The sequence below is a fragment of the Sphingomonas jinjuensis genome, assembly GCF_014197105.1.
GTDB lineage: Bacteria > Pseudomonadota > Alphaproteobacteria > Sphingomonadales > Sphingomonadaceae > Sphingomonas > Sphingomonas jinjuensis.
This window is the reverse complement of sequence record NZ_JACIEV010000004.1, coordinates 114252-167230: the sequence shown is the minus strand read 5'-3', so window position 1 is coordinate 167230 and position 52979 is coordinate 114252. Positions and strand designations below refer to the sequence as shown.

Sequence of the window (52979 nt, the reverse complement as noted above, 5' to 3'; positions counted from 1 at the left end):
GTCAGCCACTGGGACGGCTACGACTATGTCCTGGTCAACGACGACGTCGAGGAATGCTACCAGTCGATCAAGACGATCCTCGCCGCCGAACGGCTGAAGCGTTCGCGCCAGACCGGAATCATCGGATTCATCCGCAAGCTGCTGCGCTCGGGCGAAATGGTGCCGCTGGCCTGATCTGGGCCACCCCCGTCATTCCCGCGAAGGCGGGAATCCATTTTCCTCGGATCGACGTGGGACTCACCACCACCAGCCAGTATGGCTCCCCGCCTCAGCGGGGATGAAGCCGCTCAATCCGCCAAAGCCCCCAGAAACCGCAGCGCCGCGTCGAAATCCCGTCGCCGCGTCGCTTGCGCGTCCTCAGCCAGCGGATCGCGGCCCCATTGCTCCGCCTGCCAGTCCTCGTCGACATGCGCCGCATCCCACGCCGCATCGCCGTCGATCGCCCCCTCCACCAGCGCCAGCGCCAACACCAGCGACCCGGTGATCGTCACCAGCGGCGACAGCGCCGCCAGCCGGAAGGCATCGAGCGCTGCCACCGCCTCGCCCAGCCGGGCGACCGTCGCCGCCGGTTGCGGATGGTGGAGCACGCCCGCCACCGGCTCGAAATGCACGTCGTAGCGTGCCCGCGCCCAATCGAGCACCGGATCCCACGCTGCCGCCTGCCGCTCGACCAGCGGGTCGGGCGAATCGGCGCGATAATAGAGCAGGTCGCCCTCGCCATAGCGGGCGAGCCCCGCGGCAAAGGCGTCGTGGTGCGGCCCGACCCGGTCGATCGCGGCGTTGGCGAGCCCGGTCAGCGGCATCGCGCGCGGATCGATCGTGTCGCCGACCCCGCGCCATTCGTCCGCTACCGCCGCGGCCAGCGCCTCGGTCGGCAGCGCCAGCGGCACGCGCCCCGGCGTGCGCACCGGCTTGCCGTCGAGCGCCACCACCCGGTCGTCGCCGACCGTCACGTCCTTCCAGAACCGCTTCACTCGCCGCTCCGCCACTTGTGCGCGAGCGCGCGCGGCACCACCGCCATCATGTACAGCGCCGCCAGGACGATCGCCGCGCCGAGCAGCTTGTTCGGCGTGTCGCTCGCCCGCCCGACCAGCACCAGCCCGAATACCGCGCCCGCCACCGCCGCCAGCCGCGTGGCGACGATCGCGAACCAGCGCTTCTTCGCCGGATCGCCGCTCATGCCAGCATCCCCGGCAGGTCGCGCGCGTGGCCGGCGATCAGCTTCGCTCCTGCGGCCGCCAGCTCGTCGGGTGCGTGATAGCCCCAGGCGACGCCAACCGCCGTCGCGCCCGCCGCGCGTGCCATCGCCATGTCGAAACTCGTGTCGCCGATCATCGCAGTCATATGGGGCTCGGCGCCGGCCTCCGCCATCGCCGCGAGCAGCATCGATGGATCGGGCTTCGACGGATGCCGGTCGGCGGTCTGCAGCGTGACGAAGCGATCGCTCAGCCCATGATGCGCGAGCAGCAGGCCGAGCCCGCGATCCGACTTGCCGGTCGCGACGCCCAGCAGCCAGCCGTCCGCCGCCAGCTGGTCGATTGCCGCGACGATGCCGTCGAACAGTGGTTCGTCGCCGAGCCCGCCGTTGCCCCGCATCGCGTGGAAGGCATGCTTGTAATCCTGCGCCAGCCGCCGGTGCGCGGCCTCGTCGGCATCGGGCAGCAACGCGCGCATCGCCTCGACCAGGCTCAGCCCCACGATCCGCCGCGTCGCCTCGCGCGGGGGCGGCGCAAGGCCGTTGGCGGCGAAGGCGGTTTCCATCGCGCGACAGATGTTCGCCTGGCTATCGACCAGCGTCCCGTCGCAATCGAACACCGCGAGCCGGGTCACGCCAGCTTCCCCGCATTCACTTCGGCAACCAGCGTTGCCTCGGCGACGCAGCCGTCGACCTCGAGCGAGGCGACGACGCCGCGCACCGCATCGGCGGGCTTGTTCTGACTGAGCTTGCGCGTGCCCCGCCACGTCTTCGCGACCAGGACATGGCCGCTGATCGCACCGACCATCGCGTCGAACCGTGCCGCGTCCATCTTGTCGCGCGTCCACGCGGGCTTGGGCGCCAGTAGCGCCTCATGCTGCGCGCTCATCGCATCGATCTGCGCGATGAGTTCGTCGCGCGGCAGCGGGCGGATCGGCCCCTCCACCTCGACCGCGACATAATTCCACGTCGGCACCTGCTGATCGGTGCCATACCAGTCGGGGCTGACATAGAAGCCCGGCCCACCGATGCTCGCGATGCCGTGCGCCTCGCCCGCCAGCAACGCCGCCGCCCGATTGCGCCGCGCCAGGTGGAAGCGCAGGTTGCCGTCGTCGTCGAGCGTCACCGGCGCGTGCACCACCGCACACGCGCCGCCCGCCGAGACGAACAGATGCGCAAAGGCGAGGTCGCGCACCAGCGCCTGCATCGCCGCCGCGTCCATTGCGAAGGCGCCGTCGGGATGCATCAGCGCTTGGTCGGTCGCGACGGCGCCTTGGGCTTGCCGCGGGTGGTGGCGCCGGCACCCGGCCGCTTGCCTGCCGGGCCCTTGCCCGCCGCGCCCCTGCTCGGGGCAGCCTTGCCGGCCACCGCCGGAGCGCCGCGGCCGCGCCGCTCGCCCTTGCGCTCCTTGCGCACCGTCTTGGCATGCGCCCGCGCGCGCTGCTTCTTGTCCTCGCGCGTTTCGGGGACATGCTCGTCGAGCGGCATCTGGTCGCCCAGCATCTGCTCGAAGCCCAGGGTCGTCAGGCTTTCGGCGAAATGGTGCGGCAGCTCGGCCTGAACGTCGATCTGGCCGCCATCGGGATGATCGACGCGCAGCCGGCGCGCATGAAGATGCATCTTGCGGCTGATCCCGCCGGTCAGGAACGCCGCCGGGCCGCCATATTTGCCGTCGCCGACGATCGGATGGCCGATCGCCGCCATGTGAACGCGCAGCTGATGCGTGCGCCCGGTGAACGGCTGCAGCTCGACCCAGGCGGCGCGATTGCCCGCGCGCTCGATCACGCGATAGCGGCTGCGCGCCGACTGCCCGTTCTCCTCGTCGACGTGCATCTTCTCGCCGCCGGTGCCGGGCTGCTTGGCGATCGGCAGGTCGACGACGCCGTCGTCGATCGACGGCACGCCGACGACCAGTGCCCAATAGACCTTCTTGGCGGTGCGCCCCGAAAAGGTCTTGGCGAAGAACGCCGCCGCGCGCGGGGTCCGTGCCACCAGCAGCGCGCCCGACGTGTCCTTGTCGAGCCGATGGACCAGCTTGGGCCGCGCGCCCTCGTCGTCGGCGAAGGCGTCGAGCAGCGCGTCGACATGCTCGTGCGTCTTGGTGCCGCCCTGGGTGGCAAGGCCGGGGGGCTTGTTAAGCACCAACGCCATCGGGTCGCGGTGGATCACCATCTCGCTGGCGAAGCTGACTTGGTCGGGGGTCAGCGGCACCCGCTGGCGCTGCGGCTTGGCGTGGGTGGCGACGGGCTCGGGCGGCGGCACCCGCAGTTGCTGCCCGGCGGCGATGCGGTCGCCCGGCGTCGCGCGCGCGCCGTCGACGCGCAGCTGCCCCGTCCGCGCCCATTTGGCGACGGTGGTGAAGCTGGTGTCGGGCAGGTGCCGCTTGAACCAGCGGTCGAGGCGGATGCCGTCGTCCTCGGCATCGACGGTGAAGGTGCGGACGGCGTCGGTCATGCGAAACTCCTCGCGGCGGCGAGCCCGGCGACCAGCGCCGCGATGGAAACGGTCACCGATGCGATCACATAGGCCCCGGCAGCGATCAGCTGCCCACGTTCGGCCAATGTCACCGCGTCGAGCGAGAAGGACGAGAAGGTCGTGAACCCACCGAGCACACCGACCGCTAGGAACAGCCGCCAGTTATCGCCCAGCTGGAACCGCGCCAGCGTGCCGACGAGCACGCCCATCAACAGGCTGCCGGCGATGTTGATCGACAGCGTCCCCCAGGGAAAGGCCGGCCCCAGCCAGCCGAGCATCGCCCGGCCGACAAGATGCCGCGCCCCGGCACCGAACGCACCGCCGAGCATGACGAGAAAAAGAGGCATGGTCGGCCCCTAGCTGGTTTTGCCGGTCGCGCGAAGGGTGTGTGATTATACTCATCGTCATCCCAGTTTCCTCCCGTCATCCCGGCCTTGAGCCGGGATCCATCTAGCCGCGAGCGACTGGCGAGAGGATCAGGCGACGTCGCCTGCCCAACCTTGGATCCCGGGTCGAGCCCGGGATGACGGGAGAAGCACCGAAACCTTGCACCCCGCCCGACGCACCGCCATCTTCGCGGCCATGAACATCCTCTCGATCCTGATCGGCCTCGTCGCGCTGGTCTTCGTCATTCCCGGGCTGATCCCGCTGCTCGGCGTGTTCAACTACATCGCGATCCCGATCGCGGTGGTCGGTGCGGCGGCGGGTATCCTGTCGTCGCGGACGAGCGGGCGGAACTTCAACCTGTTCGTCCTCGTCGTCGCCGTCATCCGCCTGTCGCTGGGCGGTGGCCTGATCTGATCGTCCGAATGCGAAACGGGCCCGGCGATCGCTCGCCGAGCCCGTCATCGTGCGTCACCGGGTGACGATCAGCGGCAGGTCACCTGGCCGCGATCGATCGATGACCCCAACGCCGCGCCGCCGGCGCCGCCGATCAGCGTGCCGAGCAGCCGCGAACCGCCGCCGGCGATGACGTTGCCGAGCACGCCGCCCGCCAGACCGCCGACGATCAGGCCGGTCGTTCCGTCGCTGCGACGGCAATAATAACGGCCGTTCTGCCCGCGATAGATGCGGTCGTTTCGCGTCAGCCGGCGCGGCTGGTAATAGCGGCCATCGCGATAATATTGGTCGGCGTAATAGGCGCGCTGACCCCGCGGCAAGCGGTTGTAGTCGTAGTTGCGCCACTCGCGATAATCCTGGCGGCGATCCTGGCGCGCATCGCGAACCTCGTCGCGATACTCGCGGCGCGCATCGCGCACGTCGCGGCGCGAATCGGCGTTGCGCAGGTCGCGGCGATAGTCCTGACGTGCGTCACGCACCTCGCCGCGGTATTCGCGATCGATGTCGCGTGGGTTGTCCTGCGCGACGGCCGGCACGGCGGCGACGACGCTGGCAGCCAAGGCCGCCGATAGAAATGCGAACCGCATGGTCAACTTCCTCTGTCGATGTGTGCAACTAAAACGTCGTTCCCGCCCGAATCGTTGCCTGAACCTATAACTACATTACGTTCACCTTTACGCTATCTCGAGCGTCGTCTCGGCGTTGATCAGCTTCGATACCGGGCAATGTTGCTTGGCGTCTTCGGCCAGTCGGCGAAACTCATCGGCGTCGATGCCGTCGATCTTGCCGGTCAGCGTCAGTGCCGACTTGGTGATGGTGAAGCCGTCGCCCTCGCTTTCCAGCGTGATCGCGCATTTGGTTTCCAGCGACCCCGTCTCATGGCCCGCCTTTGCCAGCGCGAAGCTCAGCGCCATGGTGAAGCAGCCGGCATGTGCGGCGGCGATCAGCTCTTCGGGATTGGTGCCCGGGCCGTTCTCGAAGCGCGTGTTGAAGCCATATTGGCTGTGGTCGAGCACGCCCGACTGGGTCGTCAGCTCGCCCTTGCCATTCTTGCCCATGCCTTCGTAGCGGGCGGTCGCGGTGCGGGTCGTCATGTCACTATCTCCGTCAATCGAAAAGGGGCGCCGCGGCCAATCCGCGACGCCCCCCAAAGGTTGCAGTGGCTGGCGTCAGCCGCAGCGACGACGGCTCGACCCGCGATCGACTTCGCGACCCAGCAGGCCGCCGGCCACCGCGCCGCCCAGCGTGCCGACCGTGCGGTCGCCGCGGGTGTCGATCGTCCGGCCGAGCAGCGCGCCGGCGACGCCACCGACCACCAGGCCGGTCGTGCCGTCGGCCTTGCGGCAGCGCAGGCGGCCGCGGTTGTCGCGCCATTCGCGATACTTGTAGCGCTGCGCGCCGGCTTCGCTGGTCGGAAACGCCACCGACACCGGCACGGCCATCGCCGCACAGCCAAGAATGAGCATCATATTACGCATTACGGGTCTCCCGTCCTTGTTACGGGGCGAGAACGTCGTGGCGGCGGCGGCGGTTGCATGAACGGGAAACAACGTCGCGTTCATCTAGTAGGTTGCTACTATTTATCCCCGTTATCCACAGGCTCCGTCGCGCGTCGCCGCTTGGTGCGACTCGGCTGTCGTGACAGCATCCATCCCACAGGGCGAGAACGACCGGCGGGAAACCGCAGTTCGATCGAAGACCTGGACGGCGATCGGTCGAAACGCTTCCTTGGAAGCGGGAAGGCGATCGACGGATCGGATGGGGCTGGCACGAGCCCCGGTATGATCGGCGCGCCGCGTCAAGCGGCTGCGACGGGAAGACCGGTTCTCAGCTTGGCGACATCCGAGCGCGATGGTCCGGCGATGCCGCTTCGGCGGGATCGACGGGGCGACGCAAAGCCACCGGCCCGGAAGCCGACGCCCTCGGGCGACGTGCGGAAGAGGGCGGTGAGCGAAGGGCGATCGGCCCGTGCTCTCCCGAGCACCCGCCGCGCGCTCGCCGCCGAGGGCGAGGAGCGACACCGGCCAGGCCGCGTCGTGATCGGCCGAAGCGACAGGGGGTCGGCAGCGATGTCGACCCCTTTTTGCGTATGGACGTTAGGCCTCAGCCCACCCGCCGATAGACCGCGACCGTCTCGTTCCCCATCGGCAGTCGCGCAACCAGGCGATAGCCGCGCGCTACCTCCGCCTTGGCCAGGGCATGGACGTCGCCGCGCTCGCCACGATAGCGCGGGCGCATCACCACCGCCGCTGGTCGCGTCGCAAAGATCCGCCGCACTTCCGCCAGCTGGTCGACGCCGATCGCACCGCTTTCGCGCGCACGACCGAGGTGGCTGGGGAACAGCCAGCGCGTCGGCGCGCAGCGCCCCGTTCGCGCATAGAGCGATACCGATCCCGAATAGACGTACAGGCATCCCGGCCCGCGCCCCACCGCCGCCGCGATCGCCGCCAGCTCAGCGTCGTTGCCACGCTGCGCCCGGTTGATCGCGACCGTCGCCAGCCCGACGATCGCCGCCACGCCCAGTATCGCCGGCACTACCCAGCGCCGTTCGCGCATGGCGCCCAGGAAGCCGGCGGCGGCGGTGGCGGCGGGCAGGACGATCGGCAGGCCGTAATGGTCGAACCAGCCGCCGAACACGACGACCCCCGCCACCGCCACGCCAGTCCATGCGAAGACGAAGTGTCGCACCCGCGCCTCGCCCCCGTCGCTACGGCCCCGCGCGGCACAGGCCATCGCCAGCAGTGGCGACAGGATCAGCACCAGCGTCGCGGCATTGCCCAGCTTCTCGCCCCAAGGATCTGGATGCCGCGCCATGATCGACCAGACGTTGGCGTAGAGGAAATCCTCAGCATGGCCGATGCTTGCATAATAGCCATAGGCCGCCAGCGTCGGCGCCAGTGCCACCGCCACCAGCACCGCCGCATAGCCGATCAGCGCTACGATCGACCGCCGCGCCCGCCACTCGTCCGCGAGCAGCCAGCAGCCGAAGAACATGCCCTCGAACACCGCAGCATATTTGATCTGCAGCACCAGCCCGACCAGCGCCATCGCGCCGATCCCGCGCCACCGCCGCCTCGTCGCGTGGCCGCCGGTCGCGACCAGCCACGCCGCCGCCGCCATCGGAGCATTGTAGAAGACCGGCGACTGCCCGCTGACGCCGCCCAGCGGATCGAGCCACACGATATAGGCCACCGCCGCCGCTGTTGCGCCGCGCGCCCATCCCGCCCGGGTCGCCAGCGCCGCAACGCCCCACGCCGCTCCTACCACCGCGGCGAAGGCCAGCGCCTGATAGGCGATCGTCGCGGCGATCCCCGGCAGCCATGCCGCGGTCATATACAGCAGGAACAGCCCGACCGGCTTGCGATCCCACACGTCGAGATAGGGGGTCGCGCCATGAGTCATCATCCGCGCGACGGCGAGATAGAATTCCTCGTCGACATGGACGACCGGATTGCCGATCGCCAGCGCCCGCATCGCCAGCGCCGCCACGATGATGATGGCGAGGCGGCGGCGAGGGGAGGGGAGCGCGTCGGTCACCATCGCGCTCTAGGCGGCGAGCGCCCGCACGAACAGACCGTCCCCCGATCCGCAACCACATAGGCCATGCCCTCGACGCCTTCCCTCTGTCTGCCTATTGCCTCGCCCATGCCCTCGTTGCCGCTTCCCCTACGTCTCCACCTCGATGGCGATGCGCTCGCCGGCAATTGGCGGGCGCTCGACCGGCTGGCGGGATCGGCGGCGTGTGGCGCGGCGGTGAAGGCGGACGGCTATGGTCTCGGCGCGGTCGAGGTCGCGGGGCGGCTGGCGAAGGCTGGATGCCGCGACTTCTTCGTCGCCACCTGGGCGGAGGCCGCCGCGCTCGCGCCGCTCGGCCTGTCGGTGTCGGTCCTCCACGGCGTGCGCGCGGCAGACCTTACGGCGGCACTGGCCGTCCCGGCGCGACCGGTGCTCTCGACCGAGACGCAGGTCGCGCGCTGGCGCGATGCGGGTGGCGGCGTGTGCGACGTGATGGTCGACACCGGCATGAACCGCCTCGGCGTCTCGCCCGATGCGGTGCGCGCCGGGCTGCTGGGCGGCCTCGCGATCGACACGCTGATGAGCCACCTCGCCTGCGCCGATGACGAGGACGCCGCCGGCATGGCGATGAACGAGGCGCAGCGCAGCGCCTTCGCAGGCCTCGCCGGCGTCACCACGGCGCGGCGGATGAGCCTCGCCAATTCGGCGGGGGTCGCGCTCGGCGCCGGCTATGCCTTCGGTCTCGTGCGACCCGGTCTGGCGCTGTACGGCGGCATCCCGCGCGGATCGCTGGCCGGCGATATCCGGCAGGTCGTATTTCCTCATGCCGAGATTCTCCAGCGCCGCACGGTGCCGGCCGCCGCCACCGTCGGCTACAACGCCACTTGGCGCGCGGCCCGCGATACCGAGGTGGCGATCATCAACCTCGGCTATGCCGACGGCTATTTCCGCGGCTTCTCCGATCGCGGCGGCGCCCAGGCAGGGGGCACGCGGCTCCCCGTCATAGGCCGGGTATCGATGGATCTCGTCGCGCTCGACGTCTCTGCCGCCGCGTTTCTGGCGGAAGGCGACTGGGTCGCGATCGACTTCGCGCTACCCGCGGCCGCTGCGGCCTCGGGCATGTCGCAATATGAACTGCTGACCAGCCTCGGCCATCGATACGCGCGGGACTGGGACTAGGGGCGGCCCGTCGGCCGCGACGGGCGCCCACTAGTCCTTCGCGATCAGTTCACCGCTCGACGCACATCGCGATGCCCATGCCGCCGCCGATGCACAACGTCGCCAGGCCCTTCTTCGCGTCGCGCTTCTGCATCTCGTAGATCAGCGTCGTCAGCACGCGCGCGCCGCTCGCGCCGATCGGATGGCCGATCGCGATCGCGCCGCCGTTGACGTTGGTCTTGGCGGGGTCGAGCCCCAGCTCCTGACAGACCGACAGCGCCTGCGCCGCGAACGCCTCGTTCGCCTCGATCAGGTCGAGGTCGTCGACGCTCCAGCCCGCCTTCTCCAGCGCCTTCTTCGACGCCGGCACCGGGCCGATGCCCATCACCGACGGATCGACGCCCGCCGACGCCCAGCTCCTGATCGTGCCCAGGATCGGGGCGCCGCGCTTCTCGGCTTCCTCGCGGCTCATCAGCACCAGCGCCGCAGCGCCGTCGTTGAGGCCGCTCGCGTTGGCGGCGGTCACGGTGCCGTCCTTCTTGAACGCCGGCCGCACGCCCGACACGCCCTCGACCGTCGCCCCGGCACGGATATATTCGTCGTCGGCGACAACGGTATCGCCCTTGCGGCCCTTGATCGTCACCGGCGCGATCTCATCCTTGAAGCGACCCGCACCCCGCGCCGCCTCCGCTTTGTTCTGGCTCGCGACCGCGAACTCGTCCTGCGCACCGCGCGCGATCTGATACTGCTCGGCCAGGTTCTCGGCGGTGATACCCATGTGATAGCCGTTGAAGACGTCGGTCAGCCCGTCCTTGATCATCGTGTCGACCAGGCTGACGTCGCCCATCTTGGTGCCGCCGCGCATAGTCTGCGCATGCGGGCTGAGCGACATCGACTCCTGCCCGCCCGCGACCACGATCGACGCGTCGCCGGTCTGGATCGCCTGCGCCGCCAGCGCCACGGCGCGCAGGCCGCTGCCGCAGACCTGGTTGACGCCCCAGGCCGGCACCTCCTTGGGGATGCCCGCCGCCATCGACGCCTGGCGCGCCGGGTTCTGGCCCTGGCCGGCGGTCAGCACCTGGCCCAGGATCACTTCCGACACGTCCTCGCCTTTGACGCCCGCCTGCTCCAGCGCGGCGGTGATCGCGACCCGGCCCAGTTCGTGCGCCGGCGTGGCGGCGAAGGCACCCAGGAAGCTGCCCACGGGGGTGCGCTTGGCTGCGGTGATGACGACGTCGGTCATGTCAAAGGTCTCCTGTGCTGCGCCGCATCTAGAGGATCGCGACGCCCAAGCAAATCCTTGCCGGCGTGGCTGCTAGGGAGCCGGGCGATCCATTCTTCCAGCGGCTGCCACAGCGCCTCGCGCGCACGCCCGCCGACGATCATCCCGACATGGCCCAGCGCCAGATCGCGCCGCTCGCCGACCCCCGCGGCGGTGGCGGCGGGGACGATCCGGTCGGTGCGCGACACGAACTCGATGGCGGGCACGTCCAGTCGCGCCGGATCGATCGCCACCCCGCCGATCGACCATTGCCCTTGCCCCGGTCGATCCGCGTCGATGAAATCCTCGAACAGCTGCCGTCCCGCGGCATAGGTCAGCGGCGCGCCAGCGTTGGCCCAATCCTCCAGCCGTACGAACGCCCGCGCCGCCGCGCTGTCCGGCGCCATGCGCGAAAACGCCTCGTACTTACCGATCGTCCGCGCCGGATCGAGCCGCCAGAACCCCGCCTGCAGCACCTCCATCGGCACCAGCCCCAGCGCCGCGCAGGTCGGCCCGGCATCGCGCCACATCGCCGCGATCGGTCCGCGCGCCTCGCCATAGCCGGCGAAACGCCACGGCGCCGCCAGCGTCGCGACGCCAGCGACGGGCGTCAGCGCCGCCGCTGCCACCGCCATCGTCCCGCCCAGGCAATAGCCGACCAGCACGGGCGGCTCGGCGAGGCGGCGCAGCAATGGCACCAGCAGGTCGGCGACATGCGCGTCGATATCCTGGTCGCGATCGCCCACGTCGGGCTCGCCCCAGTCGACCAGCATCGCGTCGCAGCCAGCCGCCGCCAGCCGCCGGACCAGCGATCGCTCGGCATCGATGTCGAGGATCGCGGGCGGATTGATCAGCGACGGCACCAGCACCACCGGCCGGCCGCTGCCCCCCGCACCGCGCAGCGACGCCCGCCCGACGCGGGCGCGCTCGTCCAGCGCCGGGGGCGGGGCCTCCCGCACCGCCGCCTGATACGCCGCCAGCCCCGCCATCGCCGCCGCCTGTCGCTCGGGCGATGCTGCGGTCTCGCTGCGCAGCATCGCCAGGAACAGCGGGAGCGGGCGCGGCGCGTGTTGCGGTGCGGTATCGTTCGTCGTAGGCTGGCCCTCAATCATAAGAGGGGCCCCGGATGAAGAAGCATCGCGCGATCGACGGGACGGTCATCATCAAGAAATACGCCAATCGGCGGCTCTACAATACCGAGACGTCGTCCTACATCACGCTCGACCATCTCGCCGCGATGACGCGCGACGGCCGCGACTTCAAGGTCGTTGATGCCAAGACCGAGGAGGATATCACCCACAACGTGCTCACCCAGATCATCATGGAAGAGGAAGGCCGCGGCGAAAAGCCAATGCTGCCGGTCAACTTCCTGCGCCAGCTGATCTCGATGTACGGCGATTCGATGCAGGCGATGGTGCCGGGCTATCTCGAAGCGTCGATGGAAAGCTTCCGCCGCAACCAGGAACAGTTCCGCACCGCGGTCGAAGGCGCCTTCGCCCATTCGCCCTTCGCCGAGATGGCGAAGCGCAACATGGCGATGCTCGAGGCCGCGGCATCGGCGTTCAAGCCGGGTGCGGTCGGCACGCCGGCGACGCCTGCGCCCGAACCCTCGACGGACGCCGCCACGGCGACCGGCAAGGATGCCGAGATTGCCGCGCTGAAGGCCGAACTCGCCCGCCTTCACGACAAGGTCGAAAAGCTGGGCTGATGCCCACGCTGTGGTGGGCGGCCGGCGGTGCGACGCTGATCGCGATCCTCGCCGCCCTCGCCGACCGCCGCCGCACCAAGCGAGCCGACCTCGACCGCATCACGCCTGTGGACTGGCGCACCGTCCAGCTCGCCGCGATCGTTGCCATGCTGCTGCTGGTGAGCGTGGCGCTGCATCTGGGGTAGCGGGCGGCTGTGCCTCGAGCCATGGCTGATGCTCGACCCACGATGAGGCGGCAATTCGAGGGGATGGTGCGTCAAGTACGCTCTCGGACGCGCTTCGGTCGCCCCTCGTGAGCAAAGCTCCTAATGGCGGTGTCTCAAAAAGGGACGTTGTCCAATTCCGATCACCAAGTCCGCGATCGAGGTTTTCAGTTGCTGCATCCCGCCCGACAGCGACGTTTGGTTGGCGTTGAATAAACGTAGAGGGGCAAAAATGAAATTTTCGACCTTAATCGCTATTTCGGTCGCAGTCATGTGTTCGGCGCCAGCATCGGCAGCCAGCGCTGCCGATGTATTTAATGGGGTAATGGAAGACTCGTCGCTGTTCAAAGGCAGTTTCAAGTTGGAAGGCCGTTTAGGAAACTATACCCTTTCAGCGTTTTCCACGACATATAAGGGAATGTCGTTTAATCTAATGAATACCGGACTGGAGCAGGTCGGCGAGCGAGTGCTAATTGGCGGGAAGCCGAACGGGGTTAGCTCAACAACCACCGGTACGGACGACTTCTATCTTGCCTATTTTAATCCTGCCCAAGTTGGTTTCACCAAACCGGTCGCGACGAATGCTATGATCGCTATGGAGGGTATGAGAGAGCAGGCGTATTTCCCCATCACCGTGTCCCGCGCCGCGTCGCGGGTGATCGATCCGGTGCCCGAGCCTGCCACCTGGGCGATGATGCTGGTCGGCTTCGGCATGATCGGCGCCGCTGCCCGCTACCGTCGTAGGTCGTCGGCCGCCGCTGCGGCCTGACGCTCTTGCTGGACCGCAGCGAAGCTGCCGGTTGCGAAGCCGGCGGCTTTTGCGTGGCCGGTGAGGTAGTGCCAGCCCTCGGCCTGAGCGCCTTGATTACAACGGCAGCAGCGCCGCTGCGATGCCGCGGCCTTCGCTGCGCAGCACGCCCCAGGCGCGGGCCGCGGCGCGGCTGTCCATCGCCTCGATGCCGATGCCGCGGTCGTCGAGCGCCTTGACCAGCGCGGCGGGCGGCCGCGCCAGCGTCGCGCCGGTGCCGATCAGCACGAATTCGGGCACGGGCGTCAGGATCGGCGCCAGGTCGTCGATCGTCAGCGCGTCGAGCGCCGGCGGCGTCCAGGCCATCGCTTCCTCGATGGTCATCAGCAGCGCCGGATAGGCCGTCTCGCCGACGCGGAAGCCGCCGGCGGTGAAGCCGAGGACGATCGGGCCGCCAGCGGGGCGCTCCCGCTCCATGCGCAGGTCAGGAATGGCGCGGCCCCACGCGCTCGGCGCGGTCGACGATGCTGCCGCGCGGCTCCTTCGGCTCGGCGCGCAGACCCAGCGTGATGAGCAGCGACGACGACACGTAGATCGACGAATAGGTGCCGACGACGATGCCCAGGATCATCGCCGCGGTGAAGCCGCGCAGCACATGGCCGCCCAGCGCCAGCATCGCGACGAGCGCGAGCAGGATCGTCACCGACGTCATCACCGTGCGCGGCAGCGTCTCGTTGACCGACAGGTTGATGATGTCGCGCATGTCCATCTTGCGATAGCGGCGCATGTTCTCGCGGATCCGATCGTCGATGACGATCTTGTCGTTGATCGAATAGCCGATGATCGTCAGCACCGCGGCGACGATGTTCAGGTCAAAGTCGAAGCGGGTGATCGCGAAGAAGCCGATCGTCATCAACAAGTCGTGGACGATCGCGACGACGGTCGACACGCCGAACTGCCATTCGAAGCGAACCACCGCGAACGCGCCGATGCCGAGCACCGCGAGCACCACGGCGAGGATGCCGTTGCGCTTCAGCTCGTCCGACACCTTGCCCGAGATCGTCGAGTAGCGGTTGAACGTCGCGCCCGGGAATTCCTTCGCCAGCGCGGCCTCGACCTTGCGCACGACGGCGTTGGTCGCGCCGTCGTCGGCGCCCTGCTGCACCGGCAGGCGGATCGTCAGCGTCTTCGCATCGCCGCCCGACTGCAGCGACGCCTCGCCGACGCCCAGGCTGTCGACGACGCTGCGCACGCGATCGGTTTCGGGCGGCGTCTGGAACTTCTCCTCGATCATCAGACCGCCTTCGAAGTCGACGCCGAAGTTGAGGCCGCGAATCATCGTGACCGCGACCGCCAGGATCGACAGCGCCAGCGTCAGCCCGAACGCCCATTTGCGCAAGGCGACGAAGTCGATGTTGGTGTTGTCGGGGACGAGCTTCAGGAGTTTCATGGGTCGGCCCGCCTCAAATATTGATCGTCTTGGGCTTGGTGCGGCGCATCCACAGCACCACCAGCATCCGCGTGAAGGTGACGGCGGTGAACACCGAGGTGCAGATGCCGATCAGCAGCACGACGGCGAAGCCGCGCACCGGGCCCGATCCCAGCACGAACATGATGATGCCCGAGATGGCGTGCGTCATGTTCGCCTCGAATATCGTCCGGCTCGCTTCCTTGTAGCCGAGTTCGACCGACTGGATCACGCTCTTGCCGCGCCGCCGCTCTTCGCGAATACGCTCGTTGATCAGCACGTTGGCGTCCACCGCCGTGCCGATCGTCAGCACGAAGCCGGCGATGCCGGGCAGCGTCAGCGTACCCTTGATCAGCGCCAGCACGCCGACGATGATGAACACGTTGATGACGACGGCGAGGTTCGCATAAAGCCCGAACCGGCCATAGGTCACGAACATGAACACGACGACCAGCAGCACCGCGACGATGCTGGCGGTGATGCCCTTGCGGATCGAATCGATGCCGAGTTCAGGCCCGACGGTCGACTCCTCGATCACCTTCAGGTCCACCGCCAGCTTGCCCGACCGCAGCGCGATCGCCAGCTGGTTGGCGCTTTCGACGGTGAAGCTGCCGCTGATCGACGCGGTGCCGCCCAAGATCGGCTCGTTGATGTTGGGCGCCGAGATCACGCTGTTGTCGACGATGATCGCGAACGGCTTGTTGACGTTCTGCTGCGTCACCCGCGCGAAGCGGCTGCCGCCGACGCCGTTGAAGTTGATGATGACGTTGGGCGCGTTCGTCGTCTGGTCGAAGTTCTGGCGCGCGTCGGCGACCATGTCGCCGGTGATGATCGCCGATCGCTTCACCGCGATGAAGGGAATGCCCTGCGGGTTGCCGGGATAGGGCAGCACCTGGCTGCCGATCGGGGCGATGCCCTTGGCGACGTCGGCCGGGTTCGCGGTCTGGTCGACCAGCTTGAACTCCAGCTTCGCGGTTTTGCCGAGCAGGTCCTTCAGCTGCTGCGGATTCTGTAGGCCGGGGACCTGGACGACGATGCGGTTGTCGCCTTGGCGAAGCACCGTCGGTTCGCGCGTGCCGAGCGCGTCGATGCGGCGGCGAACGACCTCGGTCGCGTCGTTCATCGCGGTCGCGATCGCCTGCTTCAGCCCGGCCTCGGTCGGGGTCAGCACGAAGCGGCTGGTGTCGACGACGCGGATGTCCCACTCGCGCTGCCCGGTCATGCCCGCGCCGCCGCCGGTGATCGACAGCAGCCGCTCGCGCGCGGCATCGACCTGGGTCGGATCACGCAGCAGGAAGGTGACGTTGCCGTCGCGGGTCGAAATGTCGCCGATCTGGATCCGCGGCGTGCCGTTGCGCATGACGCCCTGGATCAGGTCACGCATCGATTCGATGCGGCTTTCCTTCAGCCCGTCGGTATCCGCCTCAAGCAACAGATAGCTGCCGCCGGCAAGGTCGAGGCCAAGATTGACCTGCGGGTGGAACGGCAGGGAATTGGCGATCCGCTCGGGCAGCAGGCTGGGGATGGCGAGCGCGCACAGCACCGCCAGCAGCAGGCTGATCGACCACACCTTCCAGCGCGGGAAATCCAGCATCAGTCGTTCGCCGGATTTGCGGTCGGGTTCACCACTTCGGCCAGCGTCGCCTTGACCACACGGACGCGGGTGCCCTGGGCAATCTCGACCTCGACGTGGCGATCCTCGACGCGGGTCACCTTGCCGACGATGCCGCCGGCGGTGACGACGGTGTCGTTCTTCTTCACCGCGTCGACCGCGCGCTGCAGCGCCTTCATCCGCGTCTGCTGCGGGCGGATCATGAGGAAGTAGAAGAGGATGAAGACCAGGAAGAGCGGCGCGATGCCGACGAGCGAGGCAAGACCGCCACCGGCGGACGCGGCGCCATCGGCGGCCTGGGCATATGCGGGAGAGATGAGCATCGGTGTCCGTTGCATGACTGATCGGCAGGGACGACACGCCCCCGCTCGCAAGCGCCGGGCGCTAGCACCGGTGACGGCGGGAGGCAACTTTCCCTAACAGTGATGTTAGCGAGCCTCTACAAACCGTCATGCCGAACTTGTTTCGGCATCTCCCTCGTGGCAGGTCCGGTTCTCTCCACGGAGAGACCCTGAAACGAGTTCAGGGTGACGAAGCTGGGTGGCGCGAAACCATTCCCTTGCATCCCGCGCGCCACCCGCCTAAACGCCGCCGCCTCGGTCGGGGCGTAGCGCAGCCTGGTAGCGCATCACACTGGGGGTGTGGGGGTCGCAGGTTCGAATCCTGTCGCCCCGACCAATTTCTTCCATCGCCATGCATCCCACCCGCTCCGCGGGTCGCCGTCGCGCGTGCAGATTTCTCTGTCCTACAACGAACCGATCTGGTTCATCGTGGCTTTTGGCACGGAGCATGGACATGAACATCGATTCGCTCATCGACGCAGTGATCGAGAAGGAGGGCGGCTTCACCGATCATCCCGCCGATCGTGGCGGGCCGACACGCTGGGGCATCACCGAACGCGTTGCGCGGGCACATGGCTATGCCGGCCCGATGCGCAGCTTCCCGGCGGAGCGCGCCGCCGCCATCTATCGCAAGCTCTATTGGCAGCGGCCTCGCTTCGATCAGGTGGCAAGCCGCGCGCCCCTGATCGCCGCAGAGCTGTTCGACACCGGCGTCAACATGGGGCCGCGCGTCGCGACCGGCTTCCTCCAGCGCGCGCTCAACGCGCTCAACCGGGGTGCCAGCGACTATCCCGACGTCGCCCTCGACGGCCGCATCGGCCCGGCGACGCTCGCCGCGCTCGACGGCTATCTCGCCCGTCGCGGCGCCACCGGCGAGCATGTGCTGCTCAAGGCGATCGAGGCGCTCCAGGGCGAGCGCTACGTCCACCTCGCAGAAAGCCGGCCCGCCAACGAGGCGTTCCTCTATGGCTGGCTGGCGAACCGTATCGGTTAGTCGATCGAGTGTGAAGAGTCTCAACATTCGCGAAGGAAACCCCATGATTCTCGACAGCATCGCCGGCCCGATCGCCGGCCTCATCGACAAGCTCATTCCCGATCCGCGCGCGCGCGACGCGGCGAAGCTCGAACTGCTCAAGCTGGAGTCGAACCAGGAACTGGAGCGAGTGAAGGCGCAGATGGCCGCCGTCCTCGCCGAGGCGCAATCGCCCGATCCCTGGACCAGCCGCGCCCGGCCGAGCTTCCTCTACGTGATGTACACGCTGTTGCTGTGGAGCATTCCCATGGGTCTGATCGCCGCGATGCGCCCCAGCCTCGCGGAGGCGATCGCCAAGGGCATGAACGCGTATCTCAATGGCATCCCGGAGCCGCTCTACGCGCTCTTCGGCACGGGGTATCTGGGCTACACCGTCGCGCGGACGTGGGAGCGGAAGAAGGCGTGATTTTATAGAACCTCCCCGGAACGGGGAGGGGGACCGCCGCCAAAGGCGGTGGTGGAGGGGCAAACGCAAGCGATGTCCTGCTTGGCTGCCCCTCCACCATCGCTGCGCGATGGTCCCCCTCCCCGTGCCGGGGAGGTTCCTCGATCGAAGCATTGTTTCGCCTCCGCCGCCCCCTACATCCGCAGTCATGAGCGACGACAAGATGCCGGTCTGGCACGGCACCACGATCCTTTCGGTCAGGCGCAGCGGCAAGGTGGTCGTCATCGGCGACGGCCAGGTGTCGATGGGCCAGACGGTGATGAAGCCCAACGCCCGCAAGGTCCGCCGCCTCGGTACCGACGGCAAGGTCATCGGCGGGTTCGCCGGCGCCACCGCCGACGCCTTCACGCTGTTCGAGCGGCTGGAGGCCAAGCTGGAGCGGCACGGCGGCCAGCTGATGCGTGCCGCGGTCGAGCTGGCGAAGGACTGGCGCACCGACAAGTACCTGCGCAACCTGGAGGCGATGATGATCGTCGCCGACAAGGACGTGACGCTGATCCTGACCGGCAACGGCGACGTGCTCGAGCCCGAGGCGGGGATCGCGGCGATCGGATCGGGCGGCAATTACGCCCTCGCCGCCGCCCGCGCGCTGGTCGAATATGAGCAGGACGCCGAGACCGTCTGCCGCAAGGCGATGGCCATCGCGGCGGAGGTCTGCGTGTACACCAACGACCGGCTGACGATCGAGACAATGGACAGCGCTTCCTGACGAATAAGCCCCTCCCCTTCAGGGGAGGGGTGGGGGTGGGGCCTCGCCGCGAGCGCCCCGCCTGCCGAACGCCCCCACCCCAACCCCTCCCTTGCAGGGGAGGGGCTTGCAAGAGACACCATGAACGACACCCTCACCCCCAAGGCTATCGTCGCCGCCCTCGACGCCCACATTATCGGCCAGACCGACGCCAAGCGCGCGGTTGCGGTCGCGCTGCGCAACCGCTGGCGCCGCCAGCAGCTGTCGCCCGACCTGCGTGACGAGGTGACGCCCAAGAACATCCTGATGATCGGGCCGACCGGTTGCGGCAAGACCGAGATCAGCCGCCGGCTGGCGAAGCTCGCCGACGCGCCGTTCGTCAAGGTCGAGGCGACCAAGTTCACCGAGGTCGGCTATGTCGGCCGCGACGTCGAACAGATCGCCCGCGACCTCGTCGAGGAAGCGATCCGGCTCGAGCGCGAACGCCGCCGCCTCGCGGTGAAGGACAAGGCCGAAGAGGCAGCGATGAAGCGCCTGCTCGACGCGCTGACCGGCAAGGATTCAAGCCAGGCGACGCGCGAGAGCTTCCGCCAGCGCTTCCACGACGGCCACCTCGACCAGACCGAGATCGAGATCGAGCTGGAGCAGGCGCCCTCGATGCCGTTCGAGGTGCCCGGCGGCGCGCCGCAGATGATCAACCTCAGCGAGATGATGAAGTCGTTCGGCGGCGGCCAGCAGCTCAAGCGCCGCAAGCTCACGGTCCGCGCCGCCTGGGACAAGCTGGTCGAGGAAGAGGCCGACAAGCGCCTCGACCAGGACGAGGTGAGCCGCACCGCGCTTGCCGATGCCGAGGCCAACGGCATCGTCTTCCTCGACGAGATCGACAAGATCGCGGTGTCGGACGTGCGCGGCGGCTCGGTCAGCCGCGAGGGCGTCCAGCGCGACCTCCTGCCGCTGATCGAGGGCACCACGGTCGCTACCAAGTACGGCCCGATGAAGACCGACCATATCCTCTTCATCGCCAGCGGCGCCTTCCACGTCGCCAAGCCGTCGGACCTGCTGCCCGAGCTTCAGGGCCGCCTGCCGATCCGCGTCGAGCTGAAGGCGCTGACCGAGGCCGACTTCGTCTCGATCCTGTCGGATACCAAGGCGTCGCTGCCCGCGCAGTACAAGGCGCTGATTGCGACCGAGGGCGTCGACATCGACTTCACCGACGACGGCATCGCCGCGATCGCGCGCATCGCCGCCGAGGTGAACGGCGAGGTCGAGAATATCGGCGCCCGCCGCCTGCAGACGGTGATGGAAAAGCTGCTCGAGGAGGTAAGCTTCGACGCCGAGGATCGCGAGGGGACGGTGACGGTAGACGCCGCCTATGTCGATCAGCAGCTGTCGAGCATCGCCAAGAACACCGACCTCAGCCGGTTCGTGCTGTAACGCGACCGCCGGAGGGAAAACCCGTCATCCTGAGCTTGTCTCAGGATCTCGGGCGACGGGCGCACCGTCGAACAGATGCTGAAACGAGTTCAGCATGACGGTTGGGGCAGCGGCTACTTTGCCGCCCGCGTATACGGCACGAAATTCCCGAACCGGCACGGCGCCGAGGGGATCGTCAGCCCCGGCGTAATCACCCGGAAGCGATCGTTGCGGCACAGCTGCGATCCCCAGCGCTCGATGACCAGCGTGTTCATCGGCCTGAGCGAGGGGCAAGGGCCGATCGGCGTGGCGACCCACCAGCGCGGGCCGTCGCGCCACAGGATGCGGCCGCCTTCCTCGATCACCGCATTGGTGTTCGAGCGCGGGTCGATGCACTGCTGCGGCGCGCCGGCGGCGCGGCCGGCGAGCGGGTCCTTCGCCGCGGCGGTCAGCGCCAGCGGCAGCAGCGCGGCGAGCGCGATCCGGCTCATCGGCCGCGATACGGCACGAAGTCGCCCATCGCGCAGCTGCCGGTGGGGAAGCGCGACGCCTGGTCGACCGTCTGGGCGATGTCGCCCGAGCACAGCCGCCCCTGCGGCGACCGGGTGACCAGGATATCGCCGCGCGCCACGCCCTCGCACCCGCCGCTGGTGTCGGTACGGTACTTCAGGTTGCGCGACACCGTGTAGACCAGCGTCTGGCCATAGGCCTTGAGCTGGCGGTTCTGGAAATTGGGCAGGCACGTCACCGGCTTGTCAGGCGTCAGCCCGGCCAGCGCCTGGTCGAGGCTTTCCTGCGCCACCGCCGCCCGCGCCGCGGCGGCGGCCTGCTCCTTGGGCGTCGCGGCGCATCCCGCCACCGCCACCATCGCCGCCATCACCGTCCAGCGCATCGTCCAGTCCTCCTGCGCCAACAACGCATCAGCATCATCGCTGGCTCCCGTCACATCACCCGATACGGCACCACGCGGCGCACGTTGGGCTCGACCGAAATCGCCCGGTCGCTCGGCGGAAAGGCGCGCTGGTCGCAATCGGTGCGCGGACACAGGCGGCAGCTGATTCCGATCGGCGTTGCCAACCCGCGCCGGTCGATCGCATCGGCATAAACGAAGTCGGCGGCATGGATCGCCTCACACCCCAGCACTACGGCATAGCGACGGGCGAGCCGCTCGAACCGCCCCGACGACTTCACCAATCCCTTGGCCATCGACACGTAGCGGACGCCATCGGGCGTCTCGGCATGCTGGACGAGGATGCGGTCGGGGATCGCGACCGCCTCATGGACGTGCCACAGCGGGCAGGCGCCGCCGAAGCGGGCGAACTGGAGCCGCGTCGCCGAATGACGCTTGGTGATGTTACCCGCCATGTCGACCCGGCAGAAGTAGAACGGCACCCCTTCCGCGCCCGGCCGCTGCAACGTCGAGAGCCGATGGCACACCTGCTCGAAACTGACCCCGAACCGCCGCGCCAGCCGGTCGATATCGTGGCGCAAGTCCCGGGCGGCGCTGCGGAAGGCGGCGTAGGGCATCACCAGCGCACCTGCCGCATAATTGGCGAGCCCGATCGCCAGCAGCCGCCCCGCCTCGTCGCCGGGCAGCGCGGCTGCGGCGACGATCGCGGCGATCGGTTCGGCAAAGGCGGTCGCGGCGAGCCGGTGCGCCGCCAGGAAGCGCCGCGTCTCGATCGGCGCGGCGGCGTTGAGCGTCAGCGTCGCGTGCTCGAACCGTGCCAGCGGCGCATCCTCGCGGTCGTCGAGCGCGATCGCGATACCCATCGCCGCCAGCGCCGCCTCGACCCCGGTCTCGCCTGCCAGCGCCTCGGCGGCCCGATCGAGCCGGTCGACATAGTTGCCTGCCTCGTGAAACCAGTCGCGCACCGCCTCCCACGGCAGCCGCGCGCCGGCGCCGGCGGTGAACGCCTCCTCGGCCAGCGCCAGCCGCTCCTCGGCCGCACGCCGACCGGCGTGGAGCGCGATCAGATGGTCGGCGAGGTCGGGCCGCTCCTCCGCCAGCCGCGCCGCCTCGCCGCTCGCGACCGGCGGCAGCGTCGGATCGGCGAGCGCCGCCTCCAGCGCCGCCAGCCGCCGCGCCGGCGCCTCGCCCTCGATCAGCGCCAGCGCCTGCGGATAATGCCGCGCCAGCGCCGCGCTGACCGCCGGGGTAAGGGGGCGCTCGCCGGTCTCGAGCTGCGACAGATAGCTGACCGACAAGCCCAGCCGCCCCGCCATCGCCCGCTGGTTCAGCCCGCTGGCGAGCCGCAGGTCGCGCAGCGTGCGCCCGGCGTAGAGCCGCGTTTTGATGTTTCTATCGCTCACGCTCTCCATCTTCCCACCGTTCGTGCTGAGGAGGGGCTGAGCGAAGCCGAAGCCCCGTCTCGAAGCACGGGGCCTTCGAGACGCCGCTTCGACTGCGCTCAGCGACTCCTCAGGCCGAACGGCATTTGGAAACCAATATTCCGCAACCGCCCCATTTGCAATTTCGCAACTTCACATTTGCCCTCCGGTCCATGCGGGGGCAGGAAGGCCGTCGCCCAACGAGAGGATGCCCCATGTCGTCGACGATCGCCGAACTGGAAAAGAAGCGAAGCGCGGCGCGGGCAGGGGGCGGGCAGAAGCGCATCGACGCACAGCACGCCAAGGGCAAGCTGACCGCCCGCGAGCGCCTCGACGTGCTGCTCGACGAGGGCAGTTTCGAAGAGATCGACATGTTCGTCGAGCACAACTGCGTCGACTTCGGGATGGCGGACCAGATCATTCCCGGCGATGGCGTCGTCACCGGATCGGGGACGATCAACGGTCGCCTCGTCTTCGTGTTCAGCCAGGACTTCACCGTCTTCGGCGGCTCGCTGTCCGAGCGCCATGCGCAGAAGATCTGCAAGGTCATGGACATGGCGATGAAGGTCGGCGCGCCGGTGATCGGCCTGAACGACAGCGGCGGCGCGCGCATCCAGGAGGGCGTGGCATCGCTCGGCGGCTATGCCGAGGTGTTCCAGCGTAACGTGCTCGCCTCGGGCGTGGTGCCGCAGCTCAGCCTCATCATGGGTCCCTGCGCGGGCGGCGCCGTCTACAGCCCGGCGATGACCGACTTCATCTTCATGGTGAAGGATTCAAGCTATATGTTCGTCACCGGCCCGGATGTGGTGAAGACGGTGACCAACGAAGTGGTGACGCAGGAGGCATTGGGCGGCGCCGTCACCCACACCACCAAGACCAGCGTCGCCGACAACGCCTTCGACAACGACATCGACGCGTTGCTCGCCGCACGCGACTTCATCGATTTCCTGCCGCTGTCGAACCGCGAACCCGTGCCTGAACGCCCGACCGCCGACGCGTGGGACCGGATCGAGGACAGCCTAGACACGCTGATCCCCGCCAGCGCCAACCAGCCCTACGACATGCACGAGCTGATCCGGAAGGTCGTCGACGAGGGCGACTTCTTCGAAACCCAGCCGGGCCACGCCGCCAACATCGTCACCGGCTTCGGCCGGATCGAGGGCAGGACGGTCGGCATCGTCGCCAACCAGCCGATGGTGCTGGCGGGCGTGCTCGACATCAACTCGTCGAAGAAGGCGGCGCGCTTCGTCCGCTTCTGCGACGCGTTCGATATCCCGATCGTCACCTTCGTCGACGTCCCCGGCTTCCTGCCCGGCACGGCGCAGGAGCATAACGGCATTATCAAGCACGGCGCCAAGCTATTGTTCGCCTATGCCGAGGCGACTGTGCCCAAAATCACCGTCATAACCCGCAAGGCCTATGGCGGCGCCTATGACGTGATGGCGTCGAAGCACCTGCGCGGTGATTTGAACTACGCGTGGCCCACCGCCGAGATCGCGGTGATGGGCGCCAAGGGCGCGGTCGAGATCATCTTCCGCGGCCGCACGCCGGAGGAGATCGCCGAGCGTACCGCCGAGTATGAGGCGCGGTTCGCCAACCCCTTCGTCGCGGCGAGCAAGGGCTTCATCGACGAGGTGATTCAACCCCACTCCACCCGCCGCCGGATTGCGCTTGGCCTGCGGAAGCTGCGAGGCAAGAGCCTTGAGAATCCGTGGAAGAAACATGACAACATCCCGTTGTGAGTATTCCTCCTGCACATTATAATGACATGTGAAGGAGTCACCCATGCAGACGGAACGCGTGACCATCTTGATGACGCCGGCAAAAAAAGCTGAACTTGCCGCTCGCGCGGCAGCGCATCGAATGTCCATTGGTCAATATGTTCGACGTAAGGTTGAGGAGGAGGACGAACAACTCACGCCCGAGCAAGAGGCGGAGTTGGCGTTGCTGGTTGCTCAGGCAAACCAGGCCATTCCTGCAATGGTCGCGTCTCTCGATAAAATGATCGAGACGGTTCGTGCCACAAGTGTCGACATTCGCAACACGCTCGATCAGCTGAGTACCCGATCTTGAGTGGGCTCGGGGAGGCGTTTCTTGCCCTCAAGAATGTCATGCTGCTGCACGAGCGTGTCGAAGCACTACAAAAAGAACTCGAACGAATGGCCGCTGACCAGAAGCAAATAAACCTGTCCGTCATCGATATTGACCGTCGAGTGGTTCGTATCGAAGCGCTCATCGAATTTAGCTCGCGCCAAGCCGGCGGATCAACGCCTCGGCTACCGGAATGACGCTCGGCCGCCTCAACCACGTCGGCGTCGCGACGCCATCGATCGCCGCGTCGATCGAGACGTATCGCTCCCTCCTCGGCGCGACTGCGATCGGGGAGCCGTTCGACCTGCCGACGCAGGGCGTGAAGGTGTGCTTCATCGACGCGCCCAACACCCAGATCGAGCTGATCGAGCCCTATGACGACGCCTCGCCGATCGCCGGCTTCCTGCGCAAGAATCCGGCGGGCGGCCAGCATCACGTCTGTTTCGAGGTGCCCGACATCGACGCCGCCGTCGCCGAGCTGAAGGCGAAGGGGGCGACCGTGCTCGGCGAGCCGCGGATCGGGGCGCATGGCACGCCGATCATCTTCCTCCATCCGCGCGACATGGGCGGGATGCTGGTCGAGCTGATGGAAAGCCCGGGGGACGGGCATTGAGCGCTCCCACCCCGTTCGTGTCGAGCGACGTCGAGACACATCGGTGGTGCGCGTGCGGCATGTCCCTCGACGACGCTCGGGACGAACGGGGAGAATTGCGACATGGCTGACTACGACCACATCCTAGCCGACCGCCGCGGCGACGTCCTCGTCCTGACGCTCAACCGTCCCGATCGCCTCAACGCCGCGCCGCCTGCGATGTTCGCGGAGATCGCCGCCGCTATCGCGAACCTCGATGGCGCGCGTGCGGTGCTCGTCACCGGCGCCGGCCGCGCCTTCTGCTCGGGCGCCGACGTCGGCGGCGGTGCGCTCGGCAGCGACAATCCGGGTGAGACGACTCACCGCGCGCTGTCGCGCAGCTACAACCCGACGATGGCCGCGCTCGCCGACCTCGACGTGCCGGTCGTCAGCGCAGTGCGCGGGCCGGCGGCGGGGATCGGCTGCAGCCTCGCGCTCGCCGCCGACTTCTGCCTCGCCAGCGAGACCGCCTATTTCTTGCAAGCCTTCGTCAACATCGGGCTCGTCCCCGACGGCGGCGCATCGTGGATGCTGCCGCGCCTGATCGGCAAGGCGCGCGCGATCGAGATGATGATGCTCGGAGAAAAGGTGCCTGCGGCGAAGGCGCTCGACTGGGGCATGATCCACCGCGTCGTTGCCGACGACGCGCTCGATGGCGAGGCGCTGGCACTGGCCGAGCGCCTCGCCGCCGGCCCGACCCGCGCCTATGGTGCGATCCGCCGCCAGCTGCGCGCCGCCTATGAGAGCGATTACGTCGCCGCGATGGCGCACGAGGCCGACAACCAGCGCGCGATGCGCCAGACGCGCGACAGCCACGAGGGCGGCCGCGCCTTCCTGGAAAAGCGCAAGGCCGTGTTCAAGGGCGAGTGACGATGGCGGATATCGAAACCAACACCGGCGAGGACGCGGGCAGCACGCCCGCCCCGCGCGACTTGCCCGAGCCCAAGGCGCAGCCGACGCTTGCCGACTGGCAGGCGGCGGCGGTCAGGGAGGTCAAGGGCCGCGACCTGACCTGGGAGACGCCCGAGGGGATCGCGGTCAAGCCGCTCTATACCGCCGACGACGTCGTCACCGATCCCGGCCTACCCGGCTTCGCGCCCTTCACCCGCGGCGTGCGCGCATCGATGTATGCGGGCCGCCCCTGGACGATCCGCCAATACGCTGGCTTCTCGACCGCCGAGGAATCGAACGCCTTCTATCGCCGCAACCTGGCGGCGGGGCAGAAGGGGCTGTCGGTCGCCTTCGACCTCGCTACCCATCGCGGCTACGACAGCGACCATCCGCGCGTGGTCGGCGACGTCGGCAAGGCGGGGGTCGCGATCGACAGCGTCGAGGACATGAAGATCCTGTTCGACGGTATTCCGCTCGACGAGATGTCGGTCAGCATGACGATGAACGGCGCGGTAATCCCGATCCTCGCCTTCTTCATCGTCGCGGGCGAGGAACAGGGCGTCCCTCAGGCGAAGTTGGACGGCACGATCCAGAACGACATCCTGAAGGAGTTCATGGTCCGCAACACCTATATCTATCCGCCGGAACCCTCGATGCGGATCATCGCGGACATCATCGCCTACACCTCGGCCAACATGCCGAAGTTCAACAGCATCTCTATCTCCGGCTATCACATGCAGGAAGCCGGCGCGACGCAGGTCCAGGAGCTTGCCTTCACCATCGCCGACGGCAAGGAATATGCGCGCGCGGCGATGGCGACCGGACTCGACATCGACAAGTTCGCGGGCCGGCTGTCGTTCTTCTTCGCGATCGGCATGAACTTCTTCATGGAGATCGCCAAGCTGCGCGCCGCGCGGACGTTGTGGCATCGGGTGATGACCGATCTGGGCGCCAAGGACGAGCGCTCGAAGATGCTGCGCACCCATTGCCAGACGTCGGGCGTGTCGCTTCAGGAGCAGGACCCCTACAACAACGTCATCCGCACCACGATCGAGGCGATGGCGGCGATGCTCGGCGGCACCCAGTCGCTCCACACCAACGCGCTCGACGAGGCGATCGCGCTCCCCACCGACTTTTCTGCCCGCATCGCGCGCAACACCCAGATCGTCATCCAGGAAGAGACCGGGATGACCAAGGTCGTCGATCCGCTGGGCGGCAGCTACTATATCGAAAGCCTGACCCAGCAGCTGGTCGACAAGGCGTGGGAGATCATCGAGCGCGTCGATGCCGAGGGTGGCATGGCCGTCGCGGTCGCCAAGGGCTGGCCCAAGGCGATGATCGAGGAAGCCGCCGCCGCCCGCCAGGCCCGCGTCGACCGCGCCGAGGACGTCATCGTCGGGGTGAACAAGTATCGGTTGAAGGACGAGGATCCGATCGACATCCTCGACGTCGACAACCACGCCGTCCGCGAGGCGCAGATCCGCCGCATCAACCAGGTTAAGGCGACCCGCGACGAGGCGAAATGCCAGGAGGCGCTGGCTGCGCTGCGCGAGGGTGCCGCCCAAGTTCCTCCCCGAGCGTCGCTCGGGGAGGGGGACCGCTCGGCACAGCCGAGTGGTGGAGGGGCGCCGTCGCAGACGGCGGGTGCTGCCTCTGCCCCTCCACCACCGCCTTCGGCGGCGGTCCCCCTCCCCCAGCAAGCTGGGGGAGGATCGGAGAACACCAACCTCCTCGCCCTCGCCGTCGAGTGTGCCCGCGCCCGCGCGACCCTCGGCGAAATCTCCGCCGCGATGGAGGTCGCCTTCGGCCGCTACGGCACCCAGCCGACTCCAGTGAGCGGCATCTATGGCGGCGCCTATGACGGCGACGCGCGCTGGGATCGGCTGACGCGCGGCGTCGAGGCCACCGAACGCCGCCTCGGCCGCCGCCCTCGCATGCTCGTCGCCAAGATGGGCCAGGACGGTCATGATCGCGGCGCCAACCTCGTCTCGTCGATGTTCGCCGACCTTGGTTTCGAGATCGTTCCCGGCCCGCTGTTCCAGACGCCCCAAGAGGCGGCGACGCTGGCGCTGGAACGCGACGTCGACGTCGTCGGCGCCTCCAGCCTCGCCGCCGGCCACAAGACGCTGATCCCCGAACTGATCGGCCATCTGAAGGACGCTGGACGCCCCGACATCAAGGTCATCGCCGGCGGCGTCATCCCCGCGCAGGATTACCAGGCGCTGCGCGATGCCGGCGTCCAGGCGATCTTCGGCCCCGGCACCAACCTGATCGCCGCCGCCGAGGAAGTGCTGCGCCTCCTCGGCCACAACATGCCCCCCGAAAGCGAAGCCGCCGAATGACCCGTACCGACTGGACCCGCGACGAGATCGCCGCGCTGTTCGACCTGCCCTTCACCGAACTGGTGTTCCGCGCCGCCGAGGTGCACCGCGCCCACCACGATGCCGGCGCGGTGCAGCGTTCGACGCTGCTCAGCATCAAGACCGGCGGTTGTCCGGAGGATTGCGGCTATTGCTCGCAATCGGTCAGCGCCGACAGCGGGGTGAAGGCGACCAAGCTGATGGACGTGCGCGCCGTGCTCCAGGCGGCGGCGCAGGCGAAGGACGCGGGCTCGACCCGTTTCTGCATGGGCGCGGCCTGGCGCAACCCTAAGGAGCGCGACATGCCCGCGGTGATCGCGATGGTCGAGGGCGTGCGTGCCATGGGGCTGGAAACCTGCATGACGCTGGGCATGCTCGAGCCGCAGCAGGCCAAACGTCTCGCCGACGCCGGGCTCGACTACTACAACCACAACATCGACACTTCGCCCGAGCGGTACGGCGACGTCATCACGACGCGCAGTTTTCAGGAACGGCTCGACACGCTCGACGCGGTGCGGTCGGCGGGCATCAACGTGTGTAGCGGCGGCATCGTCGGCATGGGCGAGACGCGCGAGGATCGCGTCAGCTTCGTCCATGCCCTCGCGACGCTGCCCGAGCATCCCGGCTCGGTCCCGATCAATGCGCTGGTGCCGGTCAAGGGCACGGTGCTCGGCGACATGCTGGCCGACACGCCGATGGCGAGGATCGACGACATCGAATTCGTCCGCACCATCGCCGTCGCACGCATCACCATGCCCGAGAGCATGGTCCGCCTCTCCGCCGGTCGCGAGAGCATGTCGGAGGCGACGCAGGCGCTGTGCTTCCTGGCGGGCGCCAACTCGATCTTCACCGGCGACAAGCTCCTGACCGCCGCCAACGCCGGCGACGACAAGGACGATGCGCTGTTCGCGAAGCTGGGGTTGCGCGCGATGGCGGCCGAGTGTCGGCTGAGCGAGGCGGCGGAGTAATGCCGACGATCATGCGGATCGGTCCGTTCCGCTTTTACTTCTACAGTCACGAGCCGAACGAACCGCCGCACGTCCATGTCGACCGGAGTGAAGCGACGATTAAGATCTGGCTGGAGCCCGTCGAGGTAGCCAAGAGCCGAGGTTTCCGTGCGCACGAAATTGGTGGAATCGTCGCATTGGTGAGCGAACACCGCGAGCAGCTGTTGGAGGCGGGGCATGAATATTTCGGCTAGGGTGACCGACGAGCGAGTGCTCGACGTCCGTTTCGACGATGCCAGTCTGATCGTCGACCTGATGGACGGCCGAACGATTGCGGCACCGCTCGCCTGGTATCCCCGATTGCTGCACGCGACCGCTGAGCAGCGTTCGGCATGGGAGCGCGCGGGGGGCGGCTACGGCATCCACTGGCCCGAAATCGACGAAGACCTGAGCACCGAGGGCCTGCTGCGTGGCGCGCCCGCCCCGAGGACGCATTGATGTTCAAGAAAATCCTGGTCGCCAATCGCGGCGAGATCGCTTGCCGGGTGTTCCGCACCGCCAAGCGCATGGGGCTGAAGACCGTCGCGGTCTATTCCGACGCCGACGCGCGCGCGCCGCACGTCCTCATGGCAGACGAGGCGGTTCGCCTCGGGCCGGCACCCGCGGCCGAGAGCTATCTCAAGGCCGAGCTGATCCTGCTCGCCGCCAAGGAAACCGGCGCCGACTGCATCCACCCCGGTTACGGCTTCCTGTCGGAGCGAGAGAGCTTCGCTAAGGCGTGCGCGGAGGCCGGCATCGCCTTCGTCGGCCCGCCGCCGAACGCGATCGCCGCGATGGGCGACAAGATCGAATCGAAGAAGCTGGCGAAGCAGGCCGGCGTCAACGTCGTTCCCGGCTATTTGGGCGAGATCGCCGACACCGACGAGGCGGTGCGGATCGCGACCGACATCGGCTATCCGGTGATGATGAAGGCGTCGGCCGGCGGCGGCGGCAAGGGCATGCGCCTCGCCTATAGTGAGCAGGACGTGCGCGAAGGCTTCGAGGCGACCAAGCGCGAAGGCCTCGCCAGCTTCGGCGACGACCGTGTCTTCATCGAGAAATTCATCGAAAGCCCGCGCCACATCGAGATCCAGGTGCTCGGCGACCAGCACGGCAACATCGTCTATCTCAACGAACGCGAATGCTCGATCCAGCGCCGCCACCAGAAGGTGGCCGAGGAAGCGCCGTCGCCCTTCGTCACGCCCGACATGCGCCGCAAGATGGGCGAGCAGGCAGTCGCGCTCGCCCGCGCGGTCGGCTATTACAGCGCGGGCACCGTCGAGCTGATCGTGTCGGGCGCCGACACCACCGGCGACGGCTTCTACTTCCTCGAGATGAACACCCGGCTCCAGGTCGAGCATCCCGTGACCGAGGAGATAACCGGCCTCGACCTCGTCGAACAGATGATCCGCGTCGCCGCGGGCGAGAAACTGGCGTTCGGCCAGGCCGATGTGAGGATCAACGGCTGGGCGGTGGAGAACCGCGTCTACGCCGAGGATCCCTACCGCGGCTTCCTGCCCAGCATCGGGCGATTGGTGCGTTACAATGCTCCGCAAGCGGCATCCCACCAACAGCCGTTAGTCCCGAGCGAAGTCGAGGGACATGGGTCGGGCTACATGCGTGGGACAGGTGCTTCGACTTCGCTCAGCACGAACGGTGGAGACGAACCACGTACCCGCGTCGACGACGGCGTCGCCGAGGGTGGCGAAGTGTCGATGTTCTACGACCCGATGATCGCCAAGCTCGTCACCTGGGCGCCGACGCGCGAGGCGGCGATCGACGCGCAGATCGCCGCGCTCGACGCGTTCGAGATCGAGGGCGTCGGCAACAACATCGACTTCCTCTCCGCGCTGATGCAGCACCCGCGCTTTCGCAGCGGCACCATCACCACGGGCTTCATCGCCGAGGAATATCCCGACGGGTTCCACGGCGCCCCCGCGTCGGACGAGCTCAAGCGCGCGCTCGCCGGCATCGCCGCCTTCGCCGCCACCGCGCAGGCCGATCGCGCGCGCCGCATCGACGGCCAGCTCGGTCGCCGCCTGCCGCCGCCCGACGACTGGACGGTGCGGATCGACGGCACCGACCACGCCGTGACGCTGGCGCAGGACGAGGTGATGGTCGACGGCCAGCCGCTCGACCTGATGCTCGAATACACGCCGGGCGATCGGCTGATCGACGCCGAGGTCGACGGCATGCCGCTGTCCGTGCGCATCGAAACGATCGCCAGCGGCTTCCGCCTGACGACGCGCGGCGCCGCGCACAAGATCCGCGTCCTGCCCGCGCGCGCCGCCGCCTATGCGCAGCATCTGATCGAGAAGGTGCCGCCCGACCTGTCGCGTTTCCTGCTGGCGCCGATGCCGGGACTTCTCGTCCGCCTCGATGTGGCGGCCGGCGACAAGGTCGAGGCCGGCCAGCCGCTCGCGGTGGTCGAGGCGATGAAAATGGAGAATATCCTGCGCGCCGCGAAATCGGGCACGGTCAAGTCGGTCGAGGCCAAGGCGGGCGAGAGCCTGGCGGTCGATCAGGTGATCCTGGAGCTGGAGTAGCCGCCCTCCAGGACCGTCATGCTGAACTTGTTTCAGCATCTCCTTGCGAGGACGTGCTTCCTCGCCAAGAGATCCTGAACCGAGTCCAGGATGGCGCTGGTGGACAGGGGGGAAGGGCGGGGAGCAAACCCCCTGCGACAAATCGCGACATAAACACACTGGACGCCGCGCGGTGGGCTGGTCACACCTGTCGCCAGATGCGTCGAATTGCCGTCCTCCTCACGTCCGCCGCGCTCGCGGGCTGCACCGTAGGTCCGAACTACAAGCCGGCGAGCCCCGCCACGCTTGGTGTGCCCGACGCCTATTCGGTCACCGCGGCGCCCACCGCGGAAGACCTCACCGCCTGGTGGACGCGCTTCAACGACCCGCTGCTCAGCCGCCTGGTCGAACAATCGCGCACCGCCAACACCGATGTCGCCCAGGCGGTTGCGCGGTTGCGCCAGGCGCGCGAGGCGCTGGTGCAGAGCCGGTCGAGCTTGCTGCCCACCGTCAGCGGATCGACCGGCTATCAGCGCAACGAGAACCTGCGCGGCGGCGGCCGCTCGTTCACGCTGCCCGACGGCACCGTCGTCGACACCGGCGGCGGCGGCAGCAACAGCTACACGCTCGGCCTGTCCGCCAGCTACCAGGTCGGTCTGTTCGGCGAGATCCGCCGCACCGTCGAGGCGAGCCGCGCGCAGTACGAGGCGTCGGGCTTCGACTATGCCACCGTGCTGCTGTCGGTCGAGAGCGAGGTGGCACGCAACTACGTCCTCGCCCGGCTCTATCAGGCGCAGCTCGCCAACGCCCGCGGCTCGCTGCGCATCCAGGACGACAATCTCGAAATCGCCGGCTTCCGCGTCCAGGCCGGCCTCGTTTCCAGCCTTGACGCCGAACAGGCGCGCAGCCAGCGCGCGCAGACCGCCGCGACGATCCCGCAGATCGAGCAGCAGTACAACGCCGCCGTCTCGCGCATCGGCGTCCTCACCGGCCAGGCGCCCGGCGCGATCAAGCCACAGATTGAGGCGGTGGCGCCGATCCCCACCGGGCCGCGCAGCGTCGGCGTCGGCATCCCCGCCGACACGCTGCGCCAGCGTCCCGACGTCCGCTCCGCCGAACGCAGCCTCGCCGCCGCCACCGCGCAGATCGGCGTCGCCAAGGCGCGGCTCTATCCGGCGCTCGCGATCAGCGGCGCGATCAACACCAACGCCAGCGCGATCGGCAGTCTGGGCGACGCCATCACCGGCAGCCTGTTCGCCGGGCTGACCCAGGCGATCTTCAACGGCGGCCGCCTGCGCAGCCAGGTCCGCGCGCAGGAGGCGGCGACCGACGCCGCCTTCGCCGCCTATCGCGGCACCGTGCTCAACGCGCTGGAGGATATCGAGAATGCGATCGTCGCGCTCGATTCGGCGCAGCGCCGCGAAGTCGCGTTCCAGCAGGCCTATGACGCCGCCAACAGTTCCGCGCTGCTCAGCCGGCTGCAATATCGCAGCGGCCTCGCCGACTTCCTGACGCTCAGCCAGCAGGAGACCGCGCTGCTCTCCGCCACCAACGGCATCGCCCAGGCGCGCGCCGATCAGGCGACCGCGCTCGTTCAGCTCTATGTCGCGCTCGGCGGCGGGTGGGACGCGACCACCGTCCCGACCGCGCCGCCGCCCGGCGCCACCGTCCCGACCACCGCTCCCCTACCCGAGAACCGCTGATGGCCGATCCCGCACTCGACGACTTCCTCGGCGTGAAGCCGCAGCCGGCGTGGCGCCGCTGGGTCAAATGGGGGCTCGTCGTGCTTGGCGTCGTGCTGCTGTGCCTGTTGCTCGCCAAGTGTTTCGCCGGCAGCAAGGCGACCGAATATGCCACCGCCAAGGTCGATCGCGGCAACCTGACCGTCAGCGTGTCGGCGACGGGCAAGTTAGCGCCGACCAACCAGGTCACCGTCGGCTCGCAGCTGTCGGGCCTCGTCACCAAGGTGGTGGTCGACGTCAACGATCGCGTCACCGCCGGCCAGCCGCTCGCGCTGATCGATCCGCAGCAGATCGACGACCAGATCCGTCAGCAACAGGCACAGATCGCCGCCAACCAGGCGCAGGTGAACCAGGCGCGTGCCACCGTCGCCGAGGCCCAGGCGCAGCTCGCCCGGCTGGAGAACGTCTACAAGCTGTCGAACGGCCGCGTCCCCTCGGGCACCGAGCTTCAGACCGGCCGCGCCGATTACCAGCGCGCGATCGCGGCGTTGAAGACTGCGCAGGCCAATGTCGCCGCCTCGCAGGCCCTTCTCGCTCAGAGCCAGACGCAGCGCCAGCGCGCGATCATCCGCTCGCCCGTCAACGGCGTCGTCCTCGCGCGCCAGGTCGATCCCGGCCAGACCGTCGCCGCCTCGTTCAACACGCCGACGCTGTTCGTAATCGCCGAGGACCTGTCGAAGATGAAGCTGGAAGTCGCGATCGACGAGGCCGATGTCGGCACCGTCAAGAGCGGGCAGAAGGCGAGCTTCACCGTCGACGCCTTTCCCGGCAAGACCTTCCCCGCGACGATCAGCCGCGTCGATCTCGGCTCCAACCTGACGGTCAGCTCGGCGACCTCGTCGAGCAGCAGCACCACGACAAGCACGACGACCGGCCAGGTGGTGTCCTATGCCGCCGACCTGACCGTCAGCAATCCGACGCTTGAGCTGCGCCCGGGCATGACTGCGACCGCCGACATCGTGACGTCGGACAAGCAGAACGTGCTGCTCGTCCCCAATGCGGCGCTTCGCTTCAAGCCAGCGAGCGGCGACAAGGCCGACAGCGGCGGCGGCATCGCCGGCTCGCTCACCTTCCGCCCGCGCCGCGGCCAGCAGCGCGAACGCTCGGCGACGGTCGGCCGCGGTGGCACCCAGACGGTCTACGTCAAGGGCGCCGACGGCACGCCGCAGGCCGTCCAGGTCCAGACCGGCGACACCAACGGCACGATGACCGAGGTGCTCGGCGGCGACCTGAAGCCGGGGCAGGAGGTCATCACCGGCCAGCTCGCGAGCGGCGACGGCAGCAGCGGCGGCGGACGTCGCAGCGGCGGTGCCGGCGGCGCGGGTGGCGGTAGCGGTGGCGGCGGCCGTCGCGGCGGGGGCGGGGCCGGTGGCCAGTAATCCTCAGCCTCCCCACACCCCTTCCGTCATCCCCGCGAAGGCGGGGATCCATACTGGCTGCCCTCTCGAAGGCGACGCCACCGCCGTGTCGCCGTATTCCCGCCTACGCGGGAATGACGAAGGGGTGGCTGGAAACGACGGGGGAGGGCCACATGCCTGACCCCCTCATCTCCCTACGCAACGTCACCAAGACCTACGGCACCGGCGCCACCCAGTTCCAGGCGCTGAAGGGCGTCGACCTCGACATCGCCGCCGGCGATTTCGTCGCGGTGATGGGCCCGTCGGGGTCGGGCAAATCGACGACGATGAACATCCTCGGCTGCCTCGACGTCCCCAGCGCGGGCGAATTCCTGTTCCGCGGCATCCATGTCGAGGCGCTCGATCGCGATCAGCGGGCCTTGCTCCGCCGCAAGTACCTTGGCTTCGTGTTCCAGGGCTTCAACCTCTTGAGCCGCACCAGCGCGCTCGAGAATGTCGAACTGCCGCTGCTCTATCGCGGCGACGAGAAGAAGGCCCGCCGCGCGACCGCGATGGCGGCGCTCGAAAAGGTCGGCCTCGACCAATGGTGGGACCATACCCCCGCCGAGCTGTCGGGCGGCCAGCAGCAGCGTGTCGCCATCGCCCGCGCGATCGTTACCCAGCCCGACGTGCTGCTGGCGGACGAGCCGACCGGCAACCTCGATTCCGAACGCTCGGTCGAGATCATGGAACTGCTCACCGACCTCAACCGCGCCAGCGGCATCACCGTGCTGATGGTCACCCACGAACCCGACATGGCCGCCTTCGCCCGCACCGTGGTCCACTTCAAGGACGGCCTGGTCGAGCGCATCGAGAACCAGCACCGTCAGGGCGAAGAGGTGGCGCTGTGATGGTGGAGACACGTGCAAGCCCCTCCCCTTCAGGGGAGGGGTTGGGGTGGGGGACCCGGCTGGCAGCTCGTGCGCACCAGATGCGCCGAGAACCGCCCGAACCTGAAAAGCGCCTTTGGCGCGGCCGGACGAACAGTCAGCTCGGCGGCTTCGAATTCCGACGCCAAGCGGTGCTCGGCATGCGTATCGTGGACTTCTTTTGCCCGACCCTCGGCCTGATCGTCGAGGTCGACGGTCACACGCACGATCACGAAGCAGATTCGCAGCGCGACGCCATTATGGCCGCCCATGGATTCACCACGGTCCGAGTGACGCACACCGATGTCATGACGAACGTAGAGGGTGTTCGTGAGCACATTCTGGATGTCGCGCGAACTCTCCCCCTTCGCGCCGTTTGGCGACTGCCCCACCCCAACCCCTCCCCTAAAGGGGAGGGGCTCAAGTAAGTCATGCTCGGCACCACCCTCATCCTCGCGCTGCGGTCGATCCGCCGCCACCTGCTGCGCTCGTTCCTGACGACGCTCGGCATCATTATCGGCGTCGCCGCGGTCGTCACCATGGTGACGCTGGGCAAGGCGACGACGGCGCAGGTGCAGAAGAACATCTCGTCGCTCGGCAGCAACATCCTCCAGATCCGCCCCGGCCAGGGCTTCGGCCGCGGGGGTGGCGGGCCGCCGCCGCCGCCGCTGACCGACGATTACCTCCGCCCGATCCGCCAGCAGATCACCGGCGTCACCGCGGTCGCCCCTGCGGTCCAGCGCAGCGGCACCGCGATCTACGCCGGCGCCAACTGGTCGACGAGCATCTACGGCACCACCAACGCCTATTTCACCGTCCAGGCATGGCCGCTGACCGCCGGCCGCGACTTCTCGCCCGACGAGGAGCAGGCGGGCAAGGCGGTGTGCATCCTCGGCAATACCGTGCTCAAGAACCTCTTCCCCGGCGGTGACCCCAATGCTGCGATCGGCCAGCGCATCCGCGTCGCCGACATTTCGTGCAACGTCATCGGCGCGCTCAGCATGCGGGGCCAGGCGGGGTTCGGCGGCGACCAGGACGATGTCGTCCTAATGCCGATGAAGACCGTACAGCGCCGCCTGACCGGCGACGACAAGCTCGCCGCGATCCTCGTCGGCGTCGACCAGGCCTATGACACCACCCAGGTCCAGGCGTCGCTCACCAGCCTGCTGCGCCAGCTGCGTCACCTGCAACCGGGGCAAGACGACAATTTCTTCATCTTCGACACCAAGCAGATCAGCGACACGCTCTCGAGCACGACGACGCTGCTGACGCGGATCGTCACCGCGGTCGCGGGGATCAGCCTGGTCGTCGGCGGTATCGGCATCATGAACATCATGCTCGTCTCGGTGACCGAGCGGACGCGCGAGATCGGCATCCGCCTCGCGATCGGTGCGGTCGCCAGCGAGGTGCTGACTCAATTCCTGGTGGAGGCGGTGGCGCTGTCGATGCTCGGCGGTGTCATCGGACTTGTAGTGGCGCAGCTCGCGATCGGCGCGCTGTCGGCGCTCGGCGGCTTGCCGTTCCTGTTCGTGCCCGAGATCAACCTGCTCGCCTTCGGCATCTCGGCGCTGATCGGCGTCGTCTTCGGCTATTTCCCCGCGCGGCGCGCGGCGGCGCTCAACCCAATCGACGCGCTCCGGCACGAGTAAGCGCCTCTGGGGCATGGACCAGCTCGCGCAGCTGCTCCAGCTCCTCGCGCGTGTCGACATCGATCAATTCGGCCGGGTTGGTCACGACATGCCGCCCGCGCTTCACCATGTCGCGCGCGCCGGCATCGCCCTCCAGCGTCAGTAGCGCCTCGAACTGCGCGCGCCCGAACAGCACCGGCGGCTTGGTATCCTTCCCGTCGCTCGACGCGACCACGCTGTCCTCGCCCGTCGCGGCATCGAACAGATGGTAGATGTGCGTCGCGGTGACGCGCGGCATGTCGGCGAGCGCGATCACCACCGCCGCCGCGCCGAGGCGCATCGTCTCGGTCACGCCCAGCCGCACCGACTGCGACATGCCGCGCGCGGGATCGTCGTTGTGGACATGGGTGAAGCCGTAGCGGGTATAGTCGAGCCGCCCGCCGTCGACGATCGCGACCCGCGCCATGAACGGCACCGCCTCCAGCGCGACCGCCACATGATAGCCGAGCGGCCGGCCGAGGAATTCCTCCTCCAGCTTGCTGCCGACATTGCCGAACCGTTCGGACCGGCCGGCGGCGAGGAGGACGAGGACGGTGTTCTCAGGCACGATCATGAAAGGCTCCCACCATCGCCGCCGCGATCGACAGCGCGATCTCCGATGGCCCGATGGCGCCGATGTCGATCCCGACCGGCGCATCGATCCGGTCGATGTCGGCGGGAGAAACGCCCGATTCGGCCAGACGCTCCCGCCGCGCCGCATGGCTGCGCCGGCTGCCGAGCGCACCGACATAGCGCGCCTTCGACGCCAGCGCCGCAATCAGCGCCGGATCGTCGATCTTGATGTCGTGGCTCAGCGTCACGATCGCAGTCGACGGACCGGGCTTCAGCGCTTCGATCGCCTCGTCGGGCCAGCGATCGTCGAGGGTCGCGCCGGGGAAACGTTCCTCGGTCAGGAAGCGTGCGCGCGGATCGACCACCACCGTCTCGATGCCCAGCGCATCGGCCAGCCGCACCAGCGCCTGCGCGATCTGTACCGCGCCGACGACGATCAGCCGCCGCGGCGGGTCGTAGCGGTTGACGAACGCCGCCCCCGTCTCCGCCGGGCGCAGGTCGGAATGGCCGGTTGCAAGGTCGGTGTGGACGGTCAGCGCGTCGCCGTTCGCGCGTGCCTCGGCGATGCGGTCGAACAGCTCGGGGTCGAAGCCTTCCGCGCTGACCGGCTGCACCATCACCTCGATCTCGCCGCCGCACGGCAGACCGACTTCCCAGGCGGCAGCATCGGCGACGCCATAGCTCTTCACGCTGAAGGCTGCGCCGTCGATCACCTGTCGCGCAGTTTCCATGATGTCGCTCTCGACGCAGCCGCCCGACACCGATCCTTCGAACCGGCCGTCCTGGTGGACGAGCATATGGCTGCCCTTTGGCCGCGGCGCCGATCCCCAGGTCGACACGACCGTCGCGATCGCCATCGACGCCCCCCGCCATGCCTGCGCGGCGGCCAGCACCGAGTCATTCTCCGCCATGTCGCATTTCCTTCCTATACCTCCTCGGAACGGGGAGGGGGACCGCTCGCCGAAGGCGAGTGGTGGAGGGGCAGCCCAATAGGTCCAGTGCCTGGGGCTACCCCTCCACCATGCTGGCGCATGGTCCCCCTCCCCGTGCCGGGGAGGTTCTATGTTCGTCGTTCTACTACTGGCCTACGCAACGCCGCTCGGGCAGGAAAGCGCCATGTCACAGCCACTTTCGCCGCCGATCGTCATCGCCCACCGCGGCGCCAGCGGCGAGCGGCCCGAGCATACGCTCGCCGCCTATGAGCTGGCGATCGACGAGGGCGCCGACGTCATCGAGCCCGATCTGGTGCCCACGAAGGACGGCGTCCTCGTCGCCCGCCACGAAAACGAGATTTCCGAAACCACCGACGTCGCCGCCCATCCCGAATTCGCTGCGCGGCGGACGACGAAGACGATCGACGGCCAGACGCTGACCGGCTGGTTTACCGAGGATTTCACCCTCGCCGAGCTGAAGACGCTGCGTGCGAAGGAACGCCTGCCCAGGCTGCGCCCTGGCAACACCGCCTATGACGGCCGCTATCCGATCCCGACGCTGGCCGAGATCATCGCGCTGGCGAAGCGGCGCCACGTCGCCATCTATCCCGAAACCAAGCACCCGACCTATTTCGCTAGCGTCGGCCTCGCCACCGACGCGCCGCTGGTCAAGGAGCTGCGCGCCGCCGGCTGGTCGACCGCCGACGCCCCGGTCTTCATCCAGTCGTTCGAGGTCGCCAACCTGAAGCGCATCCACGCGATGACCGGCATCCGCCTGATCCAGCTGATGGCGGGCGAGGGCGGTCCGGCGGATGGCGCCAGCCCCAGCTATGCCGCGATGCTGACCCCCGCCGGCCTCGCCGATGTCGCGAGCTACGCCTTCGGCATCGGCCCCGACAAGGCGCAGCTGTGGAATGGCGATGGGCCATCGACGCTGGTCGCCGACGCCCATGCCGCCGGGCTGCGCGTTCACCCCTGGACGTATCGCGCCGAAAACGTCTTCCTGCGCGCGTCCTTCCGACGCGGCGATCGGCCCGACGCGCACGGCGACCTGCCCGGCGAGATCGAGGCCGCTCTCGGGCTTGGCATCGACGGTTTCTTCACCGACTATCCCGCAATCGGGGTCGCCGCCCGCAATCGGGCGCGGAGGCCTAAGTAATGCGTATCCTGTTCCTCCTGCCGCTGGTCGCGCTCACCGGCTGCGTCAGCACCGCGACCTCGATCGTGAAGGCGCCGTTCCAGGTCGTCGGCAAGGCCGTCGACTGGACGACGACCAGCCAGGAGGAATCCGACCGCAACTATGGTCGCAAGATGCGGAAAGCCGAAGCTCGCGAAGGCAAGGAACGCCGCGAGTGGGAAAAACGCTGCCGCAAGGATCCTGACGGCTGCGGCGAGTACGACGGCTACCGCGCGGGACGGGACTAGGTTCAGACTCAAGGCCGTCATGTTGAACGTGTTTCAGCATCTCTCGCCGTGTCGCGCCGCCGCGAGAGATCCTGAAACAAGTTCAGGATGACGAGGGGCGGTGGCTGGCCGCCACCGCCACCGCCACCGCCACCAACACCTTGGGCCGCAGCTGCACCCCCAGGTGCGAACTGCGCACCTCCACCGCCACCCCATGTCCGTCGCGGCAGATTTCCCCCGCGACCAGCCCATCGGATCGGCTCCAGATCGCCACGCTGGGGCAGGGTAGCGGCGTCGCGATCGCTTCGCTGCGCGCGACCACCGCGGGATCGTCGAGCCGTTCGCCGGTCATCCATTCGAACGCCCGCCACACGTTGGTTGCCTTGCCGCTGCCGGCAAAGGGCGACGACACGGTGACGACCTGCGCGACCAGATCGGGCCGGCGATGCGCCACCAGCCGCGCCATGATCCCGCCCAGCGACACGCCGATCAGCGTCACGGGCCCGGCTTCCGCCGCCAGCGCCTCGACCCTGGCGATCAGCCGCTCGGCGTCGGCCCCCACCGTCTGCACCCCCAGATTGCGGCCCAGGCCCCAGCCCTCGGCGCGATAGCCCAGCCGCCGCAGGAACCCGCGCATCACCGCGTTCGACCGGTCTGAATTGAACAGCCCCGGCAGCACCATCACCGCTCGCCCGTCACCCCGCGGCGCCGCCGCCAGCATCGCGCGATGCCGCCACCAGGTCGCGACCATCCACGCCGCGCGGGGCAGTTCCGCCGCCCATAGCGCCTTGCTCGGCGCCCGCGGGGTCAGAACCACCACAGCACCGTCTCGGGAAACGGCGTCCACGCGCCGACCCGCACTCCGGCGAAGCGCAGCACCCAGCCGACCCAGGCGTTGCACGTCGTCACCGCGCTGTAATGCCCGCGCGCCGGGTAGAAGACGTCGTTCGCCGCATAGCCGCGCCGCGCCGGCCCTGCGCCACGGCTCGCCATGATCGCCGCCGCCAGCCGGCGATATTCGGCCGGCGTCAGCACGACGCGTCGCACGTCGCCGCCTTCGCGCGGGCGCGGCACATGCTCGACGTGCAGCAGCGTCGCGTCGCTGCCATAGCCCGCGGCCAGCACGGTGGGCAGCCGCACATCGGCCCAGGTCGGCGTGCCGAGGAAGAAGTCGCGCTCGCCCCAACCGATCGCCAGATGGTCGTAGCCCGCGAAGCGTGGGTCGCCGAGGTCGCGTGGCGATGCGAAGCCGCGCCAGTCGACGCCGCCTGCCCGCTTGGGAACGACGATGCCGACGTGGACGCCGTTCGACTCCACCCAAACGCTGACACCCCGGTCGGGCGCGCGCCAGTCGCGGTTCGCGGGGATCGCGCCGCCGATCATCCCCGCCATGCCGTAGAGCGCCAGGAGCATCAGCAGCGCCGCCACCACCGCCGTCGAGAACCAGGCGCCGCGCTTGAGCGTTTCAACCATTCCCGCACGCTATGCTAGGATCGCGCCATGAGCGACACCCATGTTCTCGACTCGCCGCCGCCCGGCGCCGCGGCCGACTGGACGATCCCCCAGCATTGGGATCGCTATACGCCCGAGGAACACGCCACCTGGGACACCCTCTTCGCCCGCCAGGCGAAGCTGCTGCCCGGCCGCGCCTCCGACGCCTATCTGCGCGGACTCGACGTGCTCAAGCTGTCGAAGCCCGGCATCCCCGATTTCGAGGAGCTGTCGGACCGGCTGATGGGGCTGACCGGCTGGCAGGTCGTCGCCGTCCCCGGCCTCGTTCCCGACGAGGTGTTCTTCGACCACATGGCCAACCGCCGCTTCGTCGCGGGCAACTTCATCCGCCGCCCCGACCAGCTCGACTATCTGCAGGAACCCGACGTCTTCCACGACGTCTTCGGCCACGTGCCGATGCTGTCGGACCCGGTCTTCGCCGACTATCTCGAGGCCTATGGCAAGGGCGGCCAGCGCGCGATGCAGCACGATGCGCTGAAATATCTCGGGCGCCTCTATTGGTACACCGTCGAGTTCGGCCTGATCCAGGAGCCGGAGGGGCTGCGCATCTATGGTGCCGGCATCGTCTCCAGCTCCGCCGAAAGCCGCTTCGCGCTCGACGATCCGTCGCCCAATCGCCTCGGCTTCGATCTCGCCCGCGTGATGCGCACGGAATATCGCATCGACGACTTCCAGCAGAACTATTTCGTCATCCCCAGCTTCGACGAACTCCTCCGCGCCACCGTCGAAACCGACTTCGCGCCGCTGTACGAGGAGCTTAAGCGCCAGCCGGACATCCCCGTGGCGAAGATCGAACCGGGGGACGAGGTCATCACGACGGGCACCCAGGAATACGCGCTGGCCAAGGCGTAATGGCGCCCCGTCATCCCGGTTCGCCGGGATAACGGGGGGATCGCACGAAGGTCCAGCAAATCCTCCCCCGGAGGGGGAGGGGAAACCGCCGCGTAGCGGTGGTGGAGGGGTAGCTTCCCCAAGCGGCACCGCCCGCGGAAAATACCCGTCCGCCAGCTGCGCTGGTCCCCCTCCCCCTCGGGGGGAGGAGCGATCACGTCACGCGTCGATCGCCCAATCTCCGCGCCCGCTGCCATCGGTACCCACCGATCGTCGCTCAGCCGCCGCGGTCAGGCACAGGATCGTCCAGTCCCCCCTCACGTTGCGCGCGCGCACGCTGGCGCCCTGCGCGGCATAGGCGTCGACCACCTTCTCCGCCTGATTGGTCAGCAATCCCGCCAGCACGATCGTCGCGCCCGGCGCAGCGATCGCCGCCACCTCGGGCGCCATCGCGATCAGCGGTCCGGCCAGGATGTTGGCGATGACCAGGTCATAAGGCGCGCTCTGGGCAATGGCGGGATCGCGCGTGCCGTCCGCGACCACCAGTGCGACCTGGTCGACGTCGTTGAACGCCATATTCTCGCGCGTCACGTCGATCGCGATCGGATCGATGTCGGTCGCCGCCACGCGCGCCTCGGGCCACAGGTGCCGCGCGGCGAAGGCGAGCAGCCCCGTTCCGGTGCCGAGGTCGATGACGTTGGCGAACCGCTCACCCTCTACCGCCAGCCGGTCGAGCATGGCGAGGCACCCCGACGTCGTGCCGTGGTGCCCCGTACCGAACGCCTGGCCGGCATCGATCAGGAACGCGCGACCACCGTCGGGCGCGTCGCCCGGGTGCGCCGAGGTATGCACCACGAAGCGCCCCTCGCGGATCGGCTCCAGCCCCTGCTGGCTGATCGCGACCCAATCCTCGTCCGACAGCGGTTCGGGCATGGCGGTGCTCCACCCGCCGCTGGCCGCCAGCTCGCGCACCTGGCCGAGCGTCGCGGCATCGGGCTCGCCCTCGAAATAGGCGTCGAGCCGCCATTCGCCCGCCGCCTCGTCGACCTCGGTGGTGATGAGCACCGCATCGATCTCGCCGTCGTACGCCGCGACCGCCTCGGCCTCCGCCTTGGTGCAGGGCAGGGTCAGCTTCCAGGTGACGGGATCAGCGGACATAGCTCGCTCCGTTCACGTCGATCACCGCGCCCGTCATCGACGGCGGCGCCTCCAGCGTGAGGAAGCGGACGGTGGTCGCCACCTCCTCGGGGCTGGCGACGCGACCCAGCGGGATGTCGGCAAGCAGCTTGTCGCCGCCGCGGCTCGCCAGATAGTCGTCCGCCATGCCGGTCATGGTGAAGCCCGGGCACACCGCGAAGGCGAGGATGCCGGCGCTCGCATAGCCGCGCGCGATCGTCTTGGTCATCGCCACCATGCCCGCCTTCGACGCGGCATAATGCCAGTGCGCCGGGCTGTCGCCGCGATAGGCGGCGCGGCTCGCGACGTTGACGATCCGCCCGCCGACCCCGCGTTCCTGCCAGTGCAGTACCGCGCGGCGGCACAGCTCGGCCGAGGCAGTCAGGTTGACCTGCATCGTCCGCGCCCAGCCCTCGCTCCATGCGGCATCGTCGCCATCGAGCGGATTGGCCTCGAAGATTCCGGCATTGTTGACGAGCACGTCGATCGCGCCCCCCGCCTGGTCGAGCGCTTCCGCCCACGCCCGCGCGGGTGCATCGGGATCGGCGAAGTCGGCGGCGATCCCGCTCCTGGTGCCATGGCCCAGCACGGGAACGCCCGCGGCGCCCAGGCTGTCGACGATCGCCGCGCCGATTCCGCGGCTCGATCCGGTAACGAATATGGTCATGGCGCAGGGCTGTAGCGCGGGATGCGCTCCCCGTCATTCCTGCGAAGGTGGGAATCCATGACTCCTGGACCGCCGTGAGAGCCACCAAGGCCAGCCAGTCTCCAAAAGCTTGCCCGCTTCCCCCCATCCGGCGCAAAGAGGTGCCGTGACCGAAACTACCACCCAGCACTGCGGCCTCGTCGCCGTCGTCGGCGCGCCCAACGCGGGCAAGTCGACGCTCGTCAATGCGCTCGTCGGCCAAAAGGTCGCGATCGTCAGTCCCAAGGCGCAGACGACGCGCACCCGCCTGCTCGGCGTCGCGATCCAGGACCATGCCCAGATCCTGCTCGTCGACACCCCCGGCATCTTCACGCCGCAGCGCCGGCTCGACCGCGCGATGGTCGCCGCCGCCTGGGGCGGGACCGAGGGCGCCGACATCCTGATGCTCGTCGTCGACGCCAAGGCCGGGCTCGGCCCCAAGGTGACCGACATCGTCGAAGGGCTGAAGGACCGGCCCGAGCCCAAGTATCTCGTCCTCAACAAGGTCGATCTCGCCGACAAGCCCAAGCTGCTGCTCCATGCCGAGCGGCTGAACGAGGTCTGCACCTTCGCCGAAACCTGGTTCATCAGCGCCGCGACCGGCGACGGCCTGCCCCAGCTCAAGAACGCGCTCGCCGCCGCGATGCCCGAAGGGCCCTGGCACTATCCCGAGGACCAGGTGTCCGACGCCTCCGAACGCGCGCTCGCGGCGGAGGTGACGCGCGAGCAGCTCTATCTGCAGCTCCACGAGGAACTGCCCTATGCCAGCGCGGTCGAGACCGAGAGCTACAAGGATCGCCCCGATGGCTCGGTCGAGATCCATCAGCAGATCCTGGTCGAGCGCCCCACCCAGCGCGCGATCGTGCTCGGCAAGGGCGGCAGCCGCATCCGCACCATCGGCGAAAGCGCCCGCACCGAACTCGCCGCGCTGATGGACAAGCCGGTCCACCTCTATCTCCACGTCAAGGTAAAGCCGGGCTGGGATGAGGACCGCGAACTGTATCGCGACATCGGGCTGGACTGGGTGGAGTAGCGGCCGGCCAAAGGGGGTGCGCGATGGGGGAATATAATCGCCGGACGGTGATGAGCGGCGCCTCGGCCGCGCTGCTGACGGGGGCGGCGCGGGGGGCGGTGGGGTCGGCGATGCTGCCGGTGTCGGCGATGCAGGACGATATCCGTCTGCTGCGCCAGGGCTATGAGGCGCTTCACCCCGGTCTTCTCCGCTACAACACGTTCGCGCAGATCGACGCCGGCTTCGCGGCGCTATCCGCCGCTGCGTCGCGCCCGCTGACGCTTGCGGCCTTCTACGTCGCGCTGTCGCGATTCCTGGCAACGATCCGCTGCGGGCACAGCTATGCCAATTTCTACAACCAGAAGAAGGCGGTGCAGGCGGCACTGTTCGATACGCCGACGCGGATCCCGCTCCAGTTCACCTGGCTCGGAGATCGCATGGTCGTCACCGCCGATCCCTTCGCCACCGGTATCGTACCGGGCAGCGAGATCCTCGGCGTCGACGGTCGCCCGGCCGCCGATATCCTCGCCGCGCTGATGCCGGTCGCGCGCGCCGACGGCCACAACGACGCCAAGCGTCGCCAGCTGATGTCGGTGCTGGGCGAGGACGGCTACGAAAGCTTCGACGTCTTCCATGCGCTGATCGTCGGCGGCGCGACCCGCTACACCCTCGACGTCCGCGCACCCGATGGCCGCCGCCGCACGGCGCGGGTGGAGGCGGTGACGCTCGCCCAGCGCCGCACGCAGCAGGCGGCGCCCGATGCCCAGCATGCCGACGCCCCGATCTGGTCGATCGACCGCCGCGGCGATGCGGCGGTGCTGACGATGGACAGCTGGGGGCTCTACGACAGCAAGTGGGATTGGCAGGGCTGGCTCGACCAGCAGGTCGACCGGCTGATCGCCGACCGCGTGCCTCGGTTGATCGTCGACGTCCGCCGCAACGAAGGCGGCCTGGATTGCGGCGATGCCCTGGTTGCGCGGATCATCGAGCGGCCGCTGGTGGCGGACCCGGCGCGCCGCCTCGTCCGCTACCAGACGCTGCCCGATGCCCTGCGCCCCTATTGTGACACTTGGGATCGCAGCTTCGATCGGCTCGGCGTCGGGGCGAGGCGCTACGACGATCGCTTCTGGGAACTCGCCGGCACCGACCATGACGCGCCCGTTATCGCGCCGAAAGGGCGCCGCTACGCGGGCCGCCTGTCAGTGCTGGTCGGCCCGCAGAACAGCTCGGCCACGTTCGGCTTTGCGCAGATGATCCAGCGCGAGCGGCTCGGCACGCTGATCGGCGAGCCGACCGGCGGCAATCGCCGCGGCATCAACGGCGGCTGCTTCTACTTCTTCCGCCTGCCCAACACCGGTCTGGAGGCGGATCTGCCGCTGATCGGTACCTTCCCGCGCACGGCCCAGCCCGACGCCGGCATCATCCCCGACATCGCCATTCCCCGCACCCCCGCCACGATCGCGAGCGGCGCCGACCCGGTGATGGCGAGGGCGCTCGCCTAGCCGAGCATCTCGTCGACCCACGCCGGCACCAGCGCACTCGCCGGTCCCAGCCGCGTCTCCTCGAACCAGTCGCTGCCCGCCGATCGCTCCAGGTTCAACTCCAGCGTCTCCGCCCCATAGTGCCGTGCCAGCTGGACGAAGCCCGCCGCCGGATAGACCGCGCCCGACGTCCCGATCGACACGAACAGGTCCGCGCTCGCCACGGCCTGTTCGATCCGCTCCATCGCATACGGCATTTCGCCGAAGAACACGATGTCGGGCCGCAGCGCCGCCGCCCCGCAGGCATCGCAATGCGCTCCCGGCGGCAGCGACCCGCTCCAGGGCACGCGCGCCCCGCATGCCGCACACAGCGCCGACAGCAACTCACCATGCATGTGCAGCATCCGCCGCGCGCCCGCGCGCTCGTGCAGGTCGTCGACGTTCTGGGTGACGATCAGCAGATCGCCCGTCCAAGTCGTATCGAGCCGCGCCAGCGCCCGATGCGCCGCGTTGGGCGTGACGCTCGCCAGGGCCTCACGCCGCGCGTCGTAGAAGCGGTGCACCAGCTCGGGATCGGCCGCCAGCGCCTCGGGCGTGCACACGTCCTCAACCCGGTGCCCCTCCCACAGCCCGCCGGGCCCGCGAAAGGTGGCGAGCCCGCTCTCCGCAGAGATGCCGGCGCCGGTGAGGATGACGAGGTTGCGAACGGCGTTCATGACCGCTCTACTTCTACTGCGCCGCTCCTGCCTGCAAGCGGTCACTGAACGCGGGTGCCTTCTCCAGGACGGGCGGCGGAAGCTAATCGCCCAAACGCAAAAAAGCCGCCGATCTCGCGATCGACGGCTCTTCGAGCATACCCTGAAGCAGGCTTCAGGCGATGGCGACCTTCACCGAACGACGGCGCATCGCACCGCCGACGAGACCGAAGCCGGCGATCATCATCATCCAGGTAGCGGGCTCAGGAATGGCCGCCGCGAAGGCGTAGCCACGCGAGCCGCTATCGGTGGTCAGCACGACATTGTCGGCCAGCGCATTGAACGTGGCACCGGCGTCGCCGCCAAAGCCGACGCCAAACGCGCTGACGATGGCATTGGCGCTGTACAGATCGCCCCACGCCGCAGCGGTGCGCAGCACGTACTTGCCCTGGCCGTTCAGCGTCGCACCGGGGCCCGCGACGAATTGCCAGAACAGGCTGGCGGCGGTCACGCTGCCGGCTTGGCCGAGCGTGTAACCGCCGTTGTTTGCCGCTTCCCAGATCAACTCCGAGCGCTGCGCGCCATCCTGCACATAGATTCGGAAAGCAGGCGACTGGATGCCGCCGATACCGCCATTGTTGACGAGATAGTCACCCGTCAGGCTGACAATGCTGTTCGCGCTGCCATAGTTTTGGTTCGGCACGTAATTGTTGCCGTTCAGAACGCGTCCGCGCCCACCCGTGAAGGCCAGTGAGCCATCGGCGCTCAGCGCCGTGCTGGACGTGATCGAAATCGTCGAATTGGCATATTGCTCGCTGGCAGGTGCGGCCATGCCCTGCGAACCATCCAAGGTCGTGACCGTGGTGGTCTGCGCCGAAGCGGCAGACGCCATGAGTACGCCAGCGGCAGCGGCCGCCAGAACAAGGCCCTTCATCATTCTCTCCCCCAGCTCAAGCAGCTGATAAGAAGTGATTAATGCAAGATTAAGGAAGAGTCTTTGTCTTTTTGAGTCCCGCCGTGGGACAGGTGGTCGGGCGCGGCTTTACGAACCGGTCAGCAGCGACATCGATCAAAGCCGACCACCGGTTCGGCTCAAATCATGACAGACGTGGGGCGGATAGCACCGTCGAAGGTTATCGCTACGACCGCGCATGACTGCAAATCCTTGTATCGGAATGCCGGTTCCACGGGGAGCTCATGGCATGGCCCTATTGAGCGGTTTCAGGGGTGACGGCTTGACGTGTCGATCCACCCAGTAAGCCCGCTTTTACGACGGTTCGTTGCTTTGTCGGCGGCCTCACCATGCGATGCGACCACACCGCTCGAGCGTGAAGAGTCTTAACATTCGCGGATGATGACAGCCGTGTCGCACACCGCTTGCACATCCCGCTGTCCTACAGCCCGCCGCTTGTGGCAGGGTAGCCGCAATGACCGATCCATCCCGCATCGCGCAGCCAATGGCCCCGCTCAACCTTCCCCCTCGCTCGCGCGCGCCCGCGAGAGGGTGCGAACTTTGTGACTTTGTGTCTCGCGCATGACCGCGGTCGGCATCTACGGCAGCGCCGGGCGGATGGGACGCGCGATCGCCGATCAGCTCGCCGATCTCGGCGCCAGCCTGGCCGGCGGCACCGACACGGGTGACGATCCGGCGCCCATCGCCAACGCCGCCGATGTGCTCGTCGACTTCTCCGCGCCCTCGGCGCTCGACGCGCATCTCGCCGCGGCGATAGCGGCGGGGACGCCGATCGTGATCGGCACCACCGGCCTCACGCCCGCCCATCACGCCGCGATCGATGCCGCCGCGCAGCACATTGCGGTGCTCCAGACCGGCAATACCTCGCTCGGCGTGACGCTGCTCGGGTTGCTGGTGCGCGAGGCGGCGGCGCGGCTCGGCAGCGACTGGGACATCGAGATCGTCGAAATGCATCACCGCCACAAGGTCGATGCGCCGTCGGGCACCGCGCTGCTGCTTGGTGAGATGGCGGCGCAGGGCAGGGGAGCGAGCCTCGCCGAATTGCGCGTCGACGCCCGCGCCGGCCTGACGGGCGCGCGGTGCGAGGGGACGATCGGCATGGCGTCGTTGCGCGGCGGCTCGATCGTCGGCGACCACAGCGTCGTCTTCGCCAGCGAGGGCGAGCGGCTGACGCTCAGCCACGACGCGCAGGATCGCGGCATCTTCGCGCGCGGCGCCGTGAAGGCGGCGCTGTGGCTCGCCGGCCAGCCCGCCGGCCGCTATCGGATGGGCGACGTGCTGGGGCTATGAAGAAGGCCGACGTCGTCGAATTCTTCCGCCGGCTTGCGGAAAACGATCCCCATCCGCTGACCGAGCTGGAATCGGGCAACGTCTATCAGTTGCTCGTCGCGGTCGTGCTGTCGGCGCAGGCGACCGATGCGGGCGTCAACAAGGCGACGCGCACGCTGTTCGCCGAGGTGAAGACCCCCGCCGAGATGCTGGAGCTTGGCGAAGATGCGCTGCGCCATCACATTCGCACCATCGGCCTGTTCAACACCAAGGCCAAGAACGTCATCGCCCTGTCGCGCCAGCTCGTCGACGAACATGGCGGCGAGGTGCCGGCGGATCGCGACGCGCTCGAGCGGCTGCCCGGCGTCGGTCGCAAGACCGCCAACGTCGTCATGAACGTCGCCTTCGGTGCGGAAACCTTCGCCGTCGATACGCACCTGTTCCGCGTGTGCAACCGCACCGGGCTGGCGCCGGGCAAGACGCCGCTCGCGGTGGAACTGAAGCTGGAGAAGACGGTGCCCCAGCCGTTCCGGCTCCACGCGCACCACTGGCTGATCCTGCACGGCCGCTATGTCTGCAAGGCGCGCAAGCCCGAATGCTGGCGATGCATCGTCGCCGATCTCTGCGCGTTCAAGCTGAAGACCCCGCCGCCCAAGGGCGCCGCGATCCCGGAGGCCGAATGATGCGCCTGGCCACGTTGCTGCTCTCCTTCGCGGCCGGCGCCGCCGTCGCCGGCGATCGCATCCCCGACGCGACGCCGACGGCCAGCCCTCAGACCTGCATCCCGCTCCAGGCGATCCGCGAAAGCCGGGTGCGCAGCGATTTGGTGATCGACTTTATGCGCGATCGTCGTCGCGGCTGGCGCGTGACCTTGCCGGCCCGCTGCCCCGGCCTCGGCTTCGAGCGGCGCTTCGGCTATGCAACCTCGCTCAGCCAGCTGTGCGCCAACGATATCATTACCGTCCTGACGACCGGCGGCGGCCCGCTCCAGGGCGCCAGCTGCGGCCTCGCCCCCTTCCAGCCGATGACGCTCGACACGCGATGACGAGGGGCTGGCGCCGAGCCTGCGGCTTTGCTAGGCGACGGCCAGCACGCACCCGTAGCTCAGCTGGATAGAGCGCTGCCCTCCGAAGGCAGAGGCCACAGGTTCGAATCCTGTCGGGTGCGCCATTCCCACACCAACGCCGTTCAGGGCACCAGCTTCTTGACTAGCGCGACCAGCTTGTCGGGGTCGAACGGTTTGACCAGCCAGCCGGTGGCGCCTGCCGCATTCGCCATCTGGCGCATGTCGTCCTGGGATTCGGTGGTCAGCAGCACGACCGGGGTGAAGCCCATGCCGGGCAGCTTGCGGACCGCCTTGACCAGGTCGATCCCGCTCATCCCGCCCATGTTGAGGTCGGTCAGGATCATCCGCGGCTTCAGCCCGGCGTCGATCACTTGCAACGCCTTTTCGGCGCTGTCGGCTTCCTCAATGTCGAGCCCGGTGGGGTGGAGCGCGATCGACACGCCCATCAGCATGGAGGGGGAATCGTCAACGATCAGGAGGCAGTCGGTCATGGCGTAGGTCTCTCGAGCTTAGGCAGTTTGGGTGGCGGCGGGTGCCGGGGCGATGCCCACCAAGCGGGCGAGCGTCGCGAACTGCTCCTTGATCTCGCGGCCCATCTCGCGCGAGCCGTGGATCTCCTCGGCCCGGCGGGCGAGGAAGGGCATCGCGTTCTTCTGGACGACCAGATCGCCGATCAGGTTCATCAGCAGGTCGACCTTGGCCTGGTCGACCTTGAGCATCTTGCGGCGGGTCGCCCGTCACCGCTCGGCCGGCGGTCGAGGCTGTGGGGAGGGCGACAGCATCGGCGGCGGACAGCGCAACGACGTCGGCCACCGGCGCCGATGGTTCGGACGGGGCGGCCTGCTCCAGCCCGGCGAGGAAGGCAGCGACGGGCGCGACGTCCTGCGCGGCGATCGCGTCGGCGAGTGTCGCTTCCCAGCGCGTCCGCATGTCGTGTTCGCCGAGGCTGCGCAGCAGGTTGCCGACCAGCGCGCCGGTCGAGCGCAGCCGGACGGGGTCATAGCCGCTGGCGATGACGCGCAGCTGCGTGCGGACGATATGCCGCCCCGCCTCGCTCAGCAGCATCGGCGGGATCGCCGACGGGCGCGGCCACGGTCGGCGCGGCATCGGCCAGCGCCCGCAGCTCGACCGAATCGATTTCATAGGTCATCGCCTGCTCGATCGCGTCGCGCGACGCGCCGGTGATCGCGGTGAAGACCATGTTGCAGTGATAGGGGTCGAAGTCGGCCGCTGCCGCCCAGGCGTCGCGAGGCGCCACGGCCACCGCGAGCAGCTCGGGCATGTCGCGGATCGCGGCGAGCGGATCGGTGCCGGCGTAGAAACAGCCGTCCTCGGGCGTGTAGCGGACGACGATCGCCGCGGGCTGCGCGCGGGCCGTGGCCAGTTCCTCGGTCGTGAAGCCGTCGAGCCAGGCCGCCGGCGCGGGGGCAAGCGTCGCCTCCATCACCGCCGCGGTCGCGGTTTGCGCGCCGCCGAGCCGCGCCCTCAGCGCGCCCGCCTGGCCGGTCGCGATCCGGTCGGCATCGCCCGACAGGGTGCCGTCGCGGTCGAGCTGGTTGATGAAGCCGCCGACATGGTCGAGGCTGTCGAGCAGCAGGTCGACGAGGTTCGAATCGAGCGCCATCGCACCGGTGCGCACCTGCGACAGCACGTCCTCGCCGGGATAGACCAGCCGGGTCAAAGGCGGCGTTTCGAAGAGCCCGACGAGCCCCTCAGCGTGTGGACGGCGCGGAACACCTCGTGGATCGCGGTCGCGTCCGAGGGATCGCGTTCGAG

At 68.4% G+C, this 52979-nt stretch carries 63 protein-coding genes, 2 tRNA genes and 1 pseudogene (2 of these 66 cut by a window edge); 35 read left to right on the top strand and 31 right to left on the bottom strand.

Going from position 1 to position 52979, the window contains the following annotated elements:
• Positions 1-174 carry the final stretch of a guanylate kinase gene (gmk, locus tag GGQ80_RS08450; RefSeq protein ID WP_183983708.1) on the top strand. It extends 525 nt beyond the left edge of the window, so only the last 174 of its 699 coding nucleotides appear in the window; the start codon falls outside the window, past its left edge; the stop codon is at positions 172-174.
• Positions 175-287: 113 nt separating this feature from the next.
• Here the strand turns inward: gmk and GGQ80_RS08445 are convergent, their stop codons facing one another.
• From GGQ80_RS08445 to crcB, 6 genes are read right to left on the bottom strand one after another with little or no spacing between them, the layout of a single operon-like run.
• Positions 288-974: an ATP12 family protein gene (locus GGQ80_RS08445; RefSeq protein ID WP_183983706.1), complete on the bottom strand. Its 687-nt coding sequence runs from the start codon at positions 972-974 to the stop codon at positions 288-290.
• Positions 971-1180 carry a hypothetical protein gene (locus tag GGQ80_RS08440; protein WP_183983704.1) on the bottom strand — a complete coding sequence of 70 codons (210 nt, stop codon included), beginning with the start codon at positions 1178-1180 and terminating at the stop codon, positions 971-973. The genes GGQ80_RS08445 and GGQ80_RS08440 overlap by 4 nt, the downstream gene beginning before the upstream one ends.
• Positions 1177-1830 carry an HAD-IA family hydrolase gene (locus GGQ80_RS08435; RefSeq protein ID WP_183983702.1) on the bottom strand — a complete coding sequence of 218 codons (654 nt, stop codon included), beginning with the start codon at positions 1828-1830 and terminating at the stop codon, positions 1177-1179. Before GGQ80_RS08435 ends, GGQ80_RS08440 begins: the two co-directional genes overlap by 4 nt.
• A complete protein-coding gene (locus GGQ80_RS08430) occupies positions 1827-2441 on the bottom strand; it encodes an FMN-binding negative transcriptional regulator (protein WP_183983700.1) in 615 nt (204 codons plus the stop codon). The genes GGQ80_RS08435 and GGQ80_RS08430 overlap by 4 nt, the downstream gene beginning before the upstream one ends.
• Positions 2441-3649, bottom strand: coding sequence for an RluA family pseudouridine synthase (locus GGQ80_RS08425; protein WP_183983699.1), 1209 nt, complete (start codon positions 3647-3649; stop codon positions 2441-2443). Before GGQ80_RS08425 ends, GGQ80_RS08430 begins: the two co-directional genes overlap by 1 nt.
• On the bottom strand, positions 3646-4017 hold the full coding sequence (crcB, locus tag GGQ80_RS08420) for a fluoride efflux transporter CrcB (protein ID WP_183983697.1): 372 nt from the start codon (positions 4015-4017) through the stop codon (positions 3646-3648). Before crcB ends, GGQ80_RS08425 begins: the two co-directional genes overlap by 4 nt.
• Positions 4018-4252: 235 nt before the next feature.
• On the opposite strand from crcB, the gene GGQ80_RS08415 reads away from it, so the two are divergent.
• Positions 4253-4471: a hypothetical protein gene (locus GGQ80_RS08415; protein ID WP_183984088.1), complete on the top strand. Its 219-nt coding sequence runs from the start codon at positions 4253-4255 to the stop codon at positions 4469-4471.
• 68 nt (positions 4472-4539) lie between these two features.
• Here the strand turns inward: GGQ80_RS08415 and GGQ80_RS08410 are convergent, their stop codons facing one another.
• From GGQ80_RS08410 to GGQ80_RS08395, 4 genes are all read right to left on the bottom strand, one after another.
• The gene (locus tag GGQ80_RS08410) at positions 4540-5097 is read right to left on the bottom strand and encodes a glycine zipper 2TM domain-containing protein (RefSeq protein WP_183983695.1); all 558 of its coding nucleotides are present in this window, start codon (positions 5095-5097) and stop codon (positions 4540-4542) included.
• 87 nt (positions 5098-5184) lie between these two features.
• Positions 5185-5604 carry an OsmC family protein gene (locus GGQ80_RS08405; RefSeq protein WP_183983693.1) on the bottom strand — a complete coding sequence of 140 codons (420 nt, stop codon included), beginning with the start codon at positions 5602-5604 and terminating at the stop codon, positions 5185-5187.
• A gap of 75 nt (positions 5605-5679) precedes the next feature.
• Entirely contained in the window at positions 5680-5988 is a 309-nt protein-coding gene (locus GGQ80_RS08400) for a glycine zipper 2TM domain-containing protein (protein ID WP_183983690.1), read from the bottom strand.
• A gap of 625 nt (positions 5989-6613) precedes the next feature.
• Positions 6614-8047: a hypothetical protein gene (locus GGQ80_RS08395; protein WP_343050953.1), complete on the bottom strand. Its 1434-nt coding sequence runs from the start codon at positions 8045-8047 to the stop codon at positions 6614-6616.
• Between the two features lie 108 nt (positions 8048-8155).
• On the opposite strand from GGQ80_RS08395, the gene GGQ80_RS08390 reads away from it, so the two are divergent.
• Positions 8156-9205, top strand: coding sequence for an alanine racemase (locus tag GGQ80_RS08390; RefSeq protein ID WP_183983686.1), 1050 nt, complete (start codon positions 8156-8158; stop codon positions 9203-9205).
• A 49-nt stretch (positions 9206-9254) separates the two neighbouring features.
• On the opposite strand, the gene GGQ80_RS08385 is transcribed toward GGQ80_RS08390, so the two are convergent.
• Both GGQ80_RS08385 and GGQ80_RS08380 read right to left on the bottom strand, forming a co-directional pair.
• The gene (locus GGQ80_RS08385; protein ID WP_183983684.1) at positions 9255-10427 is read right to left on the bottom strand and encodes an acetyl-CoA C-acetyltransferase; all 1173 of its coding nucleotides are present in this window, start codon (positions 10425-10427) and stop codon (positions 9255-9257) included.
• On the bottom strand, positions 10424-11557 hold the full coding sequence (locus GGQ80_RS08380; protein WP_246346962.1) for an alpha/beta hydrolase: 1134 nt from the start codon (positions 11555-11557) through the stop codon (positions 10424-10426). Before GGQ80_RS08380 ends, GGQ80_RS08385 begins: the two co-directional genes overlap by 4 nt.
• A gap of 14 nt (positions 11558-11571) precedes the next feature.
• Here GGQ80_RS08380 and phaR point away from each other — a divergent pair, with 14 nt between their 5' ends.
• The 3 genes and pseudogenes from phaR to GGQ80_RS18810 form a co-directional block, all read left to right on the top strand.
• A complete protein-coding gene (phaR, locus tag GGQ80_RS08375; protein WP_183983682.1) occupies positions 11572-12153 on the top strand; it encodes a polyhydroxyalkanoate synthesis repressor PhaR in 582 nt (193 codons plus the stop codon).
• On the top strand, positions 12153-12338 hold the full coding sequence (locus tag GGQ80_RS08370; protein WP_183983680.1) for a hypothetical protein: 186 nt from the start codon (positions 12153-12155) through the stop codon (positions 12336-12338). Before phaR ends, GGQ80_RS08370 begins: the two co-directional genes overlap by 1 nt.
• Positions 12339-13011: 673 nt before the next feature.
• A pseudogene (locus GGQ80_RS18810) lies at positions 13012-13125 on the top strand (PEPxxWA-CTERM sorting domain-containing protein); the annotation flags it as partial.
• A 96-nt stretch (positions 13126-13221) separates the two neighbouring features.
• On the opposite strand, the gene GGQ80_RS08360 reads toward GGQ80_RS18810, so the two are convergent.
• The 4 genes from GGQ80_RS08360 to yajC are packed head-to-tail and all read right to left on the bottom strand — an operon-like array spanning position 13222 to position 16507.
• On the bottom strand, positions 13222-13581 hold the full coding sequence (locus GGQ80_RS08360; RefSeq protein WP_183983676.1) for an Mth938-like domain-containing protein: 360 nt from the start codon (positions 13579-13581) through the stop codon (positions 13222-13224).
• A gap of 7 nt (positions 13582-13588) precedes the next feature.
• Positions 13589-14554 (bottom strand): protein translocase subunit SecF, encoded by a 966-nt coding sequence (gene secF, locus GGQ80_RS08355; RefSeq protein ID WP_183983674.1) that lies wholly within the window; start codon positions 14552-14554, stop codon positions 13589-13591.
• Positions 14555-14567: 13 nt separating this feature from the next.
• Positions 14568-16166 (bottom strand): protein translocase subunit SecD, encoded by a 1599-nt coding sequence (gene secD, locus GGQ80_RS08350; protein ID WP_183983672.1) that lies wholly within the window; start codon positions 16164-16166, stop codon positions 14568-14570.
• On the bottom strand, positions 16166-16507 hold the full coding sequence (gene yajC, locus GGQ80_RS08345) for a preprotein translocase subunit YajC (protein ID WP_183983670.1): 342 nt from the start codon (positions 16505-16507) through the stop codon (positions 16166-16168). The genes secD and yajC overlap by 1 nt, the downstream gene beginning before the upstream one ends.
• 278 nt (positions 16508-16785) lie before the next feature.
• On the opposite strand from yajC, the gene GGQ80_RS08340 reads away from it, so the two are divergent.
• From GGQ80_RS08340 to hslU, 5 genes are all read left to right on the top strand, one after another.
• Positions 16786-16862, top strand: a tRNA-Pro gene (locus GGQ80_RS08340).
• A gap of 117 nt (positions 16863-16979) precedes the next feature.
• Positions 16980-17519 carry a glycoside hydrolase family 108 protein gene (locus GGQ80_RS08335; RefSeq protein WP_183983667.1) on the top strand — a complete coding sequence of 180 codons (540 nt, stop codon included), beginning with the start codon at positions 16980-16982 and terminating at the stop codon, positions 17517-17519.
• Positions 17520-17562: 43 nt separating this feature from the next.
• A complete protein-coding gene (locus GGQ80_RS08330) occupies positions 17563-17964 on the top strand; it encodes a holin family protein (protein WP_183983665.1) in 402 nt (133 codons plus the stop codon).
• Between the two features lie 187 nt (positions 17965-18151).
• Positions 18152-18712 (top strand): ATP-dependent protease subunit HslV, encoded by a 561-nt coding sequence (gene hslV / locus GGQ80_RS08325; RefSeq protein ID WP_183983663.1) that lies wholly within the window; start codon positions 18152-18154, stop codon positions 18710-18712.
• A gap of 120 nt (positions 18713-18832) precedes the next feature.
• Positions 18833-20125 (top strand): ATP-dependent protease ATPase subunit HslU, encoded by a 1293-nt coding sequence (gene hslU / locus GGQ80_RS08320; RefSeq protein WP_183983660.1) that lies wholly within the window; start codon positions 18833-18835, stop codon positions 20123-20125.
• A 113-nt stretch (positions 20126-20238) separates the two neighbouring features.
• Here hslU and GGQ80_RS08315 read toward each other — a convergent pair whose 3' ends face one another.
• The 3 genes from GGQ80_RS08315 to GGQ80_RS08305 are packed head-to-tail and all read right to left on the bottom strand — an operon-like array spanning position 20239 to position 22426.
• A complete protein-coding gene (locus tag GGQ80_RS08315; RefSeq protein WP_183983658.1) occupies positions 20239-20595 on the bottom strand; it encodes a hypothetical protein in 357 nt (118 codons plus the stop codon).
• Entirely contained in the window at positions 20592-21020 is a 429-nt protein-coding gene (locus GGQ80_RS08310; RefSeq protein WP_246346961.1) for a hypothetical protein, read from the bottom strand. The genes GGQ80_RS08315 and GGQ80_RS08310 overlap by 4 nt, the downstream gene beginning before the upstream one ends.
• A 26-nt stretch (positions 21021-21046) precedes the next feature.
• A complete protein-coding gene (locus tag GGQ80_RS08305; RefSeq protein ID WP_183983656.1) occupies positions 21047-22426 on the bottom strand; it encodes a helix-turn-helix domain-containing protein in 1380 nt (459 codons plus the stop codon).
• Positions 22427-22650: 224 nt separating this feature from the next.
• On the opposite strand from GGQ80_RS08305, the gene GGQ80_RS08300 reads away from it, so the two are divergent.
• The 15 genes from GGQ80_RS08300 (at position 22651) to GGQ80_RS08230 (ending at position 37576) form a co-directional block, all read left to right on the top strand.
• Complete coding sequence (locus GGQ80_RS08300) at positions 22651-24177, top strand: acyl-CoA carboxylase subunit beta (protein ID WP_183983654.1); 1527 nt, start codon at positions 22651-22653, stop codon at positions 24175-24177.
• Between the two features lie 43 nt (positions 24178-24220).
• On the top strand, positions 24221-24508 hold the full coding sequence (locus tag GGQ80_RS08295) for a hypothetical protein (protein ID WP_183983652.1): 288 nt from the start codon (positions 24221-24223) through the stop codon (positions 24506-24508).
• 38 nt (positions 24509-24546) lie between these two features.
• The gene (locus GGQ80_RS08290) at positions 24547-24723 is read left to right on the top strand and encodes a hypothetical protein (protein WP_183983650.1); all 177 of its coding nucleotides are present in this window, start codon (positions 24547-24549) and stop codon (positions 24721-24723) included.
• The gene (mce, locus tag GGQ80_RS08285) at positions 24720-25139 is read left to right on the top strand and encodes a methylmalonyl-CoA epimerase (RefSeq protein WP_183983648.1); all 420 of its coding nucleotides are present in this window, start codon (positions 24720-24722) and stop codon (positions 25137-25139) included. The genes GGQ80_RS08290 and mce overlap by 4 nt, the downstream gene beginning before the upstream one ends.
• 102 nt (positions 25140-25241) lie before the next feature.
• A complete protein-coding gene (locus GGQ80_RS08280) occupies positions 25242-26027 on the top strand; it encodes an enoyl-CoA hydratase-related protein (RefSeq protein ID WP_183983646.1) in 786 nt (261 codons plus the stop codon).
• 2 nt (positions 26028-26029) lie between these two features.
• Complete coding sequence (gene scpA / locus GGQ80_RS08275) at positions 26030-28390, top strand: methylmalonyl-CoA mutase (protein ID WP_246346960.1); 2361 nt, start codon at positions 26030-26032, stop codon at positions 28388-28390.
• Positions 28387-29376, top strand: coding sequence for a biotin synthase BioB (bioB, locus tag GGQ80_RS08270; RefSeq protein ID WP_183983644.1), 990 nt, complete (start codon positions 28387-28389; stop codon positions 29374-29376). Before scpA ends, bioB begins: the two co-directional genes overlap by 4 nt.
• Entirely contained in the window at positions 29376-29609 is a 234-nt protein-coding gene (locus GGQ80_RS08265; RefSeq protein ID WP_183983642.1) for a DUF4160 domain-containing protein, read from the top strand. Before bioB ends, GGQ80_RS08265 begins: the two co-directional genes overlap by 1 nt.
• 1 nt (position 29610) lies before the next feature.
• Entirely contained in the window at positions 29611-29853 is a 243-nt protein-coding gene (locus GGQ80_RS08260; protein ID WP_425506032.1) for a DUF2442 domain-containing protein, read from the top strand.
• Positions 29853-31940: an acetyl-CoA carboxylase biotin carboxylase subunit gene (locus GGQ80_RS08255; protein ID WP_183983638.1), complete on the top strand. Its 2088-nt coding sequence runs from the start codon at positions 29853-29855 to the stop codon at positions 31938-31940. Before GGQ80_RS08260 ends, GGQ80_RS08255 begins: the two co-directional genes overlap by 1 nt.
• A 197-nt stretch (positions 31941-32137) precedes the next feature.
• A complete protein-coding gene (locus tag GGQ80_RS08250) occupies positions 32138-33622 on the top strand; it encodes an efflux transporter outer membrane subunit (protein WP_183983636.1) in 1485 nt (494 codons plus the stop codon).
• On the top strand, positions 33622-35040 hold the full coding sequence (locus tag GGQ80_RS08245; protein ID WP_183983634.1) for an efflux RND transporter periplasmic adaptor subunit: 1419 nt from the start codon (positions 33622-33624) through the stop codon (positions 35038-35040). The genes GGQ80_RS08250 and GGQ80_RS08245 overlap by 1 nt, the downstream gene beginning before the upstream one ends.
• Positions 35041-35192: 152 nt before the next feature.
• Entirely contained in the window at positions 35193-35909 is a 717-nt protein-coding gene (locus GGQ80_RS08240) for an ABC transporter ATP-binding protein (RefSeq protein WP_183983632.1), read from the top strand.
• Complete coding sequence (locus GGQ80_RS08235) at positions 35909-36355, top strand: DUF559 domain-containing protein (protein WP_183983630.1); 447 nt, start codon at positions 35909-35911, stop codon at positions 36353-36355. The genes GGQ80_RS08240 and GGQ80_RS08235 overlap by 1 nt, the downstream gene beginning before the upstream one ends.
• A 3-nt stretch (positions 36356-36358) precedes the next feature.
• Positions 36359-37576 (top strand): ABC transporter permease, encoded by a 1218-nt coding sequence (locus GGQ80_RS08230; protein ID WP_183983628.1) that lies wholly within the window; start codon positions 36359-36361, stop codon positions 37574-37576.
• Here the strand turns inward: GGQ80_RS08230 and GGQ80_RS08225 are convergent.
• A complete protein-coding gene (locus GGQ80_RS08225) occupies positions 37545-38168 on the bottom strand; it encodes a nucleotidyltransferase family protein (protein WP_183983626.1) in 624 nt (207 codons plus the stop codon). The genes GGQ80_RS08230 and GGQ80_RS08225 overlap by 32 nt on opposite strands.
• Entirely contained in the window at positions 38155-39078 is a 924-nt protein-coding gene (locus tag GGQ80_RS08220) for an XdhC family protein (protein ID WP_183983624.1), read from the bottom strand. The genes GGQ80_RS08225 and GGQ80_RS08220 overlap by 14 nt, the downstream gene beginning before the upstream one ends.
• A gap of 205 nt (positions 39079-39283) precedes the next feature.
• On the opposite strand from GGQ80_RS08220, the gene GGQ80_RS08215 reads away from it, so the two are divergent.
• Positions 39284-40258, top strand: a complete 975-nt coding sequence (locus tag GGQ80_RS08215) for a glycerophosphodiester phosphodiesterase (protein WP_246346957.1) — start codon at positions 39284-39286, stop codon at positions 40256-40258.
• Complete coding sequence (locus tag GGQ80_RS08210; RefSeq protein WP_183983620.1) at positions 40258-40524, top strand: hypothetical protein; 267 nt, start codon at positions 40258-40260, stop codon at positions 40522-40524. The genes GGQ80_RS08215 and GGQ80_RS08210 overlap by 1 nt, the downstream gene beginning before the upstream one ends.
• A gap of 82 nt (positions 40525-40606) precedes the next feature.
• Here the strand turns inward: GGQ80_RS08210 and GGQ80_RS08205 are convergent, their stop codons facing one another.
• A complete protein-coding gene (locus tag GGQ80_RS08205; RefSeq protein WP_343050951.1) occupies positions 40607-41320 on the bottom strand; it encodes an esterase/lipase family protein in 714 nt (237 codons plus the stop codon).
• Positions 41311-41976: a DUF2459 domain-containing protein gene (locus GGQ80_RS08200; RefSeq protein WP_246346956.1), complete on the bottom strand. Its 666-nt coding sequence runs from the start codon at positions 41974-41976 to the stop codon at positions 41311-41313. Before GGQ80_RS08200 ends, GGQ80_RS08205 begins: the two co-directional genes overlap by 10 nt.
• Positions 41977-42003: 27 nt before the next feature.
• On the opposite strand from GGQ80_RS08200, the gene phhA reads away from it, so the two are divergent.
• The gene (phhA, locus tag GGQ80_RS08195; protein WP_183983618.1) at positions 42004-42867 is read left to right on the top strand and encodes a phenylalanine 4-monooxygenase; all 864 of its coding nucleotides are present in this window, start codon (positions 42004-42006) and stop codon (positions 42865-42867) included.
• A 198-nt stretch (positions 42868-43065) separates the two neighbouring features.
• Here phhA and GGQ80_RS08190 read toward each other — a convergent pair whose 3' ends face one another.
• Positions 43066-44004, bottom strand: a complete 939-nt coding sequence (locus GGQ80_RS08190) for a 50S ribosomal protein L11 methyltransferase (protein WP_183983616.1) — start codon at positions 44002-44004, stop codon at positions 43066-43068.
• Positions 43994-44689: an SDR family NAD(P)-dependent oxidoreductase gene (locus tag GGQ80_RS08185; RefSeq protein ID WP_183983614.1), complete on the bottom strand. Its 696-nt coding sequence runs from the start codon at positions 44687-44689 to the stop codon at positions 43994-43996. Before GGQ80_RS08185 ends, GGQ80_RS08190 begins: the two co-directional genes overlap by 11 nt.
• A 145-nt stretch (positions 44690-44834) precedes the next feature.
• Here GGQ80_RS08185 and era point away from each other — a divergent pair, with 145 nt between their 5' ends.
• Together era and GGQ80_RS08175 are read left to right on the top strand one after the other, a co-directional pair.
• Complete coding sequence (era, locus tag GGQ80_RS08180; RefSeq protein ID WP_183983612.1) at positions 44835-45740, top strand: GTPase Era; 906 nt, start codon at positions 44835-44837, stop codon at positions 45738-45740.
• A 23-nt stretch (positions 45741-45763) separates the two neighbouring features.
• On the top strand, positions 45764-47221 hold the full coding sequence (locus GGQ80_RS08175) for a S41 family peptidase (protein WP_221364274.1): 1458 nt from the start codon (positions 45764-45766) through the stop codon (positions 47219-47221).
• Here the strand turns inward: GGQ80_RS08175 and GGQ80_RS08170 are convergent.
• Positions 47218-47916, bottom strand: a complete 699-nt coding sequence (locus GGQ80_RS08170) for an NAD-dependent deacylase (protein WP_183983610.1) — start codon at positions 47914-47916, stop codon at positions 47218-47220. The genes GGQ80_RS08175 and GGQ80_RS08170 overlap by 4 nt on opposite strands.
• A gap of 154 nt (positions 47917-48070) precedes the next feature.
• Positions 48071-48829: a PEPxxWA-CTERM sorting domain-containing protein gene (locus tag GGQ80_RS08165; RefSeq protein ID WP_246346955.1), complete on the bottom strand. Its 759-nt coding sequence runs from the start codon at positions 48827-48829 to the stop codon at positions 48071-48073.
• Between the two features lie 600 nt (positions 48830-49429).
• Here GGQ80_RS08165 and dapB point away from each other — a divergent pair.
• The 4 genes from dapB (at position 49430) to GGQ80_RS08145 (ending at position 51307) form a co-directional block, all read left to right on the top strand.
• Positions 49430-50158, top strand: a complete 729-nt coding sequence (gene dapB, locus GGQ80_RS08160; RefSeq protein WP_183983608.1) for a 4-hydroxy-tetrahydrodipicolinate reductase — start codon at positions 49430-49432, stop codon at positions 50156-50158.
• A complete protein-coding gene (gene nth, locus GGQ80_RS08155; RefSeq protein ID WP_183983606.1) occupies positions 50155-50820 on the top strand; it encodes an endonuclease III in 666 nt (221 codons plus the stop codon). The genes dapB and nth overlap by 4 nt, the downstream gene beginning before the upstream one ends.
• On the top strand, positions 50817-51182 hold the full coding sequence (locus tag GGQ80_RS08150; RefSeq protein ID WP_246346954.1) for a hypothetical protein: 366 nt from the start codon (positions 50817-50819) through the stop codon (positions 51180-51182). The genes nth and GGQ80_RS08150 overlap by 4 nt, the downstream gene beginning before the upstream one ends.
• 48 nt (positions 51183-51230) lie before the next feature.
• Positions 51231-51307: transfer RNA gene (locus GGQ80_RS08145), tRNA-Arg, on the top strand.
• A gap of 18 nt (positions 51308-51325) precedes the next feature.
• Here GGQ80_RS08145 and GGQ80_RS08140 read toward each other — a convergent pair.
• The 4 genes from GGQ80_RS08140 to GGQ80_RS08125 form a co-directional block, all read right to left on the bottom strand.
• Entirely contained in the window at positions 51326-51694 is a 369-nt protein-coding gene (locus tag GGQ80_RS08140; protein ID WP_183983604.1) for a response regulator, read from the bottom strand.
• 18 nt (positions 51695-51712) lie between these two features.
• Positions 51713-51922: a hypothetical protein gene (locus GGQ80_RS08135; RefSeq protein ID WP_183983602.1), complete on the bottom strand. Its 210-nt coding sequence runs from the start codon at positions 51920-51922 to the stop codon at positions 51713-51715.
• A 278-nt stretch (positions 51923-52200) separates the two neighbouring features.
• Positions 52201-52884 carry a hypothetical protein gene (locus tag GGQ80_RS08130; RefSeq protein WP_183983600.1) on the bottom strand — a complete coding sequence of 228 codons (684 nt, stop codon included), beginning with the start codon at positions 52882-52884 and terminating at the stop codon, positions 52201-52203.
• Positions 52881-52979, bottom strand: the 3' portion of a protein-coding gene (locus tag GGQ80_RS08125) for an Hpt domain-containing protein (protein ID WP_183983598.1). 78 nt of this gene lie beyond the right edge of the window; only the last 99 of its 177 coding nucleotides appear in the window; its start codon lies beyond the right edge, outside the window; its stop codon occupies positions 52881-52883. The genes GGQ80_RS08130 and GGQ80_RS08125 overlap by 4 nt, the downstream gene beginning before the upstream one ends.

Excerpts from the sequence above, each read along its gene's own strand:
- GGQ80_RS08175 (WP_221364274.1), top strand. The coding sequence starts at position 45,764 with ATGGGGGAATATAATCGCCGGACGGTGATGAGCGGCGCCTCGGCCGCG.
- GGQ80_RS08430 (WP_183983700.1), bottom strand. The coding sequence starts at position 2,441 with ATGCATCCCGACGGCGCCTTCGCAATGGACGCGGCGGCGATGCAGGCG.
- GGQ80_RS08425 (WP_183983699.1), bottom strand. The coding sequence starts at position 3,649 with ATGACCGACGCCGTCCGCACCTTCACCGTCGATGCCGAGGACGACGGC.
- GGQ80_RS08415 (WP_183984088.1), top strand. The coding sequence starts at position 4,253 with ATGAACATCCTCTCGATCCTGATCGGCCTCGTCGCGCTGGTCTTCGTC.
- GGQ80_RS08215 (WP_246346957.1), top strand. The coding sequence starts at position 39,284 with ATGTCACAGCCACTTTCGCCGCCGATCGTCATCGCCCACCGCGGCGCC.
- GGQ80_RS08200 (WP_246346956.1), bottom strand. The coding sequence starts at position 41,976 with ATGGTTGAAACGCTCAAGCGCGGCGCCTGGTTCTCGACGGCGGTGGTG.
- GGQ80_RS08135 (WP_183983602.1), bottom strand. The coding sequence starts at position 51,922 with ATGCTCAAGGTCGACCAGGCCAAGGTCGACCTGCTGATGAACCTGATC.
- nth (WP_183983606.1), top strand. The coding sequence starts at position 50,155 with ATGAAGAAGGCCGACGTCGTCGAATTCTTCCGCCGGCTTGCGGAAAAC.
- GGQ80_RS08140 (WP_183983604.1), bottom strand. The coding sequence starts at position 51,694 with ATGACCGACTGCCTCCTGATCGTTGACGATTCCCCCTCCATGCTGATG.
- GGQ80_RS08330 (WP_183983665.1), top strand. The coding sequence starts at position 17,563 with ATGATTCTCGACAGCATCGCCGGCCCGATCGCCGGCCTCATCGACAAG.
- GGQ80_RS08360 (WP_183983676.1), bottom strand. The coding sequence starts at position 13,581 with ATGGAGCGGGAGCGCCCCGCTGGCGGCCCGATCGTCCTCGGCTTCACC.
- hslU (WP_183983660.1), top strand. The coding sequence starts at position 18,833 with ATGAACGACACCCTCACCCCCAAGGCTATCGTCGCCGCCCTCGACGCC.
- crcB (WP_183983697.1), bottom strand. The coding sequence starts at position 4,017 with ATGCCTCTTTTTCTCGTCATGCTCGGCGGTGCGTTCGGTGCCGGGGCG.
- GGQ80_RS08255 (WP_183983638.1), top strand. The coding sequence starts at position 29,853 with ATGTTCAAGAAAATCCTGGTCGCCAATCGCGGCGAGATCGCTTGCCGG.
- GGQ80_RS08315 (WP_183983658.1), bottom strand. The coding sequence starts at position 20,595 with ATGAGCCGGATCGCGCTCGCCGCGCTGCTGCCGCTGGCGCTGACCGCC.
- GGQ80_RS08185 (WP_183983614.1), bottom strand. The coding sequence starts at position 44,689 with ATGACCATATTCGTTACCGGATCGAGCCGCGGAATCGGCGCGGCGATC.
- phhA (WP_183983618.1), top strand. The coding sequence starts at position 42,004 with ATGAGCGACACCCATGTTCTCGACTCGCCGCCGCCCGGCGCCGCGGCC.
- GGQ80_RS08370 (WP_183983680.1), top strand. The coding sequence starts at position 12,153 with ATGCCCACGCTGTGGTGGGCGGCCGGCGGTGCGACGCTGATCGCGATC.
- secD (WP_183983672.1), bottom strand. The coding sequence starts at position 16,166 with ATGCTGGATTTCCCGCGCTGGAAGGTGTGGTCGATCAGCCTGCTGCTG.
- GGQ80_RS08170 (WP_183983610.1), bottom strand. The coding sequence starts at position 47,916 with ATGAACGCCGTTCGCAACCTCGTCATCCTCACCGGCGCCGGCATCTCT.
- GGQ80_RS08230 (WP_183983628.1), top strand. The coding sequence starts at position 36,359 with ATGCTCGGCACCACCCTCATCCTCGCGCTGCGGTCGATCCGCCGCCAC.
- GGQ80_RS08410 (WP_183983695.1), bottom strand. The coding sequence starts at position 5,097 with ATGCGGTTCGCATTTCTATCGGCGGCCTTGGCTGCCAGCGTCGTCGCC.
- phaR (WP_183983682.1), top strand. The coding sequence starts at position 11,572 with ATGAAGAAGCATCGCGCGATCGACGGGACGGTCATCATCAAGAAATAC.
- GGQ80_RS08400 (WP_183983690.1), bottom strand. The coding sequence starts at position 5,988 with ATGCGTAATATGATGCTCATTCTTGGCTGTGCGGCGATGGCCGTGCCG.
- yajC (WP_183983670.1), bottom strand. The coding sequence starts at position 16,507 with ATGCTCATCTCTCCCGCATATGCCCAGGCCGCCGATGGCGCCGCGTCC.
- GGQ80_RS08250 (WP_183983636.1), top strand. The coding sequence starts at position 32,138 with ATGCGTCGAATTGCCGTCCTCCTCACGTCCGCCGCGCTCGCGGGCTGC.
- GGQ80_RS08225 (WP_183983626.1), bottom strand. The coding sequence starts at position 38,168 with ATGATCGTGCCTGAGAACACCGTCCTCGTCCTCCTCGCCGCCGGCCGG.
- bioB (WP_183983644.1), top strand. The coding sequence starts at position 28,387 with ATGACCCGTACCGACTGGACCCGCGACGAGATCGCCGCGCTGTTCGAC.
- GGQ80_RS08405 (WP_183983693.1), bottom strand. The coding sequence starts at position 5,604 with ATGACGACCCGCACCGCGACCGCCCGCTACGAAGGCATGGGCAAGAAT.
- GGQ80_RS08245 (WP_183983634.1), top strand. The coding sequence starts at position 33,622 with ATGGCCGATCCCGCACTCGACGACTTCCTCGGCGTGAAGCCGCAGCCG.
- GGQ80_RS08165 (WP_246346955.1), bottom strand. The coding sequence starts at position 48,829 with ATGAAGGGCCTTGTTCTGGCGGCCGCTGCCGCTGGCGTACTCATGGCG.
- GGQ80_RS08190 (WP_183983616.1), bottom strand. The coding sequence starts at position 44,004 with ATGTCCGCTGATCCCGTCACCTGGAAGCTGACCCTGCCCTGCACCAAG.
- GGQ80_RS08210 (WP_183983620.1), top strand. The coding sequence starts at position 40,258 with ATGCGTATCCTGTTCCTCCTGCCGCTGGTCGCGCTCACCGGCTGCGTC.
- scpA (WP_246346960.1), top strand. The coding sequence starts at position 26,030 with ATGGCGGATATCGAAACCAACACCGGCGAGGACGCGGGCAGCACGCCC.
- GGQ80_RS08335 (WP_183983667.1), top strand. The coding sequence starts at position 16,980 with ATGAACATCGATTCGCTCATCGACGCAGTGATCGAGAAGGAGGGCGGC.
- GGQ80_RS08440 (WP_183983704.1), bottom strand. The coding sequence starts at position 1,180 with ATGAGCGGCGATCCGGCGAAGAAGCGCTGGTTCGCGATCGTCGCCACG.
- secF (WP_183983674.1), bottom strand. The coding sequence starts at position 14,554 with ATGAAACTCCTGAAGCTCGTCCCCGACAACACCAACATCGACTTCGTC.
- GGQ80_RS08290 (WP_183983650.1), top strand. The coding sequence starts at position 24,547 with ATGCTGCTGCACGAGCGTGTCGAAGCACTACAAAAAGAACTCGAACGA.
- GGQ80_RS08385 (WP_183983684.1), bottom strand. The coding sequence starts at position 10,427 with ATGACCGACGTCGTCATCACCGCAGCCAAGCGCACCCCCGTGGGCAGC.
- hslV (WP_183983663.1), top strand. The coding sequence starts at position 18,152 with ATGAGCGACGACAAGATGCCGGTCTGGCACGGCACCACGATCCTTTCG.
- GGQ80_RS08220 (WP_183983624.1), bottom strand. The coding sequence starts at position 39,078 with ATGGCGGAGAATGACTCGGTGCTGGCCGCCGCGCAGGCATGGCGGGGG.
- GGQ80_RS08380 (WP_246346962.1), bottom strand. The coding sequence starts at position 11,557 with ATGATTGAGGGCCAGCCTACGACGAACGATACCGCACCGCAACACGCG.
- mce (WP_183983648.1), top strand. The coding sequence starts at position 24,720 with ATGACGCTCGGCCGCCTCAACCACGTCGGCGTCGCGACGCCATCGATC.
- GGQ80_RS08240 (WP_183983632.1), top strand. The coding sequence starts at position 35,193 with ATGCCTGACCCCCTCATCTCCCTACGCAACGTCACCAAGACCTACGGC.
- GGQ80_RS08235 (WP_183983630.1), top strand. The coding sequence starts at position 35,909 with ATGGTGGAGACACGTGCAAGCCCCTCCCCTTCAGGGGAGGGGTTGGGG.
- GGQ80_RS08300 (WP_183983654.1), top strand. The coding sequence starts at position 22,651 with ATGTCGTCGACGATCGCCGAACTGGAAAAGAAGCGAAGCGCGGCGCGG.
- GGQ80_RS08390 (WP_183983686.1), top strand. The coding sequence starts at position 8,156 with ATGCCCTCGTTGCCGCTTCCCCTACGTCTCCACCTCGATGGCGATGCG.
- GGQ80_RS08305 (WP_183983656.1), bottom strand. The coding sequence starts at position 22,426 with ATGGAGAGCGTGAGCGATAGAAACATCAAAACGCGGCTCTACGCCGGG.
- GGQ80_RS08150 (WP_246346954.1), top strand. The coding sequence starts at position 50,817 with ATGATGCGCCTGGCCACGTTGCTGCTCTCCTTCGCGGCCGGCGCCGCC.
- GGQ80_RS08295 (WP_183983652.1), top strand. The coding sequence starts at position 24,221 with ATGCAGACGGAACGCGTGACCATCTTGATGACGCCGGCAAAAAAAGCT.
- GGQ80_RS08265 (WP_183983642.1), top strand. The coding sequence starts at position 29,376 with ATGCCGACGATCATGCGGATCGGTCCGTTCCGCTTTTACTTCTACAGT.
- GGQ80_RS08280 (WP_183983646.1), top strand. The coding sequence starts at position 25,242 with ATGGCTGACTACGACCACATCCTAGCCGACCGCCGCGGCGACGTCCTC.
- dapB (WP_183983608.1), top strand. The coding sequence starts at position 49,430 with ATGACCGCGGTCGGCATCTACGGCAGCGCCGGGCGGATGGGACGCGCG.